The organism is Bartonella sp. CL63NXGY, assembly GCF_042194905.1.
GTDB lineage: Bacteria > Pseudomonadota > Alphaproteobacteria > Rhizobiales > Rhizobiaceae > Bartonella.
Genome location: NZ_JBHINK010000006.1, coordinates 50,707 through 91,670 on the forward strand (window position 1 = coordinate 50,707; position 40,964 = coordinate 91,670).

Below are 40,964 nucleotides of genomic sequence, written 5' to 3' on the forward strand. Positions count from 1 at the left end.
TTCACGCCCTTTCAGGGCGAATTAAAAGGTTAGGGGCGCTGTTGAAGCCGCGGGATATCGGTGTGGGGTGAAGCTTTTGTTATGGGGGAATATTTATGCGGTGGAAGGTGGAGGGGTGATGAACTTGGGGGCTGGCGAATTGCTTTTAGTCGTGGGGGGACTTTTTTGAGAAAAGGAGGAGGAGCTGTTGGATTGTTGATTGGTGTGGTTTTGTGTCTTTGAGGGTGGGGGCATGGAAGAGAAGGAGCTTGTAGGAGGGCTTCACGCCCTTTCAGGGCGAATTAAAAGGTTAGGGGCGCTGTTGAAGCCGCGGGATATCGGTGTGGGGTGAAGCTTTGTTTTTTCAGTTCATTGGGGGATAGTGTGAAAAAGCATTTGTATGTATGTGGGCTTAAGATTTGTTGGCTGGTCCCAATAATTGGATGACGTGCCCCATTTTGCGGTGGGGGTGAACAGTGCTTTTGCCATATAAATGGATCGAGGTGTGCTCTTGCTTTAGAAAATATTTTAACGTGCTAAAATTGTTACCAAGAAGATTGGTCATTTGGCAATCGCTATGGCGATAGGGACTGCCTAAGGGAAGTCCGCAAATAGCACGGATATGCTGTTCAAATTGTGAAGTTATGCATGCCTTTTGTGTCCAATGACCAGAATTATGGACACGCGGCGCTAATTCATTCACTAAAAGATGACCATCCGTTAAGACAAAAAACTCAATACAAAGAACACCAACATAATCGAGGGCATCCATGACTGTTAAGCTGATTTCTTGAGCTGCTTTTTGCACGTCAAGTGGAATATGGGATGGAACAAAGGATTTATGAAGAATTCCGTGTTTGTGTTGGTTTTCAGGGCAATCATAAAAAATATGTTCCCCTTGTTTTGTGCGGGCAGAAAGAACCGAAATTTCCGATAAAAAAGGAACTATTTCTTCCAAAATACAAGGCTGTTCCTGAAAAGTCCTTAAGGCTTCGTCAAGGGTTTGTTCATTGGGGTGATCAAGCTTGATCTGGTTTTTTCCGTCATAACCAAAACGACGCGTCTTTAAAAGACCACGTCCGCCTAAAGTATCAAGAGCGGAAAGAAGAGAAGAAGAATTGTCAATAGCGTGCCATGACGCGGTGCCAATCCCTTGATCACGCAAAAATTGCTTCTCAAAAAGTCGATCTTGCGTGATCTCTAATGCTTTGGAAGAAGGATAAACAGGCTTACTCTTTTCTACATATTGAACCGTTTGAAGAGAAAGATTTTCAAATTCATAGCTGACAACATCACATTGAGAAATAAAATGATCTAAAGCTGATGTATCGTCATAGGAGGAAACAATATGGTTGTTTGCTGTTTGAGCGGCTGGGCAATCGGCTTCAGGGCAAAAAATAACGGTTCGAAATCCTAATTCTGCGGCCGCTATGGCGAGCATCCGTGCTAATTGTCCGCCCCCGATTAAACCAATGACGCTGCCTGGAGGTAACATGGTGGAGGGAGTGGCGTTGGAGGAGAGAGTAGTGTTGGAAGAGAGAGTGGTGTTGGCTGAGGGGGCGGCGTTGGCTGAGGGAGTGGTGTTGGAGGAGAGAGTAGTGTTGGCTGAGGGAGTAGCGTTGGAGGAGAGGGTGGCGTTGGCTGAAGGGGCAGTGTTGGCTGAAGGGGTGGCGTTGGAGGAGAGAGTAGTGTTGGCTGAGAGAGTGGTGTTGGCTGAGGGAGTGGCGTTGGCTGAGGGGGCGTTGAAAAACGGTGCCATTTTAAACCTCCGTTACAGGCGTTTGGGCAACATTGGCTGTTTGTTGTTGACGCCAATCTTCTAATCGTTGGGCGAGATCATGGTCATAAACGGCCATAACGGCTGCGGCTAAAAGTGCTGCATTAATTGCGCCTGCTTTGCCAATTGCTAATGTGCCAACGGGTATCCCTGCTGGCATTTGCACGATTGAAAGCAAAGAATCTTGACCAGAAAGAGAATGAGAATGCACTGGAACGCCAAAAACAGGAAGAGGAGTAAGGGCTGCTAACATACCTGGAAGATGCGCTGCACCCCCCGCTCCGGCAATTAAAACTTTAAACCCTGCTTCTTTTGCTTCTTTTGCAAATTGATAAAGGCGTTCAGGAGTTCGGTGTGCTGAGACAATATGCGAACTATGAGAAATACCAAGACTCGTCAAAATATCTGCACTATGGCACATCGTTTGCCAATCCGATTGGCTCCCCATTAAAATCGCGACATCACATGATTTTTTCATCATTCACTATCCTTTTCAAAGGTTCAATGCGATTCTTTATCATTATTTTTTTAAAGTTTTATATTCTCTTTGCAAAGCCAATTGATGACAGAGAAACAGTTATTTTTCAAATAAGGTGGAAAGCTAAAAATTTAAAGGGGGAGACCAAGAGATGAAAAACTAAAGTATTGAAGGCATGAAGCACTTCTTTTTTTGGGGGGAGATGAATTTTGAGGAGAGGTGTTAAGGGGTGGTGTTGGATCCATGAGGCTGTTAAGCTTGCGGCATTGTAAAAGGGAAAAATATATTGGGAAAAATACATTGATTATAAGTTTTTTAAAAAAATGTCTTACTTTTTATTTGCTAAAATAAACAAGATCACCATATGATATAAGATCTGTTGCAATTTGAAACATTGCTTATGAGAAAAAGAGATTTTTATGGCGAAAATGCGTTGCAAAGTGAGGATATTCTTTTGAGAAATAAGGATATTCTTTTGAGAAATAAAGAGATGTATATCTCTCGATTTCAAAGCCTATTTATTTTGTTGTTCAAGTGATTCTTTTGTGAGTGGGGGGATATAATCTTTATAATTGTCAATATATCTTTAACAATGGCTGATATTAAGGGGAAGCGAATAATCAACGCTTTTGTGCTTTTAACGCTTTTGTTGAGATCTGTTTCTTAGCGATTATATCGTTTTTCCCTTAAATATAAGGGCAATATCAATCGCGAATGACGAATTGTGAATAATAAATCCATGGTCTCTTTTTTGCCCAATTTTGTAATATGGTGAATGCTGAAATAAATAAGAGTTAAACAACGGATGTAAAGGAGATTTAAAAGCTATGTTTCTTCCATTTTTAATCGCTTTAGGTACTGCTGTAACGACTATGTGTGGTAAAAAAAATATAAGTTATGCTTTGTGGGCAATTTTATTCGTTGTCATTCTTCTCACTTTCAATCATCACGCAACTTCTACTTTAAATTTATCTTTTTGAGAGAATAGCCATGGAACATGTTGAACAAAAAAACCCTCACTTCGTCATCTTTATGAATACGCTAGGACTCTTTGGGTTATCCATTGTCTTGGTGGTGGCTTTTTATTATCAATTGGTAAAGTTTGAGTTACCTTGTCCCCTTTGTTTGCTGCAGCGCGTTGGATTGATACTGGCAGGTTGTGGGTTCTTGCTCAATATTCACCATAAGGTGAAAAATACCCATTATGGTATGGTTATTCTCGGTTGTATGGTAACCAGTGCTGTGGCAGCACGACAAGTGTTTTTGCATATCACACCCGATGATTTAGGATATGGTTCAACGTTCTTTGGATTGCATTTTTATACTTGGGCTTTCATTATTTCTGTCCTTTGTATCTTTGCTGTCTCATTTGTCATGATTTTAGGCGAATTGGCACACAAGTTCAAAGAATTTTCTCCTTTTCCAGTCTTGAGTAAAGCAGCAAGTTTCTTATTTGTATTTTTGATTGCGGCAAATTTGATTTCTACCATACTGGAATGTGGTGGTGGGCAATGTGCCGATGATCCTGTAAGGTATGAGTTGTTATCAAGTTGGTTCCCTTCATAGTTTCGAATTTGTTTAATAATCCCTCATCGTAATTTTTATTGTTAAAGAGGCGGAATATTTAAAAATCCGCTTCTTTTTTATTTATTGGGAAGACATTTTAGCAAGATTGTTCGATAATCTGATCTTTTATACTAACGCTGGCTTTTATGAGCGCTGGCGATTGATATTTTTTTAGCGAAGACTTGTACTGTGCACCTTTTATGCTGTCTTTTGAGAGAGATGAAGGGATTGATTGGCTTGGAGGCGTTTGTAGAGAAGCCCCGGACTGCTGAGCCACGTGGGTTAAGAAGCCTCGTTTTTTTAGAGCATTAACGATAAAAAATTTTTGTTCTTGATTTTTCGTAACATTGTGTTAAATAAGTTTTTGTATTCATTTTGGTGCTTCTAAAGTGTTTTTATTGCTTCTAGAGGGATTAATTTAAAATTTTGAAAGTTATGTGAATAATTTTCTGCAGAGGTTTGTTTATTAGAGGCAAACCTTTTTTTTTATCTAACTTTTAGATGTTTTCTTTCAGTGTGAAGCCTTTTTTGAGAAAAAGGTAAGCGTCTTGATGATGCCTCTTTTTTTATTAATATATTGATTTATAATGATAAATAACCATTTTTAACGTGAAGCACTTCGCTGAATATAATAAAAATTTCTCATCACCAGTTCTCTTATATTAAATCAATTAAAATTACTTGCTTGTACATCATAAGCGGGGGGCATGTGGGGCAAAACTGTACAAGAAAGGCATGCCTTTAATGAAGAGTCTCTTGAACCGAAGGCTGTCTGCAACATTGGGAGCTGGCAGAGTTTTTGTGATGATGCCAGCCTCGTTCTTCCATAAGCGTAAACTTGTTTCTCCATAAGCGTAAAGATAAGGGGGCTGAATGGATTTTATACACTTCATGGGGGCTTTAACCATTCCTTTACGGGCGGCGTTTTGCAAAATGGGTGTGACGAGCGTTGAGAGATCTTTCTTTAAAATAAGCGTGTGAATATGCAACGCAAGTCTATTCCTTTTGGTGCGTTTTATATTACGAAAAAATATTGACTTATAAGGATAAGTTATCGTTGCGAATGTTGAATGAGAAAAACGAAAAGCTTCTCTCATCTCAAACTTTCTTATAGTCAATTAATTAAATGTACTCTTCTACGTTACAAAAAAGCACTGGATGTAAATAAAAATTCTTTTAAAAGTCGTAAAATGCTTCTTATGAATCCTTTTGATGGCTAGAATTTGTCGAAAAATTTTATGCTGGTCAATACAAATAATAGGGCAGTTTATATCTATGATTTAAGTGAAAATAGGGGGGATTTAGATGAAAAGGGAGGCGAGATTTTAATGACAGTTGTTGAATACGTTATTGTGTAATGCATTTTTTACAGATTTTCTGCTTTCTGTAAATACGTAAAAGCGTAAAAACGGAAATATGTAAAAAAGGAAGCTGGGACTTTATGCGTGGTGTATGATTTTATCATGGTATGGAATGTGGAGAGAAGATTGGGGGGGATGAAGAGGCGGGGGTGTTGACGAGAGAGGAGAAGAGAGTGTGGGGATGAAGAGGTGGGGGTGTTGACGAGAGAGGAGGGTGTGGGGGTGAAGAGGTGGGGGTGTTGAGGAGAGAGGAGGGTGTTGGGGGGTGAAGAGGTGGGGGTGTTGAGGAGAGAGGGTGTGGGGATGAAGAGTCTTATGAAGGGAAGGGGAGTTGGGATGAAGAGGCGGGTGTGTTGAGGAGAGAGGAGAGAGGGTGTGGGGAAAGTTGCTTTTGAAGTGAGATTGACCGGTGCTTTGTGTGATCTTACTTTAGGGTAACAAAGGGGCAAGAATATTTTAAAATAGGACGTATCTGTCGCGTTTGATGCAACATTATCCTTTGTGGTGTTGTGATCTGAAGTGCTTGGGGGAGATTGGCTAGGCAAGAAGCTGTATTGTTGACAAACCTATGTTTACAAAGTGGTGCGAGGGGAATTTGAAAGTTTCATTTGGCTGCTTTCTGTAAATGTGGAGAAGCATCAAAACGTTGATCCGTAAAATGTAAAATGATGCGGAGGATTTATGCTTTGTGTGCGCTTTTGCTTAATCAGAAATCAACCATAAGATTGCTTTTTGTTTTTTCGGCTGGAGCTCTCTAAAATTTTTCAAAAGTGAATGTTCTTTTTCGCTGTATGTTTCTTGATCATAGTGTGAGGCATTTTTTTCTACTGAGACATCTTCTTTTGTCACAATGTCTGTATAAAAAAAGCTCATGGGAACTTGTAGTTTTTGAGCGATTTTGAGTAAACACCCTGCGCTTACACGATTGAAGCCTTTTTCATATTTTTGGATTTGTTGGAAACTGACGCCTAAATAGTTTCCTAATGCTTTTTGAGAAAGCCTCATGGCAATTCTTCTTTGACGAATTCTTTTGCCTATCAAAATATCAATAAAATTTGGATTTTTGGTTTGCACTTCAAGCCCCCCCTCCGGTTGCGAGCGCCCTCGCATTGGTATTCCGGGAGGTTGGATTCACTGAACTTAAACAGTCTCTTGTTTTTAGTGCTTAAAGCACTTGGACATAACAAAAGCCCCCGGAATTTCCGGGATAGCCATAATTGTTTATGTGTTAAGTTTTAAGGAATCCAACTCCTTATTGACCGCTGCGTAGACGACCAAAAAACACAGGCTAATTCATAAAGTAATTTCAGGAAATTGGCAAGAAAAATCAATATCCCATAAAATGGCGTGATTTGGAAGGGTGTGGAGTGCTGGTTTGAGTTTTACTTAAGGAGGTATAGAATGGAATAATGGTAATTGTTGTGCTTTTGCTTAATCAGAAATCAACCACAAGATTGCTTTTTGTTTTTTCGGCTGGAGCTCTCTAAAATTTTTCAAAAGTGAATGTTCTTTTTCGCTGTATGTTTCTTGATCATAGTGTGAGGCATTTTTTTCTACTGAGACATCTTCTTTTGTCACAATGTCTGTATAAAAAAAGCTCATGGGAACTTGTAGTTTTTGAGCGATTTTGAGTAAACACCCTGCGCTTACACGATTGAAGCCTTTTTCATATTTTTGGATTTGTTGGAAACTGACGCCTAAATAGTTTCCTAATGCTTTTTGAGAAAGCCTCATGGCAATTCTTCTTTGACGAATTCTTTTGCCTATCAAAATGTCGATAAAATTTGGATTTTTGGTTTGCACTTCAAGCCCCCCTCCGGTTGCGAGCGCCCTCGCATTGGTATTCCGGGAGTCTAAAAGTACTGAGCTTAATCAGCTTTTTGCTTTTAGTGCGGAAACGCACCTGGACATAGCAAAATCTCCCGGAATTCCGGGATACCCGCAATGCGGGATAAATTTATGTATTAAGCTTTCGGGCTTTTAGCTCCCTATTTGATCGTTGCGTGGACGATCAAAAACACGTGCTTATCAATAAAGTAATTTCAGGAGATTGGCAAGAAAAATCAAAATAATCTCAAAGACTATAAGATTGGGTACTTTTTAAAAAAGTGCGAAATATGGATTATAAATCGCGTTTTTTTGCTATCAAAATATCGATAAAATTTGGATTTTTAGTTTGCACTTCAAGCCCCCCTCCGGTTGCGAGCGCCCTCGCATTGGTATTCCGGGAGTCTGAAAACACTGACTTGACTCAGCTTTTTGCTTTTAGTGCGGAAACGCACCTGGACATAGCAAAATCTCCCGGAATTCCGGGATACTCGCAATGCGGGATAAATTTATGTATTAAGCTTTCGGGTTTTTGATCCCCTATTGATCGTTGCGTATACGACCAAACTTACACTTTAAGTGATAAAGTAATTTCAGAAGATTGGCAAATAAAAATAGTTTTTATTTATAAACTTTATTTTTTAATGAGAGGCTTTCCGCCTCTCAAACTCTCCGGAACGCTCACCAAAATCATGAGATCAGACCCGCGTTTAATGAGGGGACTAACAATCCTAGGTTCTTAAGGTCAAGGAGACCATTACATGGCGCCTAACGGCGTCCTTGACCCAAGAACTTAACGGCTTGTTTTGTCCCTCTCACGCGGCTCCGAAATCATGATTAGAAGGGGAGCTTATAGGGGTGGTGATATCCGGCATATCAATTTATCAACGTGTTTTTTTAGAGTGTGATGAATATTTTAGGCTGGATTTTTTTGTCGCGTTTGATGAAATAAGCTCGTTTGAGGGTGGGTGATCTGAAGTGCTTGGGGGAGATTGGCTAGGCAAGAAGCTGGGTTAATACTATTGTTTATAGAGTGGCGTGGGGTGGAAGTTTCATTTGGCTTTATTCTGTGAATCTGTAAAAGCGTGAAAACGGAAATGTGCAAAAAAGGAAAGGCTTTATGTTGTTAGGGGCGTTGTGGTTAATGATACGCAATGTATGGGGATCGTGTTTTCGAAGGTAGGGAGAGCAACATAAATGAAAGGAGTGGCTTAGAGGAAATGTGTGGAGAGAGAGAAAATGGGGCAAGGGTGTACGGGAATACATAGAGTGTGGAGGGGGGGCGGTGAAGCATGTTGTGAATGGTGTGTGAAGAATGGACAAGGTTTTGAAAAAAGGAGGGGGCTTTTGGTGTGGGGAGTGGTGTTTATTTGAAGGGCGCATGTTTAAGGTGTGGAAGGCGGAAGGTGAGGAAAAGTTGGAGGGAGGAGGATTGTTTGTAAGTTGTGGAGGGATTAGTCAGAGGTATTGGGAAAATGCTTTAGGGGAAAAATTAGCGTAATTTCTTGTCATACTGAAACCAAAATCATCATAAAAATTGAAGGAAATTAGCGGGTAAAATTGGTGGAGAGAAAGTTTTGATTCTTAAGGTGTGAGGTGATGTTTTTTGAGAACATGAGAGAGTAAACTTGAAAAACCTTTCCCTTTTTGTGGAATTTTTATTCACAAACTTAAGAAAATAGGGTATGAACGCTGGAAATAACGCGCAGCTTAACAAAATATGTGCACTGTAAAGGAAATGTTTGTTTATGTCAAAAGAAGAAGTTTTAGAATTTTCTGGTATCGTTACTGAACTCTTACCTAACGCGATGTTTCGTGTGAAACTGGAAAATGATCATGAAATTATTGCCCATACCGCTGGTAGAATGCGGAAAAATCGTATACGGGTGTTGGCCGGTGATAAAATCATGGTGGAAATGACACCTTATGATTTGACAAAAGGGCGTATTACATATCGCTATAAGTAGCCTCGTGGGTGGCTTGCACTTTTTTCTAAAAGCTATCATATTATTTCTATTATTTTTTAACAGTTTTTTAGTTTGCTTTTCATGAGTGAGAAAAGGGAAGTATTTGAAGGTCCTTGAAAAACTGTAAAATCAATGCAAAAAAAGGATAAGGAGATTAATGGTGCGTAAAAGGGGGCGCTTAAAGGGGGCCGCGTAAAAGGGGGTGCGTAAAAGGGGGGTGAGAGGGAAGTCAATTGTGAAGGGGTGGAAATGAGAAATATAAGAGAGTGGGGGGAAAAACGTTTGGCAGATACTCTTACAGAAGAAATTCATTTGGTGCTTGCCTCCGCTTCGCCAAGGCGTTTAGCGCTCTTGGCACAAATAGGGATTGATCCGCAGCAGGTTTATGCAAGTGATATTGATGAAACACCAAAATTAAAAGAACATCCTGCAAAGCTTGCCAAACGTTTGGCAAAAGAAAAAGCGCTGAAAGCCCAAGAGATTTTGCGCTGGTACAGTCAGAATGGTCAAGACGAGTTGCAGAATGGTCAAGAAAAATTACCTGGACAGAAAATGATTATCTTAGCGGCTGATACGGTGGTGGCTGTGGGGCGGACCATTCTCCCCAAACCAGAAAGCGAGGATGAGGCTTATGAATGTTTACGATACCTTTCTGGGCGTTCGCATAAGGTCTATGGCGCCATTTGTGCGCTCAATGAACATGGAAAAATAACCGTAAAATTGGTTGAAAGTCGTGTCCGTTTTAGACGCTTAACCCCTGCCGTGATGAAGGCTTACCTTGCTTCAGGAGAATGGCAAGGGAAAGCGGGTGGCTACGCTATCCAAGGAAAAGCCGGTGCTTTTGTTGTCTATATCAGGGGATCTTATTCTAATGTTGTGGGATTGCCTTTGGCTGAAACAGCCGATCTCTTGATCGCTTATCACTATCCACTTTTCACTCACTGGGCTGAAGAAACGCATTAGAAAAACTGTAAGGCAAGTTCAATGCAAGGTGAAAAGCAACAAAAAGAGAAAAAAAATGAAAAAAAAGGAACAGAAGAAAAGTTAATGAACGAGCAGAAGACAAAGGTGCGCCAAGAACAAAAAGAGCTAAATTTGCAAAAAGAGACCCGTCCTCCGCATCCTTGTCCTATTTGTGGTCAAATGTCACAAAAATCTTCATATCCTTTTTGTTCCACACGGTGCCGAGCCATTGATCTTAATCGTTGGCTTTCAGGCTCTTATATTTTACCGCCTCCTCCACAGAAAAGTGATGAAGAAGAATAAAGGGGTCTTCCTCTTGAGAAGAGGACGCTCAGAGCGTTTTTTTTGTGTGGGAGCTAAAGGAAGGCGCGCGGGATTATCCTATATCAATGGATTCAAGAGCTGGATTAATGGCTTGGTTATTGTCGTCATTCGCAAAGACGCAGATTAAGTTCAATCAACGATGGAAGTTTTAATACATATCTAAGACTTATCCCCAGTGGTTTCCATGGATAATTATAAATTGCCTTGTTACAGGAAGGTCGATAGTGCTTTGTTGCAGGAAGGTCGTTGATGCTTTTAGGGTGTAAGAAAAAATTGATCATCTAATCAGTATTGCTAACGAAAAAGAAGGGGTGCGTGTTTTGGTGCAAAGAGGTGGGGCAATAAAAAATCGCTTGTTGGTGCTTTGTTGCGTGAAAGTTGTTGGTGCCTTTAGGGTGTGAGGAAAAATTGATAGTTCAATCAGTATTGCTAACGAAAAAGAAGGGGTGCGTGTTTTGGTGCAAAGAGGTGGGGCAATAAAAAATCGCTTGTTGGTGCTTTGTTGCAGGAAGGTCGTTGATGCTTTTAGGGTATGAGAAAAAATTGGTCATCTAATCAGTATTGCTAAGGAAAAAGAAGGGGGCGTGTTTTGGTGCAAAGAGGTGGGGCAATAAAAAATCGCTTGTTGGTGCTTTTGCTGGGTAATGGTATGGTGTCATTTGGGGGCTGGATTGATTATATCGTGATTTTGACCGTATCTGTGTTCACTTGGAAAGCTAATCAATATGATGTCGCTTTTATTGGAGCGGCAACATTATTCCCTGGTATCGTTCTGTCTAAGCCAATTGGAATGTTGGTAAGTCACCGTTCTATGATCCATTGGTTGCGGGCGTCACTGCTGTTACGGGCGCTATGTACTGTCGGTTTATTGCTGGCGACGAGTCTGCAAGGATTTATTATACTGGCAGTTATTCGAGCGACATTCAACAGTCTAGCCATGCCTGCAATTTCCGTTCTTAGTGCAAATTCTGTGCCTGAACACGGACGGACTCGTTACTATTCTGTGCTTAACATGATCAATAGCGCAGCAAAGATGATAGGACCTGCTTTGGGGAGTGCTCTGTCTGTACTTTTATCAGATACATATACTTTATTATTTTCTGGATTTTTGACATTGCTAGGCTTTATCGTGTTTTGTTGTCTTGGTGCACAACCTGTCTCGTCGCTAAGAATAAAAAAAGCGAATACCACGCAAGCACAGCAGAGGCTTTATGGGACAGCTTGGTATGCCTATGTGGCGGTGGTGTTTGTGTATTTTGCCATGGTCTTTATGGTGAATAATCAGTTGCCCGTTATTCTCAGCACAATGAAAATGAATAAACAGACTCTTGGAATACTGGTATCTGCTTCAGCGATTGGTAATTTTCTCTATGGGTTTTGGCGTGTGAAACAATCAAAGCATAAACCCCTTACAGGCAAAATATCGGAGTTGTTAATGCCGGCAATGTCAACAATGATTGGTTTTGTCATGATCTCAGTGTGCTTTTTTTACTTTGATTTACTCCGTATTGAGACTTTGTTGCTTTGTTTTTTCCTTATTGGAATGGTTAGCGCTTACTTTTCCATATCTTCTAATGTTTATCTGGTAAGCAATTTCAATGAACAGATTGGATTGGCTTCCGGATGGGTGCAGTCTATACAAAATTTAGCTATGTTGGTGGCGCCGTTTGTTGGAGCGTTTGTTTTAGGTCACACTTCGGCTGGAAAATTGTTCCTTCTTTCTGGATTGAGTGGATTATTCTGTTTATTGGCTATCAGGATATTGGTGAACCGTTCTTTGTCTATTATTCGTTCTCAATGATTGGCTCATCAATAAAACAAATGTTTTAAATCATTTTTCTGAGGTTTAGAGGACGTGGAGATAATCTAACATAGAGCAGCTTTTTCAACGTTATAGATTCAATTTTTGATTTTTACTTAACCGCTCATATTTTTGTTTTTTTTTCGGGGCTTTGTTTTCTTGACACTGTTCTACCGTCTCGTAAACTCAATAGGGGGCATGGTTTTGAGCGATAATGTCATTTTTGTTTAACTCCGCTTTGCTACGAATAGTCAAACTTAAAAACTCAGCTGCTAATCCTCAATCAGCTTGGCTTGACGCAATAATGGAAACAGAAAACAAGCTATAGTGTGAATTATCTTATATGCCATAAAACATCACTCTTGGAGGTATGGTGATATCAGGTATGGGAAACTTTAGGCAGAGGGGTATGTTAATTGTTGCTCTTTTTCCTAATCAGAAATCAACCACAAGATTGCTTTTTGTTTTTTTGGCTGGAGGTCTCTAAAGTTTTTCAAAAGAGTGTGTTCTTTTTCGCTATAGGTTTCTTGATCACGGAGTGGGGTATTTTCTTTTGTTGAGATATCTTCTTTTGTAGCAATGTCTGCATAAAAAAAGCTTATAGGAACTTCCAGTTTTTGGGCGATTTTGAGTAAACATCCTGCGCTTACACGATTGAAGCCTTTTTCGTATTTTTGGATTTGTTGAAAACTGACACCTAAATGGCTTCCTAATTCTTTTTGGGAAAGGCTCATTGAAATGCGTCTGTGGCGGATTCTTTTGCCTATCAGAATGTCGATAAAATTTGGATTTTTAGTTGGCACTTCAAGCCCCCCCTCCGGTTGCGAGCGCCCTCGCATTGGTATTCCGGGAGTCTAAAAGTACTGAATCCGAGTCAGTTTTTTTGCTTTTAGTGCTTAAAGCACCTGGACATAGCAAAAACTCCCGGAATTCCGGGATACCCACAAAAGTAGGCTCAATTGTACGCTCGGATTTAGGGCTTTTAGTTCCCTATTGATCGTTGCGTGGACGATCAAAAACACGTGCTTATCAATAAAGTAATTTCAGAAGATTGGCAAGAGAAATGAAAATAATCTCAAAGACTATAAAATTGGGTACTTTTTAAAAAAGTGCGAAATATGGATTATAAATCGCGTCTTTTGCTTAATCAGAAATGTCGAAAAATTTTGATTTTTAGTTGGCACTTCAAGCCCCCCCCTCCGGTTGCGAGCGCCCTCGCATTGGTATTCCGGGAGTCAAAATACTGAGCTCTAGTCAGTTTTTTGCTTTTAGTGCTTAAAGCACCTGGACATGGCAAAAACTCCCGGAATTCTAAGGATACTCGCAAAAGTGGGCTCATTTTACGCTAGGGTTTAGGGCCTGTTTTCCCTGTTGATCGCTGCGTAGACGATCAAAATGACACTTTAAGTGATAAAGTAATTTCAGAAGATTGGCAAGAACAATGAAAATAATCTCAAAGACTATATGATTGGGTACTTTTTAAAAAGTGCGAAATATGGATTATAAATCGCGTCTTTTGCTTAATCAGAAATGTCGATAAAATTTGGATTTTTAGTTGGAACTTTACACCCCCTCCGGTTGCGAGCGCCCTCGCATTGGTATTCCGAGAGCAACAAGTACTGAACCCTAGTCAGCTTTTTGCTTTTAGTGCGGAAACGCACCTGGACATAGCAAAAAACTCCCGGAATTCCGGGAAACCCACAAGAGTAGGCTCAATTGTACGCTAGGGTTTAGGGCCTGTTTTCCCTGTTGATCGCTGCGTAGACGATCAAAATGACACTTTAAGTGATAAAGTAATTTCAGAAGATTGGCAAGAACAATCAAAAATTTTCTATTCTGTTATGCCATAAAACGGCGCTATTTGGAGGGGTGTGATATCAGCATAATCAATATTCACATTTAGGCGTTTTTTAGAGTGTGTGATAAATGTTTTAGGCTGGACTTATCTGTCTAGTCTAATGAAACAGTTTCGTTTGTGGGGTGGGTGATAACTATACAAAGTGATCAGTAGGGGGCCTTTGAGATAAGAAGTTGGATTGTTTACAGAACAGTGTTTACAAAGCGGTGTGGGGTGGTGAACCTTTCGTTGGCTTTGTTCTGTAAAGATGTAAAAGCGTAAAAATGTATATCCGTAAAAGTGAAGCGGAGGATTTGTGGATTTATATATTGTGCGTGTTTTGGTTACGTTGGGCTTTTGTCTGACATAGAATGTAGTGAGAGGATTGGGGGAGGTGCCAGACTGGAAGAGAAATGGAGAGTGTTGTTGAGTGCGTTGGTTGGAGAAGAGTGTGGGAGGAATGGAAGGTGATCTGAAACGAATGCGTGGTCAGTGGTGGAAACTTGCTAGACAAGTATTTGAATTATTTACAGAACAGTGTTTACAAAGCGGTGTGGAGTGGTGAGCCTTTCGTTGGCTTTGTTCTGTAAAGATGTAAAAGCGTAAAAATGTATATCCGTAAAAGTGAAGCGGAGGATTTGTGGATTTATATATTGTGCGTGTTTTGGTTACGTTGGGCTTTTGTCTGACATAGAATGTAGTGAGAGGATTGGGGGAGGTGCCAGACTGGAAGAGAAATGGAGAGTGTTGTTGAGTGCGTTGGTTGGAGAAGAGTGTGGGAGGAATGGAAGGTGATCTGAAACGAATGAGTGGTCAGTAGGGGGCCTTTGAGATAAGACGTTGGATTGTTTACAGAACAGTGTTTACAAAGCGATGTGGGGTGGTGAACCTTTCGTTGGCTTTGTTCTGTAAAGATGTAAAAGCGTAAAAATGTGTTTGTGAGAAAGGAGTGGGGGGCTATGTGTTGTGTGTGTTTTTGTCATGGTGAGAAATGTGGCGAGATAAATGGAGGAAAGAGTCTGTGAATGGAAGTTGGGAGGAAGAGTGCTGTTAAGTTGTGAGTGTGTGACGGGAGAGCAAAACGGGAAGGGAGAATGAAGAGAGTGCGCATGGATAGGAGGAGAGTGTTGGTAAGGCGGTGGTGCAAAGAGATGCGTGAAGGAATGGTGATTTAAGGAGATAGAGCTTGATTTGTTGAGCCTGATGAAGTGCTGTCGTTTGAGGAGGGGAGTCTGAAGACGGGGGACTAGGCAAAAAGCTGGGTTCTTTTACAGAACAGTGTTTACAAAGCGGTGTGGGGTGGTAAGCCTTTCGTTGGCTTCGTTCTGTAAAGATGTAAAAGCGTAAAAATGTGTTTGTGAGAAAGGTGGGGGGGCTATGTGTTGTGCGTGTTTTTGTCATGGTGGGCTTTTGTCTGACATCGATGGGAGCATTGGGGGTGAAGAGACTGTAATAGTGGGGCTAGGCCGGTTGGGGTTGGGCTGGTGGGGAAGCTGGGCTGGTGGGGCGTATAGGGGAGTTGCGGTTTTTGTTTAAATTGATAGCGTATTTTTTTCTCCCTCTTGCTATGAGGCGTGTAAAAACCCATATTCTTTTTAGCACTACGGTTCTTCTTCATGCGGCATCATTTGCGGTGTTTTGTGGGGGGTGGGCTGTCCTTTGAAGATGTCTCTTTTGTGGAATGTTGGGGGAATTTAAAGTGCGGTGGTGGCTTGAGATTTAAGGAAAAAAAATGAATTTGGAAAAATATAGCGAACGCGTGCAGGGTTTTTTACAATCAGCACAAAGTAGTGCCCTTGCTTCTGATCATCAGCAGTTTTTGCCGGAGCATCTGTTGAAAGTGTTGTTAGACGATTCTCAAGGATTGGCAGCATCACTGATCCAAAAAGCGGGTGGTGATCTTACTCTTATTCGAAAGGCGCTTAACGAAGCACTTGATGCTTTGCCTAAAGTGCAAGGGGGGAATGGACAGCTCTATCTCTCTCAGCCGTTGGCAAAAGTCTTTAACATGGCGGAAGATTTGGCGAAAAAAGCCGGTGATCAATTTGTGACCGTTGAGCGTGTGTTGCAAGCGCTGATCATGGAAAAGACCGCAAAAACTGCTGATATTCTTACAAACGGAGGGTTGACAGCGCAGGCGCTTAATGAGGCTATTAATGATTTGCGGAAAGGAAAAACAGCAACAAGCCCCCATGCCGAAAGCCAATATGATGCTTTGCAAAAATATGCCCGTGATCTCACAAAAGATGCCCGTGAAGGAAAACTCGACCCTGTGATTGGGCGGGAAGAGGAAATCCGCCGCACTATTCAGGTGCTCTCTCGGCGGACCAAAAATAATCCTGTGCTTATTGGTGAACCAGGGGTGGGGAAAACAGCTATCGTGGAAGGGTTGGCATTGCGCATTGTTAATGGCGATGTGCCTGAAACTTTGCGGGATAAACAGCTTCATGCGTTGGATATGGGAGCGCTTATCGCTGGTGCAAAATATCGTGGGGAATTCGAAGAGCGCCTCAAAGCGGTGTTGGCAGAGGTGCAAGCTGAAAATGGGCAGATCATTTTGTTTATCGATGAATTGCATAATCTCGTTGGGGCTGGAAAATCTGACGGTCCTATGGATGCTTCTAACTTGTTAAAACCTGCTCTTGCACGCGGAGAACTCCATTGTGTGGGGGCTACTACGCTCGATGAATATCGAAAATATGTCGAAAAAGATGCTGCTCTTGCACGCCGCTTTCAGCCTGTCTTTGTACCGGAACCCTCTTTGGAGGATACTATTTCTATCTTGCGCGGTATTAAGGAAAAATATGAACAACATCACAAAGTGCGCTTGGCTGATAGTGCTTTGATTGCGGCGGCGCGTTTGTCTAACCGCTATATTACGGATCGCTTCTTGCCGGATAAAGCTATTGACCTTATCGATGAAGCGGCGGCACGGTTGCGCATGCAGGTCGATTCAAAGCCGGAAGAACTCGATGCTGTTGATCGGCGTATTTTACAGTTGAAGATCGAACGGGAAGCTTTGAAAACAGATGTCGAGCCAACAGCAAAAGAACGTTTGGAAAATGTGCAGGAGGAACTCAAAACATTGGAACAACAGTCCGCTGAGATGACAAGTGCTTGGCAGGCTGAGAAACAAAAATTAGGGCATGCTGCTGATTTGAAAAAACAACTCGAAGAAGCACGTAATGCTTTGGCTATTGCACAACGTGATGGACAATTCCAACGCGCTGGAGAGCTCGCTTATAGCGTTATTCCTGAACTCGAAAAACAATTGAGCATTGCGGAAAATGATGATCAACAAAATCATCTCGTTGAAGAGACGGTTACTGCTGAACATGTGGCGCGGATTGTTTCACGCTGGACCGGTATTCCTGTTGATCGAATGCTGGAGGCAGAACGGGAGGCGCTGTTGCGTATGGAAGATGAAATTAGCAAACGTGTGATTGGGCAGGGAGAGGCTGTTCAAGCTGTTTCTCGCGCTGTACGCCGTGCGCGCGCAGGGTTGCAAGATCCCAATCGCCCGCTTGGCTCTTTCATGTTTTTGGGTCCTACCGGTGTGGGAAAAACCGAATTAACCAAAGCACTTGCCGCTTTTCTTTTCCAAGACTCCAATGCCATGTTGCGCATCGATATGTCGGAATATATGGAAAAGCATGCTGGGGCGCGGCTGATTGGGGCGCCACCTGGATATGTCGGTTATGAAGAGGGAGGCGTGCTGACGGAAGCTGTACGTAGAAGACCTTACCAGGTCATTCTATTCGACGAAATTGAAAAAGCACACCCTGATATTTTTAATCTCTTGTTGCAAGTGTTGGATGAGGGACGTTTGACCGATAGTCAAGGACGTACCGTCGATTTTCGCAATACCTTGCTGATTATGACTTCTAATCTTGGTGCTGAGTTTTTAACTGCTTTGCCTGAAGGGCAAACCGTTGAGCAGGCAAAAAATGATGTTATGAATGTCGTGAAAGCGGCTTTCCGTCCTGAGTTTTTAAACCGTATTGATGAGATTATTCTCTTTCAAAGGCTGCAACGTCACGATATGGAAGCGATCGTCGATATTCAGATAGAACATTTGCAAAATTTGCTCAATGAACGCAAAATAACTTTGCAAATCGAGCCAGAGGTGAGAAAATTTCTTGCCGATAAGGGCTATGATCCGCTCTATGGTGCGCGTCCGCTTAAACGGATTATCCAAAAAGAAATTCAAGATCCACTGGCGGAAAATATCTTATTTGGGAAAATTCACGATGAGACGACGGTGAAAATTACAAAACAAGGAGATCGGTTGGAATTTTTGCCTGAAGATTAAGTGTGGAAAAATTCACGCTATAAAGGGCGGTGATAATCCTATTATGCGATAACACCGCTCTTTGAAGCGTGCTGATTTAGAAAAATTCACGATGAAACAGCGGTGTTTTATTGCAAAGCAAAGGGAGTGGTCGGTGTTTTTGCATGTTAAATGAGCGTTCTCGAATATCGTAGGATTCTTTTACTTCTGTTTGTCGTGAAAGCTATTTTCTTACAATGTTATAAGTGAAGTCACAAGAGGGATTGCTTTATTGCTTTATTGCTTTGTGCGTAAAAGCGTTAAAGAGAAATGCTGTTTATTCGCCGTAAAACATTGCTCTTTGAAGGGGTGTGCTGGTTTGAATTCGACTTAAGGGGAATATGAATGGAATGATGTTGATCGTTGCGCTTTTGCTTAATCAGAAATCAACCACAAGATTGCTTTTTGTTTTTTCGGCTGAAGTTCTCTAAAGTTTTTTAAAAGGGTGTGTTCTTTTTCGCTATAGGTTTCTTGATTGTGGTGTAAGAGAGTTTCTTTTGTGGGAAGATCTTCTTTTGTGGCAATGTCTGCATAAAAAAAGTTTACGGGAACCTCTAGTTTTTGGGCGATTTCCAGTAAACATTTGGCACTTACACGGTTTAAGCCTTTTTCGTATTTTTGGATTTGTTGGAAACTGACGCTTAAATGGCATCCTAATTCTTTTTGGGAAACTCCCATTGCAATGCGTCTGTGACGGATTCTTTTGCCTATCAGAATGTCGATAAAATGTGGATTTTTAGTTGGCACTTCAAGCCCCCCTCCGGTTGCGAGCGCCCTCGCATTGGTATTCCGGGAGTCTAAAAGTACTGAACTCGAATCAGTTTTTTTGCTTTTAGTGCTGGGAAGCACCTGGACATAGCAAAAACTCCCGGAATTCCGGGATATCCGCAAAGCGGGACAAATTCATGTACGAGTTTTCGGGCTTTTAGCTCCCTATTTGACCGCTGCGTATACGATCAAAAACACAGGTCAATTCATAAGGCAATTTCAGAAAATTGGCAAGAAAAATTAAAATAATATCAAAGACTATAAGATTGGGTACTTTTTAAAAAAGTGCAAAATATGGATTTTTGGTTGGCACTTCAAGCCCCCGCTGGGGGCGAGCGCCCTCGCATTGGTATTCCGGGAGTTAAAAACACTGACTTGACTCAGCTTTTTGCTTTTAGTGCCAAAGCACCTGGACATAACAAAATCTCCCGGAATCCCGGGATACCCGCAAAGCGGGATAAATTTATGTGTCAAGTCTTCGGGTTTTTAATCCCTATTGATCGTTGCGTAGACGACCAAAATTACACTTTAAGTGATAAAGTAATTTCAGAAGATTGGCAAGAACAATCAAGAATTTTCTATTCTATTATGCTGTAAAACACTGCTCTTTTAGGGGGAGTGAAGAGCTAGAATATTTGAGGGCAGGGCTTGATTTGTTGAGCCTGATGAAGTGTTGTCGTTTGAGGGGGGGTGTCTGAAGACTGTAAGGGTACTAGGCAAAAAGCTGGGTTCGTTTATAGACTATTGTTTATAGAGCGGTGCGGGGTGGTGAACCTTTCGTTGGTTTCGTTCTGTAAAGATGTAAAAACGTAAAAACGTATATCCGTAAAAGTGAAACGGAGGACTTATGGATTTATATATTTGTGGATTTATATATTGTGCGTGTTTTTGGTCACTTTGGGCTTTTGGGGGCGTGGAATGTGGTGCGAGGATTGGGGGGAAGTGTCTTCGTGAATGGAGGGAGACGTTTAGAGGAAGAGGGGTGTTCAGTTGTTAAGTGTGTGATGGGAGAGAAAAAGGGGGAATGGAGGATGAAGAGAGTGCGCATGGATAAGAGGAGAGTGTGGGTAAGGCGGGTGTTGCAAAGAGATGCGTGAAGGATGGCGAGGAGATAGGGCTTGATTTGTTGAGCCTGATGAAGTGCTGTCGTTTGAGGTGGGGTGTCTGAAGATTGTAAGGGTACTAGGCAAAAAGCTGGGTTCGTTTACAGACTGTTGTTTATAGAGCGGTGTGGGGTGGTGAACCTTTCGTTGGCTTTGTTCTTTAAAGATGTAAAAGCGTAAAAATGTATATCCGTAAAAGTGAAGTGGGGGATTTGTGGTTTATATATTGTGCGTGTTTTTGGTCACTTTGGGCTTTTGGGGGCGTGGAATGTGGTGCGAGGATTGGGGGGAAGTGTTTTCGTGAATGGAGGGGGAAGCTGGGAGGAAGAGGGGTGTTCAGTTGTTAAGTGTGTGATGGGAGAGAAAAGGGGGAATGGAGGATGAAGAGAGTGCGCATGGATAAGAGGAGAGTATGGGTAAGGCGGGTGTTGCAAAGAGATGCGTGATGGATGGCGAGGAGATAGGGCTTGATTTGTCGAGCCTGACGAAGTGCTGTCGTTTGAGGCGTGGTTGGGTGTAAGCTTTATTTTGTGGGGAAAGCTGCTTTTTGACGTGGGATTGTAGATTAGTGCTGGTTGGGAATTTTCATTCTTTGAAACGTGGGGCGGAGGTCAATGTAATAATATGGAAGATTGTGATCTCATAATTTTTACATTCTTTCTTTTTTTAAAGCAAATAAGCAAGAAAAATTAATATATTACTTGATATTAGAGTAAATGCTTATATCAAGAGGAGTATTTCTTTAAAAATTTTCACTTAACTTATTAAGCGATTTATTAGAATAAAAGACTCTTCTGAAGTTCATATCACCAATTGTATCGAAGGAAGTGTAACTTTAAGTGTAGAAAAGTTTAATATCGGATGGTTGATATGAATTTGTTTTTAAAAAAGAGTCCATTAGCTCTTTTTTGCTCTCTCTTTATTTCCAAAGTTGGTGATTATGCTTATGAAGTTGTTTTTATTTTACTGGTCTTAGAATTAACAGATAACACCTTTTTTACAGGTCTTGTGTATTTTTTTCGATTTATCCCTTTTCTCTTTTTTGGCCCTATAGGAGGTTGGTTAGCGGATAATTTTTCTTTGAAGAAAAATATGATCTTAAGTGAAGTTGTTAGATTATTAGCTTCATTGTTTGTTTTTATAACTTATATAACAGGTACGGCACATATCATTGTTCTTATTTTTGCAGCAATATGTACAACGATAGGAAGAAGTATTTTCCAACCAAGTTTTCAAGCTGCTATTCCCAGAATGTTTTCAATAAAAGATCTTACAAAGGCCAATAGCATTGCTCAAATTATCATGGAAACGGCAGCCGTCATTGGCCCTTTGGTTTGTTCCATACTGCTTTTTTTAGCAAATAAATCGGCAGTACTCATTTTTGATTTTTTTACCTATTTTATATCTATTATCATGTTATTTAATCTCATGAATTTAAATTCAAGCGAGAATAAATCATTCAATTTTATAAAAATTTATAGAGAAACAGCTTCATATCTTAAATATATTTCTACAGAAAATAATAATTTATTTATTACGCTCGTTGGATCGTCGTTTGCTATTCTCTTTACGGGTGCAATTTTAAGATTTTTAATTCCAGCTTTTGTTCTTTTTGTGGGGGGAGAGGAAAGCTTTGTGAGTTATATTTTTTCTCTCATGGCTGTTGGAACTATTGTTGGTGGTTTGTTATATAGTAAAATTATATTAAATATTACTTCGTTGAAGCTCATGATATTTTGGCTTCTTTATGGGGTTATTCTGTTTGTTATGCCCTTAGCTGCAGAAATTTATTTAAAATTCCTTCTCGTGTTAGCATTTGTTTTAGGATTTATTGGTGCCTTTGTGGATATTGGTTTAGTCTCAGCTATTCAATTATATTCTCGTCGTGAAGATTTTGGTAAGAGTTTTGGAACCTTTTCAACTTTAGCAAACTCTGCGGAAGCAATGTCTGGCTTTATTGCTGGACTTTTGGCTCTCGTGGGATTGTTAAGCTCTTTTTTAGCGATGTCCGCATTAATTATTTCCACGGGAATTATTGGCGTTGTAAAAATTAAGAAAAATAAAGAGTTAACACCTCTTAACACGACAGTCGATGACGACCATTGATATATTTGATATCTCCATGCCGTTTCTTTTTTTTAAAGACGGTTTGCTCATTATCTTATTCATGAGGTAAAAACACCGCTTTTTGAAGGGGGTGATCTGAAACGAATGAGTGGTCAGTGGTGGAAACTTGCTAGGCAAGCATTTGAATTCTTTACAGACCGTTGTTTATAGAGTGGTACGGGGTGGTGAACCTTTCCTTGGCTTTGTTCTGTAAATATGGAGAAGCGTAAAAATGTGAATCTGTAAAAGTGAAGTGGAGGATTTATGGGTTCATATATTGTGCGTGTTTTTTTGTCATGATATGGAGGGGTGAGAAGGATTGGGGGAAGTGTCTTCGTGAATGGAGGGGAAATGAAGGGTGCTGTGCGTTGGTTTATGTAATGCAACACACCATGAAAGTAAGTATACATATACTATATGCTTTACATGTGTTTTTTCGTACTTTTAACATATATATTTTGTGTCTTAAACATAAGCTTTGAGTACTATGAGAGATGGTGGTCGTTTTTTAAACAAGCGAGAAAGTGATTAACTAATGCTTGATAGTAAAGCAGTATGTTGTTAAGGCTATTCTTTGAAAGGATGCTCTTATTTCTGGTGTAGGAGCTTCTCAGAAGAGAATACAATTAATAGGGGAAGTCTAGATGTCAAAATATTTATTTCCGTTGCCTCTTGTCTTGGTGGCTGGTTGTGCATCTATCAATAATTATTCATCAAATTATGTCAGTCCAAATATTACGCAAGATGATATAAAATTAATTGCTAACGATTTTGTTCGTAATCTTAAAAAACCTTTACCGCCCGCTACAACAACACTTATTGTGAAAAAAAATAAAACAGAAGACAACTTTACTCCTGTATTTATTAATCTCTTGCGACGGAATGGATATAACGTGATCTATACAGATCAACCAAACAAACAGCAAAATGGTGTAATTTTGACTTATCAAATAACGCCAATAAAGATAGGTATTCTGTCTATGGTTTCTTATGATGAGGTTGGAGTAACGCGTTATTATATTCGCACTTATAATAGATGAAACCCCTTTGCCGGTTTGTCTCAAAGAAGTAGATAATGAAGAAATGTGTTTCAGGGGAAGTGTTGGGATTAAATTAATCAATAAAAATTTGCAGATGTGAAAATTACATATTCAGATGACAATTATCCGTCGTCTCGTTTACAATTTCAGTGTTGTAACGAAGAAAGATGTCGTTTTATCTGTTTGCAATCCTTCATGTTCTGTCTCAGTTATATAGCGCTTTTATCGTTTCTGTCTTATAGAAAATTACTTTCTGTTCTACGGCTCTATATGCCAATCTAATAGTCAGATCTAAACAATCAAATTCATATGAACTCTTTACAGAAATCTGTTGTTTGAGATTGTTGGAAAGGTGTTTTGTTTTTATCAAATTGTCGCGTGGTGGTTTGGGAGTTTCCTTTGGCTGCGTTTTGTAAATGTGTAAAAGCGTAAAAATGTGAATCTGTAAGAGTGAAGTGAGGGATTTGTGGATTTATATATTGTGCGTGTTTTTTGTCATGGTATAATGATAAATCCATTGAGCACCCCTATCTTTACACTTATGAAGAAGCAAGCTGGGTATTATCATTATATTTGCTAGCCCCTAATGTTGTGACAGCTCTTGGAAAGGTTCATAAGAGCCATTTTTACTCCTTTCTTAATAGTTTTACACGGGCTCTCCTTGCTTTTAACGTGGAAGCGAATGATTTTGATTGATTTAACATGGGAGGGATTTGAAATGAGAGAATCTTACGATATTCGGAACTCTCAATCAATATAAATAATGCTAAATTATCATTATAAATCAATATATTGTTATTGTATGGAGTGGTGAGAAGGATTGGGGGAAGTGTCTTCGTGAATGGAGGAGAAAGTTGGGATGAAGAGTGCTGTTGAAGTGCGTTTTCTGGAGAAGAGTGTGTGGGGAATGGCTGTGAACAGATTGCAGAGCTGATGTGTAAAGAGATGTGAAGAGAGAAAAATCGTGGTGGGCGTTTATATTCTATGCGGAACTTAACAATTATAGTTGCATCTATATTTGTATGGGGGATATCCGTGAAATGGGTGTGAGAAGCATTGAGAGGTGTTTTTTTAGTAAGCGGGTGGAATGAGAAATACAATGAAATCCTATTTAGAGGGGAAAGCCTATTTAGAGGGATACCTATTTAGGAAAAATCCTATTTTAGCTCTTGTTGTTTTAGACATTGTGTTTTGTATGAGGGGCATTTTGCAGGAAAAGTGTTTTGAGGGATGTGGCTCCCTTAAAGAAAAACACAAAAATATCAAAAGAAAAATATAAAAACTTGACAAGGTAAATGTAAAAAGGTATCATAATGATACAATCGGAATTGTGCGTTTAAATCAGAAGAGATCTTTTGATAAGATTCTGTGAGAGGGGTGGGGATGTTTTTCCAAGGTTTTGGTGTTTTTATCCTATTTTGAAGTTTGTTATCCTATGATGTCGTAAACCGGTGCCTAAACCGTTTTTTGAGATGTGGTGGTATCAGGCGGCAAGGCTTTAGGCAGAGGGGAATATTGGCGAGGGATGTTGATGGGTGCGCTTTTGCTTAATCAGAAATCAACCACAAGATTGCTTTTTGTTTTTTCGGCTGGAGCTCTCTAAAGTTTTTCAAAAGGGCGTGTTCTTTTTCGCTGTATGTGTCTTGATCGTGGTGTAAGGCATGTTCTTTTGTGGGAATATCTGCTGTTAAAAGGTCCGCATAAAAAAAGTTCATAGGAACCTCTAGTTTTTTAGCAATTTCGAGCAAACACCCCGCGCTTACACGATTTAAACCTTTTTCATATTTCTGGATTTGTTGAAAACTGACACCTAAATGGCTTCCTAATTCCTTTTGAGAAAGTCCCATTGAAAGTCGTCTATAACGGATTCTTTTACCTATTGAAATGTCATTAAAATGTGAATTTTTAGTTTGCAATTCAAGCTCCCCTCCGGTTGCGAGCGCCCTCGCATGAGTATTCCGGGAGTTTGAAAGCACTGAGCTCAGCCAGCCTTTTGCTTTTAGTGCTGACAAGCACTTGGACATAGCAAAAGCTCCCGGAATTCCGGGATATCCGCAAAGCGGGATAAATTTATGTACTGAGCGTTCGGGCTTTCAAATCCCTATTTGACCGTTGCGTGGACGATCAAAAACACAGAACTATCAATAAAGTAGTTTCAGAAGATTGGCAAGAAAATTAAAATATTTTTTAGTCTGTTATACTGTAAAATAGGGATGTTTGGGGGCGGTAATCTGATGTTAGTAGGGGAATTTATTGGGTAAGAGGTTGGATGATAGTTTAAAACCGGTGCGGGGTGGAAGCTTTATTCAGCAGAGGAAAATTTGCTTTTTGAAGCCGAATTGTAGATCAGAGCTTATCTGGCGTGTTTGATGAAACACCATTCTTTGAAGTGTGGGATAGCCATATGAAATAATCAGCAGGGAAATCTGATAGACGAGAAATCAGCTTGTTGACAGACCCGTGTTTACAGAACGGTGCGGGGTAGTGATTTGAGCGTTTCATTTGGCTTTTTTCTGTAATGATGTAAAAGCGTAAAAATGTGAATCTGTAAAATTATGCGGAGGATTTGGGCTTTATGTGGGCTCTTATCTTTTTGGGTGTGTCCCATTTTTTAATTGTTGAATGCTTGGCAAATTTTGTTGCTGATTTTTATGTCATTTTTTGTGTTTGAGGTTTTGGTTTCTCTTTAGTTGGAAGGAACATGATGATGGTAGATGAACATTGTCTTCCCTTACGTCGAAGAGGGCGGAAAAAAGGGGCTTTAAATAAAACAACAAAGCGATTTAATGAAGCTCTTTTGACAGCGGCGGAGCAGGCTGGATATCACTATGGTGAAGATGGGCTGGTGTCTTATCTTCAGTATCATGCTCTCAATAATCCCGTACCGTTTTTTTCGCTGCTGGCAAAAGTGTTGCCTCTTCAGGGGGCTGGAGAAGGGCAGGTTAAAACAGTTTCGCGTATTGAGATTGTACCAGTGAATGCAAAAAATAGCGAACCGGAGAAGTGTGATACTTCGATAACTGAGGCTTGAAGAAGGCGCTGTGATGTTTGGGCATTTACTGGAGAGCAGAATATTTTGGTGGGAGATATTTGGGCTTCCTACGTGGAGACGCCGGATTTTATGGGCGATGACAGAGGGGCGTGTGCTGAAGAGGTGATACTCGAGAGGTACAATGCTTAGGGGGCGTGATGTTATCTACTGTTTTGGATTTTTGTGAAGGTTTGGTCTTTTCTCGTTATTGAAGGTGTGGAGATATCAAAAACAGTTTTGCGTATTGAGATTGTACCAGTGAATGCAAAAAATAGCGAACCGGAGAAGTGTGATACTTCGATAACTGAGGCTTGAAGAAGGCGCTGTGATGTTTGGGCATTTACTGGAGAGCAGAATATTTTGGTGGGAGATATTTGGGCTTCCTACGTGGAGACGCCGGATTTTATGGGCGATGACAGAGGGGCGTGTGCTGAAGAGGTGATACTCGAGAGGTACAATGCTTAGGGGGCGTGATGTTATCTACTGTTTTGGATTTTTGTGAAGGTTTGGTCTTTTCTCGTTATTGAAGGTGTGGAGATATCAAAAACAGTTTTGCGTATTGAGATTGTACCAGTGAATGCAAAAAATAGCGAACCGGAGAAGTGTGATACTTCGATAACTGAGGCTTGTGATATTGAAAAATGTTAGGCTGAGGTGGGTGATGTGGGGTGATGTCTTGGAAGGGGGCTGCTTTGGTGATTGCCTATCTTGAGGGAATTGAAGCGGAGGCTATCGTGCTTGTGGGCGCTCGTGATACTGGAAGGGGCTTTGGTGAATGATGCCGTAAGGGCCCGTGTGCTGGAGGGGATTTGGTGCAGGGTATTTGTGTGGTGGATATGGAACAGTGTTTTGATGGGTGAGGGCATGAAACTTGAGAGAAGTGTTATGCTTGCGGGATACATGTGTTTTGGTGGGGGTATCTTGGGGGATAGACAAGTGTGAGGATTGGTGATGCTTGAGAGGGCATGATATTGGAGGATATTGGGCTTTGGATATGCCCGAGAGCTATGTGCTGAGGCTATGATTTGGGTGGGGGATACCGTGCTTGTGGTTGGGGGATGACAGGCGCGGTGTTTGAGGGGCGGTGATGGGGGAAAATAGGGACCCCTTGGAGATAATGATCTTTGGGGGGATAGGGACTTTGGGGCGCATAGGTGTGGTCAAGGGGATCTCATGCAAAAAAGTGAAATTTATTGAATATTAGGATGAAGGAAGGTAAAGCGCTGCTTTTGAGAAGGGCGTTTTTCGTTCAATTGCTCTTTTCCTTCAATTGCTCTGGGATAATTAAACTTGGGATAAGCAAAAGAGTGAAGCGCAATTATTGCTAAAATATGAAAATTTATAATGACAACTGTTCAGAAAATTTCTCAAAAAATTGAGCAGAATACGGCTCAAGTGGCTCTTATTCCAAAGCTTATTCCTGTTTTTACTGGAAATGCCGATGTGCGAGCCGCTTGGGGAGGACGCGGTTCTGGAAAAACACGTTCTTTTGCTTTGATGTCAGCTGTGGTGGGATATCGCCATGGAATGGCTGGAGAACGCGGTATTATTCTTTGTGCACGGCAATTTCAAAATTCTCTTAATGAAAGTTCTTTGGAAGAAATTAAACGCGCTATCGAAGCTTATCCTTTTTTACAAGACTATTATGAAATCGGCGATAAATATATTAAGTCAAAAGATGGACGGATTGTCTATGTGTTTGCTGGGCTTGATCGCAATATCGCAAGTATTAAATCAATGGGGCGCGTTTTCCTTTGTTGGGTCGATGAAGCAGAGCCCGTGACTGAGACTGCTTGGCAAACACTTATTCCAACTTTGCGCGAAGAAGGAAAAGATTGGAATGCAGAATTATGGGTCACATGGAACCCGTGCCATGAAAATGCAGCCGTGGAAAAACGTTTCCGAAATGTCGATAATCCTCATATCAAAGGGGTGGAAATCAATTGGCGTGATAATCCGCAATTTCCTGAAAAACTCAATCGTGATCGAATGGACGATTTGCAGCAAAGACCAGAGCAGTATAACCATATTTGGGAAGGCGAATATCTCCAAGCTGTCCAAGGGGCTTATTATCAGAAATGTCTTCTCGAAGCCGAAATGGAAGGGCGGATTACCACTGTTCCACGTGATCCTTTGATGCAGGTGAGAATCTTTTGGGATATCGGGGGAACAGGAGCAAAGGCCGATGCTACCGCATTGTGGGTTGCGCAGTTTGTTGGACGGGAAATCCGAGTGCTCGATTATTATGAAGCCCAAGGACAACCTCTCTCAGAGCATGTGGGCTGGGTCTTTCAAAGGGGATATGAAAAGGCTCTTATGGTTTTGCCTCATGATGGCGCAACAAAAGATCGTGTCTATAATGTGAGTTTTGAAAGTGCCCTTCAACAAGCTGGTTTTCAAACCAAAATAATTCCTAACCAAGGAACAGGCGCTGTGAAAATGCGTATCGAAGCCGTAAGGCGGTTGTTTCCTGCACTATGGTTTAATCGTGAAACGACATGTGCGGGCAGAAAAGCGCTTGCTTGGTATCATGAAAAGCGCGACGAACAGCGCAATATCGGACTAGGCGCTGAACATGATTGGGCAAGCCATGGGGCCGATGCCTTTGGACTGATGTGTGTGGCTTATGAACAGCCAAATGCTAGAGCGCGAAAAAAACCTTATCGCTCGTTTCACCATTCTCAAACTTCATGGATGGCTTTTTAATGAATAGTTCTACAGATTCTTCTTTTAATCAAATCGAAACGCTTGAAAATCAAGCTCTCTTTAAAAAACTCGTGGGTTGGTATCAGGATGATATTGATCATGTCGAAAAATGGCGAAAAAATGCCCAAGAAGATTACGATTTTTATAATGGACGGCAATGGAATGAGCAAGACTTGGCTGTCTTACACGAACAAAACAGACCGGTTATGACTTTTAACCGTATTGCGCCTTTAATTAATGCCGTGATTGGGGCTGAGCGCAATAATAAAAGACAAGTGCAATTTATTCCACGACAAGAAGGGGCTGCCTTTGCAAACCAGATTTTGACAGGGGCGGCTGAGTGGTTTCGTGATGAAGCTGACGGGGAATACGAAGATTCCGATGCCTTTCAAGATGCAATTATTTGCGGAATGGGCTGGACAGATACACGCCTTGATTATGAACAAGATCCGCAAGGAAAACCAATCATTGCACGTTTAGACCCGATGAAAATGGTGTGGGATGCAAGTGCTGTCAAGCCTAATCTCATTGATGCACAACGCTTATGGTATATTGATGAAAAACCCCTTGCTGTGGCGCAGGAAATGTTTCCCCATGTTCATTGGAGTGACCTTAATGCTGATTGGGTTAAACATCAGAGTTTTTTACATTCAACCAGCGATGGGATGACACAAAGTTATCAGTCCGAGAGGGGGTATCAAGGAGAAGAGGGGAGCGGCTATCAACGTCCTAAAATGGTGACATTGGTAGAATGTCGCTGGTTTGAACGCGAGGTGGTTTATAAAGTTCTTGAGCCTCTAAGTGGAAAGTTTGTCGATTATTCAGAGCAGGATTTCCAAAATTTAAGCAAAACCTTTCCTCATGTTCAAGCAACAAGGTTGAACAGAAAAATTGTCAAACGGGCATTTTTAGGTAGAAAGCTGCTTGAAGCGCCTGATAAGCCTTTGGTTCCACCCAATCAATTGGGATGGGAGTGTATTACCGGTACTTTTGATAAGTTAAGCCGGCAATTTTATGGAATTGTGCGCCCTACAAAAGATCCGCAACGGTGGGCAAACAAATATTTTAGTCAAGTGATGCATTTGCTCAATAGCCAATCAAAAGGCGGAATTATGGCAGAGCGCGATGCTTTTGATGATGATCGACAAGCCCTCGAGAGTTGGGCTAGAGCCGATAGTATTACTTGGTTGAAAAGTGGGGCGGTGTCTGGGGGAAGAATCCAGCCTAAACCCATGGCACAATTTCCGCAAGGGTTTTTCCAATTGTTTAATGAAGCAAAGAGCGCTCTCGAACAGGTGACGGGGTTGTCTTCTGAATTTATTGGAACGCGAGCTGTCAATCAGCCTGGCATTCTTGAACAACAACGGCGACAATCGTCACTTAATCTTTTGGCTTCCTTTTTTGATGGGTTGCGTCGATATCGGCAACGACAGGGAAAAATTATTCTCTATCTTATTCAAAATTATCTGTCCGATGGGCGGTTGGTGCGTATTGCTGGTGATGAAAATGCCCAGTATGTGCCGCTGACACGCGAAATGGTGACAAGTTTGGAATATGATATTGTCGTGGATGATGCACCAACAAGTCTTAATGAAAAAGAGCGTACTTTTGCACTGATCATGCAATTGCTGCCTTTGATGCAAAATTTTACAACGCCTGAGATTATGCTCGATCTCTTACGCTATTCGCCTTTACCGGCTTCACTTATTCATAAAATTGCGATAAAGGCGCAAAACTCTTTTCAAGAAGAGCAAAATGCCTCAGCGCAGATGGGGGATAATGTGGGGACAGAGCAGATAATGCAGATGTTGCAGACAGCAAAGGCTCAACAATAGGGTGCTTTGTCATGCGTGACTTCTGATAAACGCCATATATCATAAATTGCTTATCGATTTTCGTAGTGCATGGGCTCCCTTTTCTTAAAAGAACTGTTTTGTAGGGCAGTGTTGTTGGGGGAACGCAAGGTAGAGAGGGAGTCTTGCCCGTCATGTGGGGTGAACATGGTGGGGAATGGTGGGCGCAGAATGGGCTTATCGATTTTCGTAGTGCAATGGGCTCCCTTTTCTTAAAAGAACTGTTTTGTAGGGCAGTGTTGTTGGGGGAACGCAAGGTAGAGAGGGAGGCTTGCCGTCATGTGGGGTGAACATGGTGGGGAATGGTGGGCGCAGAATGGGTTTATCGATTTTTGTAGTGCATGGGCTCCCTTTTCTTAAAAGACCTGTTTTATAGGGCAGTGTTGTTGGGGGAACGCAAGGTAGAGAGGGAGTCTTGCCCGTCATGTGGGGTGAACATGGTGGGGAATGCTGATGCTAAATGATGAGAGAGCATTGAGGGGATAAGTGCTTATGGGGCTGTTTTATCTGAAAAATTTTATTTTATTGTTAAAAAAAAGAGAAGGCTAATGTCATGGATCAAGAACACTTAACGCCGGCAGAACAAAACCAATTGAAACAAGATTTTCTGGTCTCAACACAAGAGGGAGAAAATGGTGAAATTGGAAGAGAAGAAAAAACTCTTGAAGATAATTTTCAAGGGCAAATGCTTCAACAACAGGACTCTTCGCAAAAGGCTGGAAAAGAGGTTCAAGGGGGCGAAGATGCTGCGCCAGATCCGCAAAAAGACTTTATGGGCTATATGCAATGGTTGGGAAAAACACTCCAAAAACAAGGGCTTGTACATGAAAAACAACAACCTTCTCTTGCTCGCGAAGCAGAACAGTTGCATGCGTTTTTTCAGCAGTCTGTTGCAAGTGTTAAACAAAAGCATCATGATTTTGATCAAGCAGCTGATTTTATTTATGAAACACGGGCTAAACAATTGGCAGCTTGTGCTTCGCTCTATCCTGAGATGGCAGATCCCAAAAATATTGATGCGTTGATTGGTGATGAGTTGAAGCAGATCTTGCGCGATTGTGCGCAAAAAAATCAAAATCCGGCTGAAGTGATTTACTCTATTGCACAAAAAATTGGCTACACAAATGTTCCCAATAACATGGGTGAAAATTTACAGGAAAGACACAATTCTGCACGTACTCTTGCTGCTTATAACGGCTTGACGCCAAATGGGCCGATTTCTTTGGATATGCTTGATAAAATGTCAGAAGCAGAGTTTAGCGCTTGGGTTTCTGATCCTAAAAATAAAGCCGCTTTTAATCGTTTAATGGGGGGAAGAGAATTTTAAAAACAAGAATGTGGCAGGTGTTTTTTTCGGGAACGTTAAGAGGCTTTTAGCGCAGGAGAATGCGGGGGAGTGTTTTTTTCGGGAATGTTAAGAGGCTTTTGGCGCAGGAGAATGCGGGAGTGTTTTTTGCGGGAACGTTAAGAGGCTTTTGGCGCAGGAGAATGCGGGAGAGTGTTTTTTGCGGGAACGTTAAGAGACTTTTGGCGCAGAAGAATGCGGGGGGAGTGTTTTTTGCGGGAATGTTAAGAGGCTTTTAGCGCAGGAGAATGCGGGGGAGTGTTTTTTGCGGGAACGTTAAGAGGCTTTTGGCGCAGGAGAATGCGGGAGAGTGTTTTTTGCGGGAACGTTAAGAGACTTTTGGCGCAGAAGAATGCGGGGGGAGTGTTTTTTGCGGGAATGTTAAGAGGCTTTTGGCGCAGAAGAATGCGGGGGGATTTCTCACAGCACGGATGTGGTGAGGAGAGCTCTTATAAGGGGGAGGCAGACGCTAACAGAAATTAGATAAAACTCACAAACAACCTATTCACCATTTGAAATGAAATGTGGTGTTTTAACAACCGGCGCTTTGCCGGGTTTTTTATGTCAATAAAACTTTTAGAGGACAAAATGACTGTAACTTATATCGGACTTAATGACCCAATGGCAGTGCGCACATGGTCTAAATTACTAAACCAAGAAGTCTCAAAAGCACTTCCAATTGCACCGTTGATTGGAAATGATTCAAACAGTATCGTACAATTAAAAGATGAAACCACGAAAGCAAGTGGGGATGCTATTAGCTTTAATTTGCGTGTGCAGTTGCTAGGCGATGGGGTGAGCGAAGGGCAGACATTGGAAGGCAATGAAGAAGCTTTACAGTTTCTCAATGATCGCTTAGCAATTAATGAGCTCGTTCATGCCGTGCGTGTCAAAAATGAGGGGACGATTGATCAACAGCGAATTCTCCATGATTTGCGCACCGAGGCAAAAAATGGTTTGGTTGATTGGTATGCAGATCGTCTGAGTATGATGTTCTTCATTCAAGTGTGTGGTTATACCGCAAAAGCTATTAACTTTGAGGGACGCACGATTACTCTTAAACCAGTTCATTATGGGTTTAATGCACCAACGGCACCAACCAATAAACGCGTGGTACGTCCTAACGATAAAGCAAAAGATGAGGACTTACAAGAAGGCGATTTTTTTGATCTCAGCTTGATTGATAAAGCGGTCGAACGGGCTAAATTGGCAAATCCTAAAATTAGACCCGTGCGGATCGATGGGGAAAATGTTTATGTGCTTTATCTTCATCCAACCCAAGTGACACAATTGCGAACCAATACTGATGCGGGGCAATGGCTCGACATTACTAAGGCAATCTATAGTGGAAGTCGTATCAAAAATCCGCTCTATGATGGGTCTTTGGGCATGTATAATGGTGTGGTTTTGCGCGAAGCTGAACATATTACTGAAGGGGTCGAAGCTGGAACCGCTAATAAAGCTGTGCCAAATGTGCGGCGGGCTGTTCTGCTTGGTGCGCAGAGTGCTGTGATTGCTTTTGGTAAAGATCGAGGGGCGACACGCTATAAATTGGTGGAAGAACTCTTCGACTATGAAAGAGAATTCGGGGTTGCGGCAAAAACCATTATTGGTATGAAAAAAACTTGCTTTACCTTGCCAGGAAGTACGCAAGGGGCTCAGGATTTTGGCACTATTGTCATCCCAACTTATGGAGCACCCGCTTAAAGCGAATGTTTGCTCTCTTCCCCCAACAAGAGGGATCTGTTGGGGGAAAAATTTAAAATGCTTCCAAAAACAAGGACAGGCTTATGACCACTTTATCCACTGATCCCCAAAATCTAAACCTTACACATTCAGACCATTCTAAAACTTTTGCTTATATGGTCGCGCTTATTCAAGATGAAATTGATGATACAACAGCGGAATATTCCCTGCAAATTCAAGATTCAATTTTTACGGCTTTGCGTTTGTGTGAACGCGAACCCTTTTTCTTTAATGAAAAAAGAGAAAGGACGTTTAAAACACAGAGTGGTAAAACATGGTATGGGCAAGAAGAGGGGGTTTTTATTGAAGCAGAAAAGAGTTTGGAGGGCGTCTTTTTAGTAACAAAGAATGCAACACCAACAAAGTTGTTCTTTAAGCCCTTGGAAGTGTTGCATCAACAATATGGTATGCATCCTGCGCTAGGAACGCCATTCTTTTATACGTACCTTGATCAAAAAATAGGACTCTTTCCAACACCAGAACATGTGGAAACTGTACAGCTTTCTTATGCTCCTGTTCATTTTGCTGATGAACAGCTGAAAGAGGATGATAACCCTTGGTTGATTTATGCTTTTGATCTTATTAAAGCACGGGCAAAATATGAACTTTATAAAAATATCCTTAAAGATCCTGAATATGCCGCCGTTTCTTTCAGAGATTTTCAAGAACAGCTTCAAGCTTTGCGCATTGAAACATCGCGCCAAAAAGGTTCTTCAAAGATTCGCCCAATGCGTTTTTAAAAAGTTCATTTCAAATCGTTTATGGCTGGTGTTGAAGGTTGGTTTGGCACTGGTGGCTGGTTTGTCACTTATGGCTGGATTTGCGCGTTGGGTGTTGATGGTGAAGGGCTGGTGGATGGCGTTAGGGTGGCCATTATTGATGGTATCGTTTTTTTTGGTGCGTTAAACAACTTGAGGTTGTTTATTTTGTTGAATTTTATGCCTTTAGAGTTTTTAGGGCTTTTGTGGTTTTTTATCCATAAACCTTTGTATTTTGAATGGCACTGAGCTTTTCAAAGATTTTATGGGGGGGGCTTTTGATGGCTCTTTCCCCCGTCATTGTGGGGGTTGATGTGATTGCGGGCAGTTGATTTTGGTTTGGCGCTGGTGGATGGCGTTGGGGTGGCCATTATTGATGGTATCGTTTTTTTTGGTGCGTTAAACAATCTAAGGTTGTTTATTTTGTTGAATTTTATGCCTTTAGAGTTTTAAGGGCTTTTGTGGTTTTTTATCAATAAGCCTTGGTGTTTTGAATGGCACTGGGCTCTTCAAAGATTTTATGGGGGTCTTGATGGCTTTTTTCCCAATCGCTGATTATCGACCCGATGTGGCGGATATCAATGGAATTTTTACCGATGAACTTGTTAATGTGCTCCCGGCGGATGGCTCCTATATCCCTATGCCAAGTTTTGAACCTTTATCAGAGCCTTGTCCGGAGCCAATCTTAGGCACTCTTGCGGTTAAAACAAAAAATGGGGTTTCTATTATTGTCGGGACAAGAGATAAAATCTACTTACTTGATAATACAACAATGAACTGGAAAGATATTAGCCAAAAAGGAAAATCTTATCTGGCTAATGTTGATGCTCCGTGGTCTTTTGCTTTGTTTGGTGATTTTATCATTGCTGTGAATGCCAATGATAAACCACAAGTGATTGATATTAATCATGATAAAACATTTAGAAATTTAGGAGGAAATCCACCACAGGCAGGGATTGTTCGAATCTGGGGAGATTTCGTTTGTTTGATGAAATTAACTGAGTATCCAAGACGGGTTCATTGGTCTGGATTAAATGATGCTGAATTTTGGACCGTGGGAAAAAAAAGTTGTGATTATCAAGATTTTCCTGATGGCGGATTCGTCCAAGGGGCAACGGAGACAACAAATCCAATTATCTTTATGCGTTCTGCAATCTATGCTGGTTCTTTTATTCCTGGCTCTAAGATTATTTTTAGTTTCCAAAAAATCCACGATAAACGAGGCGCAAAAAATGCTGAATCAATTGTTTGTAGAGGCGATTTAGCATTCTTTGCCGATGAGGGCGGGTTTTATCAAATAACAAATGAGGGACAGATTATACCCATTGGGTTCGAAAAAGTCGATCGAACGATGACCGCAAAATCAAGGAAGGATAATCTGTACACTCTGTCTGCTGCTATCGATGGGGTGTATAATCGTGTTTATTGGATGGTTGATTCTGATGAGAACCTTCATAAACGTATCTTGCTCATTTATGATTGGGGATTGCAAAAATGGACAAAAGCTCTCGTCGATATCAAAATGATATTGCCTATTTTCTTAGCAGGAACAACCCTAGAAGGTCTTGATTTTGTGACTAAGAATATTGACGATTTGTCCTTTTCTCTCGATAGTAAAGCTTGGAAAAATGAATCGCCTATTCTGGGGGCATTTGATCAACAGGGGAGACTGGGTTCGTTTTCTGGGGGTCCTATGGCTTGTGTCGTGACATCACAAGAAATGGGGCAGACAAATGGCATGATAACACGGGTGAAAAATATTATGCCTCAAGTCAATAGTGGAAAGTTTTATTTGTCTGTGGGAATGCGCTTTCGACAATCTCTTGAAGAGGAAACTGTTTGGTTGCCAGAAAAACAGCCCTCTTATAATACTGGACAAATTCACTGTCGTGCAAGGGCACGGTTTTATCGCTTTAAATTGCGTATTCCTGAAGGGGTGAATTGGACTCATGTCACTGGATTTGATGTGGAATTGACGCGGGCCGGCATGCGATAGGCATGCCCTTTTGTAATATCATGCGATAGGCTCAAACCTCTATTATTAAAGAACAAATGCCCCATAGACTTCCCAAGCCTTTATAAATAAAGGCACAATGCGATAAGCTGTGTCTTTATAATATGAAGAACAAGGTGGTGCGTTATGTTTCATGCTTTTCTGCGATAAAGGAAAATAGGCTGCACCATGGTTTATTTTTATAAAGAAAAAAGTTCCCTCTTTGTTGTGACAAAGGGATGATGGGGCTTTTTTCTTTTATTGTGCGGGGGGCATGGAATGCGTGAAATGCGTAGACGGAATGTTATTTGAGGGGAGATGAGTGACAAAGCTAAAAGAGCTAAAATTATGATACAAGAGAGTCAAGATTTATATTCTGCTCATCTGACAGAGCAGTGGCCATGGGAAAAAATAGCTCCCTATCAAGAGGCTCTCAATGCTGCATTGAAAAAATATGTTCAGCGCTTTCCGGATGATGTTTGTCTGGAAAAAATTGCTGAAGAAATCGCTACAGGACAAGCACAATTGTGGCTGGTCTTAAAAAATAAAATCCAATTTAGTGCTTTTGCAATTACCAAAGTTGAAATAACCCATACGGGAAAAAAATGCGTCGTTCTCTCTGATCTTGCTGGAGAGGGAGGGCTGAAATTGGTCAAATTGATTGATGAAGTCGAAAAATGGGCGCGAACAATTAATGCTGAAGAAATGCACATGTTTGGAAGAACTGGATGGGCGAAAAAGCTCGCTCATCACGGATATTCTCGTAATCTTATTCAATATAGAAAGGTTCTGAACCCATGAGTAGAAAAACCACACCTCAAGTGCAGACAACAACACAAACAAATGCTCCACCTGCTTGGGCGGCTGATATTCTTAAACAAGCCAGTGCTGATGCACTTGGACTTTATAATAAAGGAATTGGCGGAAACGTTTATCAGGGAGACAGAGTCGCTGGTCTTAGCAATATGACAAAAAATGCGCTGACCGGTTTACAACAAGCAGCAGGGCTCTATAACAATCCAACGGTAACGCAATGGTTGAATGCACCAACCAACAGCGCTACAAATCTTTCCGGTATGGCTAAGGGAAGCTGGATTGGAAGCAATAGTAAATTTAATACTGCATTGCAAAATGCTCTGAATAAAACGTCCGATGCAATTAATCAATCGATGTCGGGAGCAGGACGTTATGGCTCTGGGGCTCATACTGGTGTGCTGGCCGATGAGTTAGGCGCCTTGGCAACAAATGCTGCAGCACAGCAATATAATCAAGATATTAACAATATGATGAATGCAAACCAGATGATTGATCGCTCTCAGAATGATCAAGTTAATGCGGCAAATAGCTATTATCAAGGACAGAGTAACGTGCAAAGCAATGCTTTGAAAGGGGGCATGATTCAAGATATAAACCGCCAAAATGTCTTAGATGCTGAACGCCAAAAATGGTCAGAAAAAGATAATCAAGATTGGAACCGATTGCAAAGCTTGTTACAGGTAGGGACACAGGCTGCTGGAAATTACGGAACGACTTCAGGAAAATCCACGACAATGCCTTCTGTGACAAAAGATCCATTGCGTGATGCGCAGCAAGTGCTTGGATTGGTCGGAGGAATTTTAGGGCTTTGTGATGTGAGAGCAAAAGAAAATATTATCCCTGTGGGGCAGAAAAAGGGATATCCACTTTATACCTTTAATTATAAGGGAAATCCACAACGTTATCAGGGCGTTATAGCGCAAGACGTGTTGCGTGTGAACCCTGAAGCTGTTTATGTCAATGCGAAAACAAAATTATTGCATGTTGATTATGACAAAATAGGCCTGAAAATGGAAAAAATGAAAATGGAGAAAATGCCGGCATCTAAAAATAAAATTGCGGCTTTCTTTTCTTCATTTTTTGCTCGTTTTCTCTTTTTGAATAAAGAGTATCTTCTATGAGTTCGATTTATGATTGGTCAATTGTTGCATCAGAAAATGCTTATGTCGACGAGAATATAAACTGGGCAGAAGGGCAACCGCCAAGCACAGTCAATGATAGTGCTCGCGCTATGATGCAACGCATCAAAGAATATTTGTTGGATAATGGGGGCGTGATTGAAACACAGTTTACTGTCGATGTGAAGAACGAGAGGACATCACTTCGTTTGGCAACAAAGTCTTTTTTTGAGACTTATATGGATGGCATTGTTGTGCGCTTTAAAGCACAAGGCGTCAACAGAGGAATAACAAATATTTCTTTAAATCAATTGCCGCCAAGACCAACTTATATGGCAACGCCAGAGGGTATTATGCCTTTAAAGGGCGGGGAAATTCAAAAAGGGGGGCTTTATGAAGTCGTCTATACGCGTGATATTGCCGGAAAAAATGCTGATGGCTGGTTTTTAACCAATCCTACTATAAAACTTCCTGAAATTCCGCCCTTTCCTCCTTTACCGGAAACGTTTTCTTCTGGATTTATCGGGACTTTTGCTACAGAAAAAATACCCTCTGGATGGTTACTGTGTGATGGTAAAGAATATTCGCGAAGGAACTATGCTAATCTCTTTGCTGTTCTGGGAGAAACATGGGGAAAAGGAGACGGGAGAACAACATTCAATGTTCCCGATTTGCGTGGAATGTTTTTACGGGGGCTCGATAGTGGAAAAGAAATTGATAAAGGACGTCGCTTGGGAAGCCGACAAGAAGAGTCTTTTCAATCCCATACCCATGAGGGAAAAACAGATTCAACAGGTAACCACCAGCATAGTTATCCAATGTTTGACAAGCTAGTTTGGGATATGAATCACGGTGAATATTATAAAAATCTGGCTCAAGTCTACAATAAAGATCGGTTAACGAAGGCTGCGGGAGAGCATGAACATAAGGTCTTGTTGCAAAAAACAGGGGGTGATGAAACACGCCCCGTCAATATGGCGGTGGTTTATGCTGTCAAAGCCTGAGAATGAAAGCTGTGTGAGAGAAAGATAAAAATGCTAAAATGTTTGTTATGAAAAAAAGTCTTATTGAATATAAAGTCTTATAGAATATATTGTGCAGAAAGTTTTGAGGCGCTTTAGAAAAAACTTAACTCTCTTTATTATTTTATTTTTTGTGCTGCCTTTGTTGGATGTCTAAAGGTCAGTTTGCCTATTGTTCTTTAGAGGATCAAGACAGTGATTATTGAAGGTAGAGGGAGAACAAAAAAACCTTCTTTATTCATGGCGCTTTTTACTGAGGAATAAAGATTTTATCCCAAATGCCTCTCTCTTGTGGTGTCGTGATCCATTATTTCAAGTGCTGGGTTTAAAGCGCTGCTGTGCGATGACAAAAAACCCATGGGTAAAATTTATCCTATTATACCGTAAAACACCGTCATTAAAACACTATTATTGAAGGTGGTTATATCAGTAAGATAGCTTAAAGTATTTAATACATTAGCAATTGTTTAGAGAAGGATTTGCTTGGTTAAGTATTATGCAAGTGAATCATATAAGTGAGCAGCAGACGGAATCCTTTCAGAAGAGTTGGATTGTTTACAAACCGATGTGGGCTAAAATCTTCGTCCTTTTAGGTGGTGGAAAGAGGTCAACGGATATGTTTATTTAAAGCGAGAAAAGGCAAAATGGAGCGCTTTCTTTTTTGGCAAAGCGTGTAGGAAAAAAGGGCTCTTTGCTTTCAAAATGGTCGCACTGTTTTCAAAATGGGTGCACTGTTGGCAAGAGCAGCAGGTTGGCGATGCGTTGTAGTACATGGTGAGGCATTGAACTCTCTTAGATGGCATTTTGTGCTTATCAGGCAACTTCTTGAAACAGAATGAGAGTGATACGAGAAAATCTATAAGACAATAGTTTATCCCATTGTGTTGTAAAATAATATTGTTTGAGATGCGGTTAAAATTTTATGCATGGGATGCCTTTCGTCTGTGCGTATTCTTAAAACAGCTTTTTTTGTAGAATAACTCTGGACAGGGGATACATTACAAGGATGCATTTGCAGGGGGAAGCCAAGTCAAATCTGTTAGATAAGAAGCCAGATTGTTTACAAACCATTGTTTATTGATTGCCATTATTTAAAGACCGGTGTGGGCTTTGTCCTTTTGGGGAAAGCTGACACAGCGTGCAAGGTGACATGCATTTCTCTTTGGTTTCAGGTGATAAAATCAACATTTTAGGTGGAAAACAGAATATAATCTAAAAAAATACCTTGTAAAAATTTTTGATGAGGAAATTTTTTTCAAAAGCTTTTCATATGGTTTTCTGAGGTTTTCTGAGGTTTTCTGAGGTTTTCTGAGGTTTTCTGAGGTTTTCTGAGGTTTTCTGAGGTTTTC

At 41.1% G+C, this 40,964-nt stretch carries 40 protein-coding genes; 32 read left to right on the top strand and 8 right to left on the bottom strand.

What is annotated here, in order from left to right:
• The first annotated feature begins 81 nt into the window (after nt 1–81).
• Nucleotides 82–222, top strand: a complete 141-nt coding sequence (locus ACFIK0_RS04710) for a hypothetical protein (protein ID WP_375631460.1) — start codon at nt 82–84, stop codon at nt 220–222.
• A gap of 169 nt (nt 223–391) precedes the next feature.
• Here the strand turns inward: ACFIK0_RS04710 and ACFIK0_RS04715 are convergent, their stop codons facing one another.
• Together ACFIK0_RS04715 and purE are read right to left on the bottom strand one after the other, a co-directional pair.
• A complete protein-coding gene (locus ACFIK0_RS04715) occupies nt 392–1,474 on the bottom strand; it encodes a 5-(carboxyamino)imidazole ribonucleotide synthase (RefSeq protein WP_375631461.1) in 1,083 nt (360 codons plus the stop codon).
• Nucleotides 1,475–1,739: 265 nt separating this feature from the next.
• The gene (gene purE, locus ACFIK0_RS04720; RefSeq protein WP_273790836.1) at nt 1,740–2,237 is read right to left on the bottom strand and encodes a 5-(carboxyamino)imidazole ribonucleotide mutase; all 498 of its coding nucleotides are present in this window, start codon (nt 2,235–2,237) and stop codon (nt 1,740–1,742) included.
• An 824-nt stretch (nt 2,238–3,061) separates the two neighbouring features.
• Here purE and ACFIK0_RS04725 point away from each other — a divergent pair.
• Together ACFIK0_RS04725 and ACFIK0_RS04730 are read left to right on the top strand one after the other, a co-directional pair.
• Nucleotides 3,062–3,214 (top strand): DUF5993 family protein, encoded by a 153-nt coding sequence (locus ACFIK0_RS04725; protein WP_273790835.1) that lies wholly within the window; start codon nt 3,062–3,064, stop codon nt 3,212–3,214.
• A 10-nt stretch (nt 3,215–3,224) separates the two neighbouring features.
• The gene (locus ACFIK0_RS04730; RefSeq protein WP_375631463.1) at nt 3,225–3,800 is read left to right on the top strand and encodes a disulfide bond formation protein B; all 576 of its coding nucleotides are present in this window, start codon (nt 3,225–3,227) and stop codon (nt 3,798–3,800) included.
• A 692-nt stretch (nt 3,801–4,492) separates the two neighbouring features.
• Here ACFIK0_RS04730 and ACFIK0_RS04735 read toward each other — a convergent pair.
• The 3 genes from ACFIK0_RS04735 to ACFIK0_RS04745 all read right to left on the bottom strand — a co-directional run bounded on the left by ACFIK0_RS04735 (nt 4,493) and on the right by ACFIK0_RS04745 (nt 6,964).
• Complete coding sequence (locus ACFIK0_RS04735) at nt 4,493–4,897, bottom strand: hypothetical protein (protein ID WP_375663594.1); 405 nt, start codon at nt 4,895–4,897, stop codon at nt 4,493–4,495.
• A 966-nt stretch (nt 4,898–5,863) separates the two neighbouring features.
• Nucleotides 5,864–6,235, bottom strand: coding sequence for a helix-turn-helix domain-containing protein (locus tag ACFIK0_RS04740; RefSeq protein WP_375631465.1), 372 nt, complete (start codon nt 6,233–6,235; stop codon nt 5,864–5,866).
• Nucleotides 6,236–6,592: 357 nt separating this feature from the next.
• Nucleotides 6,593–6,964: a helix-turn-helix domain-containing protein gene (locus tag ACFIK0_RS04745; protein ID WP_375631465.1), complete on the bottom strand. Its 372-nt coding sequence runs from the start codon at nt 6,962–6,964 to the stop codon at nt 6,593–6,595.
• 1,339 nt (nt 6,965–8,303) lie between these two features.
• Here ACFIK0_RS04745 and ACFIK0_RS04750 point away from each other — a divergent pair.
• The 6 genes from ACFIK0_RS04750 (at nt 8,304) to ACFIK0_RS04775 (ending at nt 12,043) form a co-directional block, all read left to right on the top strand.
• A complete protein-coding gene (locus ACFIK0_RS04750; protein ID WP_375643503.1) occupies nt 8,304–8,489 on the top strand; it encodes a hypothetical protein in 186 nt (61 codons plus the stop codon).
• 247 nt (nt 8,490–8,736) lie between these two features.
• A complete protein-coding gene (infA, locus tag ACFIK0_RS04755; RefSeq protein ID WP_004857577.1) occupies nt 8,737–8,955 on the top strand; it encodes a translation initiation factor IF-1 in 219 nt (72 codons plus the stop codon).
• A gap of 249 nt (nt 8,956–9,204) precedes the next feature.
• On the top strand, nt 9,205–9,918 hold the full coding sequence (locus tag ACFIK0_RS04760; protein ID WP_375663595.1) for a Maf family nucleotide pyrophosphatase: 714 nt from the start codon (nt 9,205–9,207) through the stop codon (nt 9,916–9,918).
• Between the two features lie 21 nt (nt 9,919–9,939).
• Nucleotides 9,940–10,221, top strand: a complete 282-nt coding sequence (gene yacG / locus ACFIK0_RS04765; RefSeq protein ID WP_273790829.1) for a DNA gyrase inhibitor YacG — start codon at nt 9,940–9,942, stop codon at nt 10,219–10,221.
• A 13-nt stretch (nt 10,222–10,234) separates the two neighbouring features.
• The gene (locus tag ACFIK0_RS04770) at nt 10,235–10,369 is read left to right on the top strand and encodes a hypothetical protein (RefSeq protein WP_375663596.1); all 135 of its coding nucleotides are present in this window, start codon (nt 10,235–10,237) and stop codon (nt 10,367–10,369) included.
• Between the two features lie 465 nt (nt 10,370–10,834).
• Nucleotides 10,835–12,043 (top strand): MFS transporter, encoded by a 1,209-nt coding sequence (locus tag ACFIK0_RS04775; protein WP_375643526.1) that lies wholly within the window; start codon nt 10,835–10,837, stop codon nt 12,041–12,043.
• Between the two features lie 431 nt (nt 12,044–12,474).
• Here ACFIK0_RS04775 and ACFIK0_RS04780 read toward each other — a convergent pair whose 3' ends face one another.
• Nucleotides 12,475–12,846, bottom strand: a complete 372-nt coding sequence (locus tag ACFIK0_RS04780) for a helix-turn-helix domain-containing protein (protein ID WP_375643527.1) — start codon at nt 12,844–12,846, stop codon at nt 12,475–12,477.
• Between the two features lie 1,464 nt (nt 12,847–14,310).
• On the opposite strand from ACFIK0_RS04780, the gene ACFIK0_RS04785 reads away from it, so the two are divergent.
• From ACFIK0_RS04785 to clpB, 3 genes are all read left to right on the top strand, one after another.
• Entirely contained in the window at nt 14,311–14,445 is a 135-nt protein-coding gene (locus tag ACFIK0_RS04785; protein ID WP_375663597.1) for a hypothetical protein, read from the top strand.
• An 812-nt stretch (nt 14,446–15,257) separates the two neighbouring features.
• Nucleotides 15,258–15,416, top strand: coding sequence for a hypothetical protein (locus ACFIK0_RS04790; protein WP_375659840.1), 159 nt, complete (start codon nt 15,258–15,260; stop codon nt 15,414–15,416).
• Nucleotides 15,417–15,612: 196 nt separating this feature from the next.
• On the top strand, nt 15,613–18,192 hold the full coding sequence (gene clpB / locus ACFIK0_RS04795) for an ATP-dependent chaperone ClpB (RefSeq protein ID WP_375663598.1): 2,580 nt from the start codon (nt 15,613–15,615) through the stop codon (nt 18,190–18,192).
• Nucleotides 18,193–18,585: 393 nt separating this feature from the next.
• Here the strand turns inward: clpB and ACFIK0_RS04800 are convergent, their stop codons facing one another.
• Complete coding sequence (locus ACFIK0_RS04800) at nt 18,586–18,957, bottom strand: helix-turn-helix domain-containing protein (protein ID WP_375631429.1); 372 nt, start codon at nt 18,955–18,957, stop codon at nt 18,586–18,588.
• A 315-nt stretch (nt 18,958–19,272) separates the two neighbouring features.
• Between ACFIK0_RS04800 and ACFIK0_RS04805 the strand changes: the two genes are divergently transcribed.
• The 5 genes from ACFIK0_RS04805 (at nt 19,273) to ACFIK0_RS04825 (ending at nt 23,227) form a co-directional block, all read left to right on the top strand.
• On the top strand, nt 19,273–19,575 hold the full coding sequence (locus ACFIK0_RS04805; protein WP_375663599.1) for a hypothetical protein: 303 nt from the start codon (nt 19,273–19,275) through the stop codon (nt 19,573–19,575).
• A gap of 266 nt (nt 19,576–19,841) precedes the next feature.
• The gene (locus ACFIK0_RS04810) at nt 19,842–20,075 is read left to right on the top strand and encodes a hypothetical protein (RefSeq protein ID WP_375659708.1); all 234 of its coding nucleotides are present in this window, start codon (nt 19,842–19,844) and stop codon (nt 20,073–20,075) included.
• 234 nt (nt 20,076–20,309) lie between these two features.
• Nucleotides 20,310–20,465: a hypothetical protein gene (locus ACFIK0_RS04815; protein ID WP_273791293.1), complete on the top strand. Its 156-nt coding sequence runs from the start codon at nt 20,310–20,312 to the stop codon at nt 20,463–20,465.
• 486 nt (nt 20,466–20,951) lie between these two features.
• Nucleotides 20,952–22,187 carry an MFS transporter gene (locus tag ACFIK0_RS04820; protein WP_375646295.1) on the top strand — a complete coding sequence of 412 codons (1,236 nt, stop codon included), beginning with the start codon at nt 20,952–20,954 and terminating at the stop codon, nt 22,185–22,187.
• Between the two features lie 644 nt (nt 22,188–22,831).
• Entirely contained in the window at nt 22,832–23,227 is a 396-nt protein-coding gene (locus ACFIK0_RS04825) for a hypothetical protein (RefSeq protein ID WP_375663600.1), read from the top strand.
• Nucleotides 23,228–24,774: 1,547 nt separating this feature from the next.
• Here the strand turns inward: ACFIK0_RS04825 and ACFIK0_RS04830 are convergent.
• Nucleotides 24,775–25,143, bottom strand: coding sequence for a helix-turn-helix transcriptional regulator (locus ACFIK0_RS04830; protein ID WP_342753375.1), 369 nt, complete (start codon nt 25,141–25,143; stop codon nt 24,775–24,777).
• Nucleotides 25,144–25,931: 788 nt separating this feature from the next.
• On the opposite strand from ACFIK0_RS04830, the gene ACFIK0_RS04835 reads away from it, so the two are divergent.
• The 15 genes from ACFIK0_RS04835 to ACFIK0_RS04905 all read left to right on the top strand — a co-directional run bounded on the left by ACFIK0_RS04835 (nt 25,932) and on the right by ACFIK0_RS04905 (nt 39,597).
• Nucleotides 25,932–26,258, top strand: a complete 327-nt coding sequence (locus ACFIK0_RS04835) for a hypothetical protein (RefSeq protein WP_273791298.1) — start codon at nt 25,932–25,934, stop codon at nt 26,256–26,258.
• 183 nt (nt 26,259–26,441) lie between these two features.
• Nucleotides 26,442–26,573 carry a hypothetical protein gene (locus ACFIK0_RS04840; RefSeq protein ID WP_375663601.1) on the top strand — a complete coding sequence of 44 codons (132 nt, stop codon included), beginning with the start codon at nt 26,442–26,444 and terminating at the stop codon, nt 26,571–26,573.
• A 183-nt stretch (nt 26,574–26,756) separates the two neighbouring features.
• Nucleotides 26,757–26,906: a hypothetical protein gene (locus ACFIK0_RS04845; protein ID WP_375631417.1), complete on the top strand. Its 150-nt coding sequence runs from the start codon at nt 26,757–26,759 to the stop codon at nt 26,904–26,906.
• Nucleotides 26,907–27,602: 696 nt separating this feature from the next.
• Entirely contained in the window at nt 27,603–28,964 is a 1,362-nt protein-coding gene (locus ACFIK0_RS04850; RefSeq protein WP_273791300.1) for a PBSX family phage terminase large subunit, read from the top strand.
• A complete protein-coding gene (locus tag ACFIK0_RS04855; protein ID WP_375631416.1) occupies nt 28,949–30,799 on the top strand; it encodes a portal protein in 1,851 nt (616 codons plus the stop codon). The genes ACFIK0_RS04850 and ACFIK0_RS04855 overlap by 16 nt, the downstream gene beginning before the upstream one ends.
• Nucleotides 30,800–30,951: 152 nt before the next feature.
• The gene (locus ACFIK0_RS04860; RefSeq protein WP_375663602.1) at nt 30,952–31,107 is read left to right on the top strand and encodes a hypothetical protein; all 156 of its coding nucleotides are present in this window, start codon (nt 30,952–30,954) and stop codon (nt 31,105–31,107) included.
• A 263-nt stretch (nt 31,108–31,370) separates the two neighbouring features.
• Nucleotides 31,371–32,144, top strand: a complete 774-nt coding sequence (locus ACFIK0_RS04865; protein ID WP_375637709.1) for a hypothetical protein — start codon at nt 31,371–31,373, stop codon at nt 32,142–32,144.
• Nucleotides 32,145–32,750: 606 nt separating this feature from the next.
• Nucleotides 32,751–33,869, top strand: a complete 1,119-nt coding sequence (locus tag ACFIK0_RS04870) for a N4-gp56 family major capsid protein (protein ID WP_375659831.1) — start codon at nt 32,751–32,753, stop codon at nt 33,867–33,869.
• A gap of 83 nt (nt 33,870–33,952) precedes the next feature.
• Nucleotides 33,953–34,648 (top strand): hypothetical protein, encoded by a 696-nt coding sequence (locus ACFIK0_RS04875; protein ID WP_375643517.1) that lies wholly within the window; start codon nt 33,953–33,955, stop codon nt 34,646–34,648.
• Between the two features lie 21 nt (nt 34,649–34,669).
• The gene (locus tag ACFIK0_RS04880) at nt 34,670–34,915 is read left to right on the top strand and encodes a hypothetical protein (RefSeq protein ID WP_375663603.1); all 246 of its coding nucleotides are present in this window, start codon (nt 34,670–34,672) and stop codon (nt 34,913–34,915) included.
• A 69-nt stretch (nt 34,916–34,984) separates the two neighbouring features.
• Complete coding sequence (locus ACFIK0_RS04885; RefSeq protein ID WP_375637711.1) at nt 34,985–35,119, top strand: hypothetical protein; 135 nt, start codon at nt 34,985–34,987, stop codon at nt 35,117–35,119.
• Nucleotides 35,120–35,198: 79 nt separating this feature from the next.
• Nucleotides 35,199–36,662, top strand: coding sequence for a hypothetical protein (locus tag ACFIK0_RS04890; protein WP_273791307.1), 1,464 nt, complete (start codon nt 35,199–35,201; stop codon nt 36,660–36,662).
• Between the two features lie 315 nt (nt 36,663–36,977).
• Nucleotides 36,978–37,460, top strand: a complete 483-nt coding sequence (locus ACFIK0_RS04895; protein ID WP_273791308.1) for a hypothetical protein — start codon at nt 36,978–36,980, stop codon at nt 37,458–37,460.
• Nucleotides 37,457–38,596 (top strand): tail fiber domain-containing protein, encoded by a 1,140-nt coding sequence (locus ACFIK0_RS04900; protein ID WP_375663604.1) that lies wholly within the window; start codon nt 37,457–37,459, stop codon nt 38,594–38,596. Before ACFIK0_RS04895 ends, ACFIK0_RS04900 begins: the two co-directional genes overlap by 4 nt.
• Nucleotides 38,593–39,597 (top strand): phage tail protein, encoded by a 1,005-nt coding sequence (locus ACFIK0_RS04905; protein ID WP_375643519.1) that lies wholly within the window; start codon nt 38,593–38,595, stop codon nt 39,595–39,597. The genes ACFIK0_RS04900 and ACFIK0_RS04905 overlap by 4 nt, the downstream gene beginning before the upstream one ends.
• Nucleotides 39,598–40,964: the final 1,367 nt, after the last annotated feature.

Bases quoted from the DNA above. Each gene is read 5' to 3' on its own strand.
- clpB (WP_375663598.1), top strand. From the start codon at position 15,613: ATGAATTTGGAAAAATATAGCGAACGCGTGCAGGGTTTTTTACAATCA.
- ACFIK0_RS04875 (WP_375643517.1), top strand. From the start codon at position 33,953: ATGACCACTTTATCCACTGATCCCCAAAATCTAAACCTTACACATTCA.
- infA (WP_004857577.1), top strand. From the start codon at position 8,737: ATGTCAAAAGAAGAAGTTTTAGAATTTTCTGGTATCGTTACTGAACTC.
- ACFIK0_RS04805 (WP_375663599.1), top strand. From the start codon at position 19,273: ATGGATTTTTGGTTGGCACTTCAAGCCCCCGCTGGGGGCGAGCGCCCT.
- ACFIK0_RS04735 (WP_375663594.1), bottom strand. From the start codon at position 4,897: ATGAGAGAAGCTTTTCGTTTTTCTCATTCAACATTCGCAACGATAACT.
- ACFIK0_RS04790 (WP_375659840.1), top strand. From the start codon at position 15,258: ATGTGTTGTGCGTGTTTTTGTCATGGTGGGCTTTTGTCTGACATCGAT.
- ACFIK0_RS04865 (WP_375637709.1), top strand. From the start codon at position 31,371: ATGGATCAAGAACACTTAACGCCGGCAGAACAAAACCAATTGAAACAA.
- ACFIK0_RS04820 (WP_375646295.1), top strand. From the start codon at position 20,952: ATGAATTTGTTTTTAAAAAAGAGTCCATTAGCTCTTTTTTGCTCTCTC.
- ACFIK0_RS04855 (WP_375631416.1), top strand. From the start codon at position 28,949: ATGGATGGCTTTTTAATGAATAGTTCTACAGATTCTTCTTTTAATCAA.
- ACFIK0_RS04900 (WP_375663604.1), top strand. From the start codon at position 37,457: ATGAGTAGAAAAACCACACCTCAAGTGCAGACAACAACACAAACAAAT.
- ACFIK0_RS04715 (WP_375631461.1), bottom strand. From the start codon at position 1,474: ATGTTACCTCCAGGCAGCGTCATTGGTTTAATCGGGGGCGGACAATTA.
- ACFIK0_RS04825 (WP_375663600.1), top strand. From the start codon at position 22,832: ATGTCAAAATATTTATTTCCGTTGCCTCTTGTCTTGGTGGCTGGTTGT.
- ACFIK0_RS04835 (WP_273791298.1), top strand. From the start codon at position 25,932: ATGATGGTAGATGAACATTGTCTTCCCTTACGTCGAAGAGGGCGGAAA.
- purE (WP_273790836.1), bottom strand. From the start codon at position 2,237: ATGATGAAAAAATCATGTGATGTCGCGATTTTAATGGGGAGCCAATCG.
- ACFIK0_RS04725 (WP_273790835.1), top strand. From the start codon at position 3,062: ATGTTTCTTCCATTTTTAATCGCTTTAGGTACTGCTGTAACGACTATG.
- ACFIK0_RS04880 (WP_375663603.1), top strand. From the start codon at position 34,670: ATGGCTGGTGTTGAAGGTTGGTTTGGCACTGGTGGCTGGTTTGTCACT.
- ACFIK0_RS04890 (WP_273791307.1), top strand. From the start codon at position 35,199: ATGGCTTTTTTCCCAATCGCTGATTATCGACCCGATGTGGCGGATATC.
- yacG (WP_273790829.1), top strand. From the start codon at position 9,940: ATGCAAGGTGAAAAGCAACAAAAAGAGAAAAAAAATGAAAAAAAAGGA.
- ACFIK0_RS04760 (WP_375663595.1), top strand. From the start codon at position 9,205: ATGAGAAATATAAGAGAGTGGGGGGAAAAACGTTTGGCAGATACTCTT.
- ACFIK0_RS04905 (WP_375643519.1), top strand. From the start codon at position 38,593: ATGAGTTCGATTTATGATTGGTCAATTGTTGCATCAGAAAATGCTTAT.
- ACFIK0_RS04860 (WP_375663602.1), top strand. From the start codon at position 30,952: ATGTGGGGTGAACATGGTGGGGAATGGTGGGCGCAGAATGGGCTTATC.
- ACFIK0_RS04730 (WP_375631463.1), top strand. From the start codon at position 3,225: ATGGAACATGTTGAACAAAAAAACCCTCACTTCGTCATCTTTATGAAT.
- ACFIK0_RS04710 (WP_375631460.1), top strand. From the start codon at position 82: ATGGGGGAATATTTATGCGGTGGAAGGTGGAGGGGTGATGAACTTGGG.
- ACFIK0_RS04750 (WP_375643503.1), top strand. From the start codon at position 8,304: ATGGACAAGGTTTTGAAAAAAGGAGGGGGCTTTTGGTGTGGGGAGTGG.
- ACFIK0_RS04870 (WP_375659831.1), top strand. From the start codon at position 32,751: ATGACTGTAACTTATATCGGACTTAATGACCCAATGGCAGTGCGCACA.
- ACFIK0_RS04895 (WP_273791308.1), top strand. From the start codon at position 36,978: ATGAGTGACAAAGCTAAAAGAGCTAAAATTATGATACAAGAGAGTCAA.
- ACFIK0_RS04850 (WP_273791300.1), top strand. From the start codon at position 27,603: ATGACAACTGTTCAGAAAATTTCTCAAAAAATTGAGCAGAATACGGCT.